The 57671-nt window shown below is 62.0% G+C and carries 49 protein-coding genes and 1 pseudogene (1 of these 50 running past the window's edge); 22 read left to right on the top strand and 28 right to left on the bottom strand.

The genetic code is table 11. From position 1 onward, the window contains the following. The 3 genes in view from HV701_RS14435 to HV701_RS14425 are tightly spaced (each overlapping or abutting the next) and all read right to left on the bottom strand, a layout consistent with a single transcriptional unit that may run on beyond the window. Positions 1-527, bottom strand: the 5' portion of a protein-coding gene (locus tag HV701_RS14435) for an MlaD family protein (RefSeq protein WP_175133702.1). The gene continues 430 nt to the left of window position 1, outside the view; 527 of the gene's 957 nt are visible here — the first part of the coding sequence; it begins with the start codon at positions 525-527; its stop codon lies beyond the left edge, outside the window. Beyond that, the gene (locus HV701_RS14430; RefSeq protein ID WP_175133701.1) at positions 514-1353 is read right to left on the bottom strand and encodes an ABC transporter ATP-binding protein; all 840 of its coding nucleotides are present in this window, start codon (positions 1351-1353) and stop codon (positions 514-516) included. Before HV701_RS14430 ends, HV701_RS14435 begins: the two co-directional genes overlap by 14 nt. Continuing rightward, positions 1353-2486, bottom strand: a complete 1134-nt coding sequence (locus HV701_RS14425) for an MlaE family ABC transporter permease (protein WP_175133700.1) — start codon at positions 2484-2486, stop codon at positions 1353-1355. The genes HV701_RS14430 and HV701_RS14425 overlap by 1 nt, the downstream gene beginning before the upstream one ends. A gap of 92 nt (positions 2487-2578) precedes the next feature. On the opposite strand from HV701_RS14425, the gene HV701_RS14420 reads away from it, so the two are divergent. The 3 genes from HV701_RS14420 to HV701_RS14410 are packed head-to-tail and all read left to right on the top strand — an operon-like array spanning position 2579 to position 4419. Next, positions 2579-3433, top strand: coding sequence for a biotin--[acetyl-CoA-carboxylase] ligase (locus HV701_RS14420; protein ID WP_175133699.1), 855 nt, complete (start codon positions 2579-2581; stop codon positions 3431-3433). Beyond that, on the top strand, positions 3430-4236 hold the full coding sequence (locus tag HV701_RS14415; protein WP_175133698.1) for a type III pantothenate kinase: 807 nt from the start codon (positions 3430-3432) through the stop codon (positions 4234-4236). The genes HV701_RS14420 and HV701_RS14415 overlap by 4 nt, the downstream gene beginning before the upstream one ends. Before the next feature lie 18 nt (positions 4237-4254). Further along, positions 4255-4419, top strand: a complete 165-nt coding sequence (locus HV701_RS14410) for a hypothetical protein (protein ID WP_175133697.1) — start codon at positions 4255-4257, stop codon at positions 4417-4419. A 21-nt stretch (positions 4420-4440) separates the two neighbouring features. Here HV701_RS14410 and HV701_RS14405 read toward each other — a convergent pair whose 3' ends face one another. Together HV701_RS14405 and waaC are read right to left on the bottom strand one after the other, a co-directional pair. Then, positions 4441-5739, bottom strand: a complete 1299-nt coding sequence (locus tag HV701_RS14405; protein WP_175133696.1) for a 3-deoxy-D-manno-octulosonic acid transferase — start codon at positions 5737-5739, stop codon at positions 4441-4443. Continuing rightward, positions 5739-6782: a lipopolysaccharide heptosyltransferase I gene (waaC, locus tag HV701_RS14400; protein WP_175133695.1), complete on the bottom strand. Its 1044-nt coding sequence runs from the start codon at positions 6780-6782 to the stop codon at positions 5739-5741. The genes HV701_RS14405 and waaC overlap by 1 nt, the downstream gene beginning before the upstream one ends. Positions 6783-6905: 123 nt before the next feature. On the opposite strand from waaC, the gene HV701_RS14395 reads away from it, so the two are divergent. The 12 genes and pseudogenes from HV701_RS14395 (at position 6906) to asnB (HV701_RS14340) (ending at position 21227) form a co-directional block, all read left to right on the top strand. Further along, the gene (locus tag HV701_RS14395; RefSeq protein WP_175133694.1) at positions 6906-7958 is read left to right on the top strand and encodes a Gfo/Idh/MocA family protein; all 1053 of its coding nucleotides are present in this window, start codon (positions 6906-6908) and stop codon (positions 7956-7958) included. Between the two features lie 2 nt (positions 7959-7960). Then, positions 7961-8533 (top strand): acyltransferase, encoded by a 573-nt coding sequence (locus HV701_RS14390; RefSeq protein ID WP_419761640.1) that lies wholly within the window; start codon positions 7961-7963, stop codon positions 8531-8533. A gap of 6 nt (positions 8534-8539) precedes the next feature. Then, the gene (locus HV701_RS14385; RefSeq protein ID WP_175133692.1) at positions 8540-9640 is read left to right on the top strand and encodes a DegT/DnrJ/EryC1/StrS family aminotransferase; all 1101 of its coding nucleotides are present in this window, start codon (positions 8540-8542) and stop codon (positions 9638-9640) included. 84 nt (positions 9641-9724) lie between these two features. Continuing rightward, positions 9725-10792, top strand: a pseudogene (locus HV701_RS14380) (glycosyltransferase family 4 protein); the annotation flags it as partial. A gap of 208 nt (positions 10793-11000) precedes the next feature. Next, positions 11001-12176 (top strand): DegT/DnrJ/EryC1/StrS family aminotransferase, encoded by a 1176-nt coding sequence (locus HV701_RS14375; RefSeq protein ID WP_175133691.1) that lies wholly within the window; start codon positions 11001-11003, stop codon positions 12174-12176. Further along, positions 12173-12769 (top strand): sugar transferase, encoded by a 597-nt coding sequence (locus HV701_RS14370; protein WP_175133761.1) that lies wholly within the window; start codon positions 12173-12175, stop codon positions 12767-12769. Before HV701_RS14375 ends, HV701_RS14370 begins: the two co-directional genes overlap by 4 nt. A gap of 224 nt (positions 12770-12993) precedes the next feature. Then, complete coding sequence (locus HV701_RS14365; RefSeq protein WP_244957858.1) at positions 12994-14103, top strand: glycosyltransferase; 1110 nt, start codon at positions 12994-12996, stop codon at positions 14101-14103. Next, positions 14100-14801: a lipid II flippase family protein gene (locus HV701_RS14360; protein WP_175133690.1), complete on the top strand. Its 702-nt coding sequence runs from the start codon at positions 14100-14102 to the stop codon at positions 14799-14801. Before HV701_RS14365 ends, HV701_RS14360 begins: the two co-directional genes overlap by 4 nt. 182 nt (positions 14802-14983) lie before the next feature. Next, positions 14984-16195, top strand: a complete 1212-nt coding sequence (locus tag HV701_RS14355; protein ID WP_175133689.1) for a hypothetical protein — start codon at positions 14984-14986, stop codon at positions 16193-16195. Between the two features lie 92 nt (positions 16196-16287). Next, entirely contained in the window at positions 16288-18192 is a 1905-nt protein-coding gene (locus HV701_RS14350; protein WP_175133688.1) for a polysaccharide biosynthesis protein, read from the top strand. After that, positions 18189-19310 carry a glycosyltransferase gene (locus HV701_RS14345; RefSeq protein ID WP_175133687.1) on the top strand — a complete coding sequence of 374 codons (1122 nt, stop codon included), beginning with the start codon at positions 18189-18191 and terminating at the stop codon, positions 19308-19310. The genes HV701_RS14350 and HV701_RS14345 overlap by 4 nt, the downstream gene beginning before the upstream one ends. A 21-nt stretch (positions 19311-19331) precedes the next feature. After that, positions 19332-21227: an asparagine synthase (glutamine-hydrolyzing) gene (asnB, locus tag HV701_RS14340; protein WP_175133686.1), complete on the top strand. Its 1896-nt coding sequence runs from the start codon at positions 19332-19334 to the stop codon at positions 21225-21227. Here the strand turns inward: asnB (HV701_RS14340) and HV701_RS14335 are convergent. The 5 genes from HV701_RS14335 to HV701_RS14315 form a co-directional block, all read right to left on the bottom strand. Beyond that, the gene (locus tag HV701_RS14335; RefSeq protein ID WP_254595176.1) at positions 21217-22290 is read right to left on the bottom strand and encodes a glycosyltransferase family protein; all 1074 of its coding nucleotides are present in this window, start codon (positions 22288-22290) and stop codon (positions 21217-21219) included. The genes asnB (HV701_RS14340) and HV701_RS14335 overlap by 11 nt on opposite strands. A gap of 85 nt (positions 22291-22375) precedes the next feature. Beyond that, positions 22376-23647, bottom strand: a complete 1272-nt coding sequence (locus HV701_RS14330) for a hypothetical protein (RefSeq protein WP_175133684.1) — start codon at positions 23645-23647, stop codon at positions 22376-22378. A gap of 26 nt (positions 23648-23673) precedes the next feature. Continuing rightward, positions 23674-24582, bottom strand: coding sequence for an NAD-dependent epimerase/dehydratase family protein (locus HV701_RS14325; RefSeq protein ID WP_175133683.1), 909 nt, complete (start codon positions 24580-24582; stop codon positions 23674-23676). Positions 24583-24590: 8 nt separating this feature from the next. Next, positions 24591-26165: a glycosyltransferase family protein gene (locus tag HV701_RS14320; protein ID WP_175133682.1), complete on the bottom strand. Its 1575-nt coding sequence runs from the start codon at positions 26163-26165 to the stop codon at positions 24591-24593. 72 nt (positions 26166-26237) lie between these two features. Further along, positions 26238-27380 carry a DegT/DnrJ/EryC1/StrS family aminotransferase gene (locus HV701_RS14315; RefSeq protein WP_175133681.1) on the bottom strand — a complete coding sequence of 381 codons (1143 nt, stop codon included), beginning with the start codon at positions 27378-27380 and terminating at the stop codon, positions 26238-26240. Between the two features lie 137 nt (positions 27381-27517). On the opposite strand from HV701_RS14315, the gene HV701_RS14310 reads away from it, so the two are divergent. Genes HV701_RS14310 through HV701_RS14300 form a run of 3 tightly spaced genes read left to right on the top strand, consistent with a single transcriptional unit; the run spans position 27518 to position 30764 of the window. Further along, positions 27518-28732 (top strand): GNAT family N-acetyltransferase, encoded by a 1215-nt coding sequence (locus tag HV701_RS14310; RefSeq protein WP_175133680.1) that lies wholly within the window; start codon positions 27518-27520, stop codon positions 28730-28732. Next, a complete protein-coding gene (locus HV701_RS14305; RefSeq protein WP_175133679.1) occupies positions 28716-29744 on the top strand; it encodes a DegT/DnrJ/EryC1/StrS family aminotransferase in 1029 nt (342 codons plus the stop codon). The genes HV701_RS14310 and HV701_RS14305 overlap by 17 nt, the downstream gene beginning before the upstream one ends. Before the next feature lie 12 nt (positions 29745-29756). After that, positions 29757-30764: a sulfotransferase gene (locus HV701_RS14300; RefSeq protein WP_175133678.1), complete on the top strand. Its 1008-nt coding sequence runs from the start codon at positions 29757-29759 to the stop codon at positions 30762-30764. Here the strand turns inward: HV701_RS14300 and cysN are convergent. Together cysN and cysD are read right to left on the bottom strand one after the other, a co-directional pair. Continuing rightward, positions 30761-32689, bottom strand: coding sequence for a sulfate adenylyltransferase subunit CysN (cysN, locus tag HV701_RS14295; RefSeq protein WP_338077767.1), 1929 nt, complete (start codon positions 32687-32689; stop codon positions 30761-30763). The genes HV701_RS14300 and cysN overlap by 4 nt on opposite strands. Continuing rightward, positions 32689-33582, bottom strand: a complete 894-nt coding sequence (gene cysD / locus HV701_RS14290; RefSeq protein WP_244957859.1) for a sulfate adenylyltransferase subunit CysD — start codon at positions 33580-33582, stop codon at positions 32689-32691. The genes cysN and cysD overlap by 1 nt, the downstream gene beginning before the upstream one ends. Before the next feature lie 717 nt (positions 33583-34299). Here cysD and HV701_RS14285 point away from each other — a divergent pair. Then, the gene (locus HV701_RS14285) at positions 34300-35697 is read left to right on the top strand and encodes an FAD/NAD(P)-binding protein (protein ID WP_175133676.1); all 1398 of its coding nucleotides are present in this window, start codon (positions 34300-34302) and stop codon (positions 35695-35697) included. A gap of 44 nt (positions 35698-35741) precedes the next feature. Here HV701_RS14285 and HV701_RS14280 read toward each other — a convergent pair whose 3' ends face one another. The 9 genes from HV701_RS14280 to HV701_RS14240 all read right to left on the bottom strand — a co-directional run bounded on the left by HV701_RS14280 (position 35742) and on the right by HV701_RS14240 (position 46858). Further along, positions 35742-36713, bottom strand: coding sequence for a class I SAM-dependent methyltransferase (locus HV701_RS14280; protein WP_175133675.1), 972 nt, complete (start codon positions 36711-36713; stop codon positions 35742-35744). A 103-nt stretch (positions 36714-36816) separates the two neighbouring features. Next, positions 36817-38217: a glycosyltransferase family 4 protein gene (locus tag HV701_RS14275; protein WP_175133674.1), complete on the bottom strand. Its 1401-nt coding sequence runs from the start codon at positions 38215-38217 to the stop codon at positions 36817-36819. Positions 38218-38329: 112 nt separating this feature from the next. Next, complete coding sequence (locus tag HV701_RS14270; protein WP_175133673.1) at positions 38330-39733, bottom strand: polysaccharide deacetylase family protein; 1404 nt, start codon at positions 39731-39733, stop codon at positions 38330-38332. Further along, the gene (locus HV701_RS14265; RefSeq protein ID WP_175133672.1) at positions 39730-40965 is read right to left on the bottom strand and encodes a lipid II:glycine glycyltransferase FemX; all 1236 of its coding nucleotides are present in this window, start codon (positions 40963-40965) and stop codon (positions 39730-39732) included. Before HV701_RS14265 ends, HV701_RS14270 begins: the two co-directional genes overlap by 4 nt. Beyond that, complete coding sequence (locus tag HV701_RS14260; RefSeq protein WP_175133671.1) at positions 40962-41831, bottom strand: methyltransferase domain-containing protein; 870 nt, start codon at positions 41829-41831, stop codon at positions 40962-40964. Before HV701_RS14260 ends, HV701_RS14265 begins: the two co-directional genes overlap by 4 nt. Beyond that, positions 41828-43162 (bottom strand): ABC transporter ATP-binding protein, encoded by a 1335-nt coding sequence (locus HV701_RS14255; RefSeq protein ID WP_175133670.1) that lies wholly within the window; start codon positions 43160-43162, stop codon positions 41828-41830. The genes HV701_RS14260 and HV701_RS14255 overlap by 4 nt, the downstream gene beginning before the upstream one ends. Beyond that, the gene (locus HV701_RS14250; protein ID WP_175133669.1) at positions 43159-43998 is read right to left on the bottom strand and encodes an ABC transporter permease; all 840 of its coding nucleotides are present in this window, start codon (positions 43996-43998) and stop codon (positions 43159-43161) included. The genes HV701_RS14255 and HV701_RS14250 overlap by 4 nt, the downstream gene beginning before the upstream one ends. Before the next feature lie 2 nt (positions 43999-44000). Further along, positions 44001-45878, bottom strand: a complete 1878-nt coding sequence (gene asnB / locus HV701_RS14245; RefSeq protein ID WP_175133668.1) for an asparagine synthase (glutamine-hydrolyzing) — start codon at positions 45876-45878, stop codon at positions 44001-44003. Between the two features lie 2 nt (positions 45879-45880). Next, positions 45881-46858 (bottom strand): NAD-dependent epimerase/dehydratase family protein, encoded by a 978-nt coding sequence (locus tag HV701_RS14240; protein ID WP_175133758.1) that lies wholly within the window; start codon positions 46856-46858, stop codon positions 45881-45883. 297 nt (positions 46859-47155) lie between these two features. Between HV701_RS14240 and HV701_RS14235 the strand changes: the two genes are divergently transcribed. The 3 genes from HV701_RS14235 (at position 47156) to HV701_RS14225 (ending at position 50086) form a co-directional block, all read left to right on the top strand. Beyond that, the gene (locus HV701_RS14235) at positions 47156-47725 is read left to right on the top strand and encodes an SRPBCC family protein (RefSeq protein ID WP_175133667.1); all 570 of its coding nucleotides are present in this window, start codon (positions 47156-47158) and stop codon (positions 47723-47725) included. Between the two features lie 95 nt (positions 47726-47820). After that, a complete protein-coding gene (locus HV701_RS14230; RefSeq protein ID WP_175133757.1) occupies positions 47821-49179 on the top strand; it encodes an MFS transporter in 1359 nt (452 codons plus the stop codon). Between the two features lie 13 nt (positions 49180-49192). After that, on the top strand, positions 49193-50086 hold the full coding sequence (locus tag HV701_RS14225) for a DMT family transporter (RefSeq protein WP_175133666.1): 894 nt from the start codon (positions 49193-49195) through the stop codon (positions 50084-50086). A gap of 33 nt (positions 50087-50119) precedes the next feature. Here the strand turns inward: HV701_RS14225 and rfbC are convergent, their stop codons facing one another. The 7 genes from rfbC to HV701_RS14190 all read right to left on the bottom strand — a co-directional run bounded on the left by rfbC (position 50120) and on the right by HV701_RS14190 (position 57584). Continuing rightward, the gene (gene rfbC / locus HV701_RS14220) at positions 50120-50674 is read right to left on the bottom strand and encodes a dTDP-4-dehydrorhamnose 3,5-epimerase (RefSeq protein ID WP_175133665.1); all 555 of its coding nucleotides are present in this window, start codon (positions 50672-50674) and stop codon (positions 50120-50122) included. Beyond that, the gene (gene rfbA / locus HV701_RS14215; RefSeq protein WP_175133664.1) at positions 50674-51567 is read right to left on the bottom strand and encodes a glucose-1-phosphate thymidylyltransferase RfbA; all 894 of its coding nucleotides are present in this window, start codon (positions 51565-51567) and stop codon (positions 50674-50676) included. Before rfbA ends, rfbC begins: the two co-directional genes overlap by 1 nt. Next, positions 51564-52616: a dTDP-glucose 4,6-dehydratase gene (rfbB, locus tag HV701_RS14210; RefSeq protein ID WP_175133663.1), complete on the bottom strand. Its 1053-nt coding sequence runs from the start codon at positions 52614-52616 to the stop codon at positions 51564-51566. Before rfbB ends, rfbA begins: the two co-directional genes overlap by 4 nt. A 63-nt stretch (positions 52617-52679) precedes the next feature. Further along, positions 52680-53891, bottom strand: a complete 1212-nt coding sequence (gene clsB, locus HV701_RS14205) for a cardiolipin synthase ClsB (protein WP_175133662.1) — start codon at positions 53889-53891, stop codon at positions 52680-52682. Further along, a complete protein-coding gene (locus HV701_RS14200; RefSeq protein WP_175133661.1) occupies positions 53888-54754 on the bottom strand; it encodes an endonuclease/exonuclease/phosphatase family protein in 867 nt (288 codons plus the stop codon). The genes clsB and HV701_RS14200 overlap by 4 nt, the downstream gene beginning before the upstream one ends. 336 nt (positions 54755-55090) lie before the next feature. Then, on the bottom strand, positions 55091-56878 hold the full coding sequence (gene aspS / locus HV701_RS14195) for an aspartate--tRNA ligase (protein WP_175133660.1): 1788 nt from the start codon (positions 56876-56878) through the stop codon (positions 55091-55093). Positions 56879-56918: 40 nt separating this feature from the next. Continuing rightward, a complete protein-coding gene (locus tag HV701_RS14190; RefSeq protein WP_175133756.1) occupies positions 56919-57584 on the bottom strand; it encodes a DUF502 domain-containing protein in 666 nt (221 codons plus the stop codon). Between the last annotated feature and the right edge of the window lie 87 nt (positions 57585-57671).

Here is a 57671-nt window from a genome sequence, read left to right as displayed (position 1 = left end):
TGCAGACTGGCGGTCAGGGCCTGCACATTCTGCTCGCTCAACAGCCGCCGCAGCTGCTCGGTGGCGTCTTCCACGTTGGAAATGAGCCGTCCGCCGCGCTGCTCGACCCGATCGAGAAAGCCCGGACGCAATGGAATCGCCGCCGGATTGGCGTCGCTCGAAGCCAGGCGCTTGAGCGAACTGCCGTCGTCGCGCAGTTCAACATTGGCCATTCCGGTGACGCCCTGCACGCCCAGTTCAGCCCAGGTCGACTCCGTGATCGGCGTGCCCGGCGCCACGCCGATGCGGATGCGCACCTGGCCCGGCTTGTCGGGGTTCAGCGCCAGCGACTGCACCTTGCCCACCGGCACCCCCTGGTAACGCACGGTCGACTGCGGATTGAGGCCGCTGACGGCGGTGGCCGACACGATTTCATAGGCTTGCAGTTTGGTCCGGTCGCGGCCGATCCAGACGGCCACCAGCGCAGCGGCGGCCAGCAGGACCAGCGTGAAGATGCCGGCCAAGAGCGCGTGACTACGGTTTTCCATGATGCGTTCCCTTCGGCGCCATGTCCCCGAGCGCGCGCAAGCCGCGCTCGCCCAGGAAGAATGTATGAATGAACGGGTGGTCGACCTTCAGCACTTCCGGCACCGTATCGCACACGATCACCCGCTTGTCCGCCAGCACGGCGACACGGGTGGCCAGCGCGAGCAGCGTGTCCAGATCGTGCGTCACCATGACGACAGTGAATCCCAACTGCCGGTGCAGGCTGCGCACCAGGTCCACGAACTCGTCCGACCGCAGCGGATCCAGGCCCGCCGTGGGTTCGTCCAGGAACACCAGCTCCGGGTCCAGCGACAGTGCGCGCGCCAACGCCACGCGCTTGACCATGCCGCCGGAAAGATCCGACGGCCGTTTATCCGCGTCCTGCGCCGACAGGCCGACCATCGCCAGGCGGCACATGACCACATCGCGCACCAGGTCTTCCGGTACCGTGCGCAATTCGCGCAAGGGCAGCGCGACGTTGTCGTACACCGACAGCGCCGAGAACAGTGCGCCGGCCTGGAACAGCATGCCCCAGCGATAGGACAGGCGGCGGCGTTCGCCCGGCGTCAGTTCGGACAGGGTATTGCCCAACACCTGGATAGTGCCGGCCGCCGGCCGTTCCAACCCGATGATCTGCCGCAGCAGCACCGTCTTGCCGGTGCCCGAACCGCCCACCAGCACCAGGATCTCGCCAGGAAAGACGGTCAGGTCCAGGTTGTCGTGCACCACGTGGTCGCCAAAGGCCGTACGCAGGCCGCGCACGGTGATCACGGGCGCGACCGTGACATCGTCCTCGATAAACAGGCGTTGCTGCTCGGCGCCGGTCATCAGATGCCCACCGAACTGAAAATGACCGCGTACAGGGCGTCCAGCAGGATCACGCCGGTGATCGAGGTCACCACCGAGGTCGTGGTGCCGCGGCCCAGGCTTTCCGTGTTGGGCTGGATGCGCAGGCCAAAATGGCAGGCGATCAGCGCGATCAGGATGCCGAAGGTGACGCCCTTCAGGATCCCGATCCAGTAATTGGTGAGGGAAATGGCGTCCGGCAGCGACTGCAGGAACCACTGCGCCGAAATGCCCAGCTGCACCTGGGCCGCCAGCATCCCGCCCAGGATCGCCATGGCATCGGTCCAGAGCACCAGCAGCGGCATGGTCACGGCCAGCGCCACCACCCGCGGCAGGATCAGCCGCTGGCCGTGCGAAATACCCATCACCAGCATCGCGTCCAGCTCCTGGGTGACGCGCATGACGCCGATCTGCGCGGTGATGGCCGATCCGGATCGACCGGCCACCAGGATGGCCGCCAGCACCGGCCCCAGCTCACGCACGATCGACACCCCCAGCAGCCGCACGATGAACCGGTCGGCGCCGATCATCTGCAATTGCTGGGCGGACAGGTATGACAGCACCACACCGATCAGGAAGCCCACCAGGGCGGTGATGCCCAGCGCCTGCGCCCCGGTGCGGTATACCTGGGCCGAGATCTCGCGCCAGGGTCCGCGCGATGGCTGGCGCAACATACCGAACAGGTCCAGCACCAATTGCCCCAGCATGATGAGCAAGGCACGCCCGTTCTCGGCCGCCTGCAGCACCCCGCCCCCGAGGGCACGCAGCCAACCCCAGGACGGTTCGGGACGAGGCGGGGCCGGCTTGCCCCCCTTGTTGGTGGCCAGGGTGGTGAATACGTCCTGCTGGCCGGCGGACCAGCGCACCCGCTCGGGCAGCTTCTCGCCCCAGGCCTGCCAGATCAGCAGCGCGCCGATGGTATCGAGCCGGCTGATGCCCTGCAGATCCCAGCGCGCGCCAGCAGCGGCGGCCTTGGCCATGGCCGCGCGGCGGCGCTCGACCTCGCCCGGCTCGGCCAGTGCCAGCACACTCCAGTCGCCCCCGACATGGCACACGCCGGCTTCCTTGCGGAAGGGCGTGGCGGCATGGGACGCGGGCAAGGCGGAACGCGGCATGTAGCGGAATACCGATGCAAAATGTATCCACAATCATATACGCAGGCGCTGGCACGCCGCGAGCCGCGCGCGCGTGCCCTACAATCGCCGCCATGTCCGCTCACGTCCGCCCCATCGACCTGCCCGCGCCAGACGACCTGGCCCGGATGCTGGGTTCGCGCCTGCCCGCCTTCCAAGACATCGCCTGGACTGCCACCACCGGCTCGACCAATGCCGACCTGCTGACGCGCGCTCGCGCGGGCGGCGGCGCCGGCAAACCCTGGCTGCTGGGCACCCATCTGCAGGAAACCGGCCGCGGTCGCGCCGGCCGGCCCTGGCAGAACCGGGTCGGCGCGGCGCTGATGTTCTCGTGCGCCTTCGACGTCCACCTGCCTGCCGCACAGTTGCCAGCCCTGTCGCCGCTGGCCGGCCTGGCCGCCTGCGAGGCCCTGCGGGCCGTGGCCGGCCCCGGCGCCGACGGCCTCTGCATGAAATGGCCCAATGACGTGCAATGGCACGACGCCAAGCTGGCGGGCGTGCTGGTCGAGACCACCCGCAACCCGGGCGGCCGCGAAACCGGCTACACCGTGGTCATCGGCATGGGCGTGAACCTGGTCGACGCCGACGCGCTGTCGCAGGCGCTGGGGCGCCAGGTCGCGGACTGGACCTGTGTCACCCGCCACGCATCCAACCCCGCCGCCACCGCCGCCGACCTGGTCTGCGCCGCGGCGACCGCCTGGCACGAAGCCGTCCGCACCCTCGAGCGCGAGAGCTTCGACGCCTTCGCGCGGCGCTTCGACCAGGTGGACGCCCTCGCCGGCCGCGCCATCAACGTGCTGGACAAGGGCCAGGTGATCCTCAGCGGCGCCGCCTGCGGTGTCGACGGCCAGGGCCGCCTGCTGGTGCGAACCCCCGAAGGCATCAGCCCGATCTCGGTCGGAGAAATCTCGATTCGGCGGCAAGCATGATCATCCTCATCGACTCCGGCAACAGCCGCCTCAAGGTGGGCTGGCTCGATCCTGCCAGCCCCGACATGCCGCGCGAACCGGCCACGGTCGCTTTCGACGGCCTGGACCTGGACGCCCTGGACCGCTGGCTCACTGCCCTGCCACGGCGGCCATCGCGGGCGCTGGGCGTGAACGTGGCTGGCGCCGACCGGGGCGCGGCCATTGCCGGCGTCCTGCAACGACACGGCTGCGCCGTGGCCTGGGCCTCCTCCCAGCCCACCACCCTCGGGCTGGTCAATTGCTACAAGAACCCATCGCAGCTGGGCGCGGACCGCTGGGCCTCGCTGCTGGGGGTGCTGTCGCGCCTGCCCGGCACGCACCCGCCCTTCCTGCTGGCGAGCTTCGGCACCGCCACCACCATCGACACCGTGGGACCGGACAACGTCTTCGCCGGCGGCCTGATCCTGCCGGGCCCGGCCATGATGCGCAACGCGCTGGCGCACGGCACCGCCAACCTGCCGATCGCCGATGGCCAGGTCGTGCCCTATCCCACCGATACCCATGAGGCCATCGCCTCCGGCATCGCCGCCGCGCAGGCCGGCGCGGTCGTGCGCCAGTGGCTGGCCGGGCGCCAGCGCTACGGCGAGGCGCCGCAGATCTTCGCCGCCGGCGGCGGCTGGCCGGAAGTGCGCCAGGAAATCGAACACCTGCTGGCCGACACCGGCGGCAGCTTCGGCGCCGCGCCAGTGCCGATCTACCTGAACCATCCCGTCCTGGACGGGCTGGCCGCCATGGCGCGCGCCAACCCGGCGCCGCATGCCTGACCCTCGCGAGGCCGCGTCATGCGAGTACTCTTCATCCTGATTCTGCTGGCCAACCTGGGCGTCTACGCGCTCGGCCAGGGCTGGCTGGGCGTGCGCCCGGAAGACGAAGGGCGCGACACGCGCCGCTTCAGCCAGGAACTGAATCCGGGGGCCATCACCCTGGTGCCGCGCAAGCCCGGCTGAAGGATGGACTGACCGCCGGCCTCAACGCAACCAGGGCGCCAGCGCGTCCATGGTCCGCGCGGTAGCGCCGGCGTGGCTGGCGAACCAGGCCCGCGCCGCATCGCTGGCTGCGTGCCGCGCGGCAGGGTTGGCCAACAGCGCCAGCGCGGCCGCCACGGCCTGCGCCGGGTCCGGCTGGCGTTGCGCCGCGCCGGCCTCGATCGCATCGCTGGCCGCCTGCTGGAAATTGAAGGTGTGCGGCCCGACGATGACCGGCACGCCAGCGGCGCAGGCTTCGATCAGATTCTGCCCGCCCAGCGGCGCGAAACTGCCCGCCACCACCGCCACATCGGCGGCGGCGTAATAGAACGCCATTTCACCCAGCGTGTCGCCCAGCAGCACCGCCGTGCGCGGCTCCGGCTCCTGCCTGCCCGAGCGCCTGACATAACTCAACCCGGCCTGCTCCAGCAGCGCGGCGGCGGCGTCGAAACGCTGGGGATGGCGCGGGATCAACAGGAACAGCGGCCCGCCGGGCCTGTCCGCGAGACGCTTGATGGCATCGATGAACGGCCCGTCCTCGCCCTCGCGGGTGCTGGCCACGGCCACCACCGGCCGGCCCAGACGCTCGCGCCAGGCCTGGCCCTCCCGTACCTGGCCCGCAGGCAACGACAGGTCGAATTTGAGATTGCCGGACACCAACGGCCGCGGCGCGCCGGCCTGCGCGAGCCGTTCAGCGTCGGTCGCGGACTGGGCCAGCACCAACTGCAACCCGGCCAGCGCCTCACGCATGACCCGCCCCATGCGCCCGGCCTGCCGCTGCGAAGACGCCGAGAAACGGGCACTCACCAGCGCCATCGGTAACCTCGCGCGGCGCGCCGCGGCCAGCAGGTTCGGCCAGATCTCGCGTTCTATCAGAATGCCGCAACGCGGCTGGGCGGCAGCCAGGAAACGGCGCGTGGCGCCAGGAAAATCATAGGGCAGCCAGGCCTGGCGCAACTGGCCGCTGGCAATGGCCGCGGCAAACAGGCGCGCGCCCTCGGCACGGCCGGTGGCGGTGATATGCGTCAACAGTACCGGCAAGCCGCGATCCAGCAGCGCCTGCAACAGCGGCAGCGCGGCGCGCGTCTCGCCCAGGCTCACGGCGTGCACCCATACCGGCGCCCCGCCCCACTTATCCGCCGTGGCCGCGTCGGACACGGCTCGGCCAGGGACGGCTCGACCGAATCGTTCCGGCGAAAAGATTTCCCACTCGCCCCCGGCGCGCCTGGCGCGCCGGGCCATCCACAACCAGACCAGGGGCGCCAGCGCCCGCAACCCGAAGGTATAGACGGCGCGGTTCATCAGCGCGCGGCCAGCGCCTGCTCCACCGAAGCCATGACGGCCTCGCGCGACGGCGAGGCGCCCCGGTCGCCCAGGCTGGCGGTGTAGTTCGACCCGACCAGCGGCGTGCGCACTGGCGTGGAGGCGCGGTAGATGCCGATGGTGGGCCGCCCCAGCGCGGCCGACAAGTGGGTCAAGCCGCTGTCCAGGCCGACCATCAGGCGCGAGCCGGCCAGCAGCCGGGCAACCGAAGTCAGATCCATGCGCGGCATCACCTCGACGTCCTCCATGCCAGCCACCAGCAACCGGGCGCGCTCGGCCTCCTGGTCGTTGCCGGCCAGCAGCTTGAGCGCACAGCCGGCATCGCGCAGGCGCCGGAACACCGCGCGCCAGTCGTCCTCGGGCCACAGCTTGTCGTCGCGGCTGGCCGACGGCATGATCACGGCATAGCCTCGGTCGGTATCCAGGTGGTGCAGGCGCGGCAATTCGGTCGCATCCAGGCCGTCGGCGGACACCTCATGCACGGGATCGGCACCCAGCCCCTGCCCGCCCTGGCGCGAAAACGCCTGCAGGCCGAAATCGGGCAGCCCGCCGTGCTGGTAACCGAACGTCAACGCCGCCAACTTGCGTTGGCGGATGACCGCCGGCTGCCAGAATTCCACCCGGTGGCGGACGTTATAGAACAGCGATGCCAGCGGCTCGCGCGCCGAACGCCAATCCAGCCCGTGGCGCACCCCGCGCGCCTGGCGCACCAGCCACGCAGACTTCAACAGGGCCTGCATATCCAGCACGATGTCGTATTGCTTGGACCGCAGCCGCTCCCGCAGCGCCTTGCGCTCCGCCCGCACCTGGGCCGACCACCAGGCCTTGCGCCAGCGGCGGTGGGCCACCTTGATGACCTCGTTGACGGCCGGATGCCATGCGGGAATCTCGGCGAAAGCCTCTTCGGCAACCCAGTCGATTTCTGCGTCCGGCACATGGCGGGCGATGTCGGAGATGGCGGGCAGCATGTGCACCAGATCGCCGAGTGACGACGTGCGGACAATGAGAATGCGAGTTGGCATCGATTGGAAATGGCGGATTATGCGCTCGTGCCCCTACCCGGTCTTAAAGTATTATTACGCTCTATTCCGGGAGGGGCTGTCGAATTATCCCGGCAATTTACAACAAAACAACCTAATCTCCCGATGACCGCTAATCCAGTTACCGACCGCAAGGTCCGTTTCGCCCTGGTAGGATGTGGGCGCATTTCCAAGAATCATATCGGCGCCATTGCGCAACACAGCGACCGCGCCGAGCTCGTGGACGTCTGTGACACCAACCCCGCCGCGCTGAAAGCCGCCGCGGAAGCCACCGGTGCCCGACCGTTCTCGTCCCTGACGGAAATGCTGGCGCATACCACCGCCGACGCGGTCATTCTGGCCACCCCGTCCGGCCTGCATCCCTGGCAGGCGATCGAAGTGGCGCAATCGGGCCGCCACGTGGTCAGCGAAAAGCCGATGGCGACCCGCTGGGAAGACGGCAAGCGCATGGTCAAGGCCTGCGACGAAGCCGGCGTGCGCCTGTTCGTCGTCAAGCAGAACCGCCGCAACGCCACGCTGCAACTGCTCAAGAAGGCCATCGAAAATGGCCGTTTCGGCCGTATCTACATGGTGACGGTCAACGTATTCTGGACCCGTCCCCAGGATTATTACGACGCCGCCCGCTGGCGCGGCAAATGGGAATGGGATGGCGGCGCCTTCATGAACCAGGCCAGCCATTATGTCGACCTGCTCGACTGGCTGGTTGGCCCCGTGGAAAGCGTGTATGCCTACACCGCCACGCTGGCCCGCCGCATCGAAGCCGAAGACACCGGCGTGGCCGCGATCCGCTGGCGCCATGGCGCCATGGGTTCGATCAACGTCACCATGCTCACCTATCCGCAGAACCTGGAAGGCTCGATCACCATCCTGGGTGAGAAGGGCACCGTGCGCGTCGGTGGCGTGGCCGTCAACCGCATCGACGAATGGAAGTTCGCCGACGAACACCCCGACGATGCCAAGATCCGCGAAGCCAACTACGAGACCACCTCAGTGTATGGCTTTGGGCACCCGCTCTACTATGACAACGTCATCCGCGTGCTGCGCGGCGAATGCGAACCCGAAACCGATGGTCGCGAAGGCCTGCAGTCGCTGGCCCTGCTGACCGCCATCTACCGTTCCGCCCGCGACGGCCTGCGCGTGCCGCTGCCACTGGATTGACCATCATGAGCATCCATTCCACCGCCATCGTCGACGACGGCGCACAAATCGGTGCCGGTACCCGCGTCTGGCACTGGGTCCACGTTTCGGGCGGCGCCGTCATCGGCGAGGCCTGCTCCCTGGGACAGAACGTCTACGTCGGCAACCGCGTCAAGATCGGCAACCGCGTCAAGATCCAGAACAACGTCTCCGTCTACGACAACGTGACTCTTGAAGACGACGTGTTCTGTGGCCCCAGCATGGTCTTCACCAACGTGTACAACCCGCGCGCGGCCATCGAACGCAAGAACGAATACCGCGACACCGTCGTGCGTCAGGGCGCCACGCTGGGCGCCAACTGCACCATCGTGTGCGGCTCGACGGTCGGCCGCTACGCCTTCGTCGGTGCCGGCGCCGTGGTCAACCGCGACGTGCCCGATTTCGCCCTGGTGGTCGGCGTACCCGCCCGCCAGATCGGCTGGATGAGCCGCCACGGAGAACAATTGGACCTGCCGCTGACCGGCAACGGGCAGACCACCTGCCCGGCGACCGGCGACCAATACGTACTCAAAGACGGCGTGTGCCAACTGGTGTGAGACAACATGCAATTCATTGACCTGAAAAAGCAATACCAAGTCCTGCGCGACCCGATCAACGCCCGCATCCAGGCCGTGCTCGACCATGGCCAATACATCATGGGCCCCGAGGTCAAGGAACTGGAAGCCGCGCTGTGCGCCCACACCGGCGCCAAGCATTGCGTCACGGTCGCGTCGGGCACCGAGGCGCTGCTGATCGCGCTCATGGCACTGGGGGTGAAGGCCGGCGATGAAGTCATCACCACCTCGTTCACTTTCGTAGCGACGGCGGAAGTCATCGTGCTGCTGGGCGCCGTGCCGGTGTTCGTGGACGTCGAGCCCGACACCTGCAACATCAAAGTGTCGGAAATCGAAGCCAAGATCACGCCTCGCACCAAGGCCATCATCCCAGTGTCGCTGTACGGCCAGTGCGGTGACATGGACGAGGTCAACGCCGTCGCCGCCAAGCACGGCATCGCGGTCGTCGAAGACGCCGCGCAAAGCTTTGGCGCTTCCTACAAGGGCAAGAAGAGCTGCAACCTGTCCACCATCGGCTGCACCAGCTTCTTCCCCAGCAAGCCCCTGGGCTGCTATGGCGACGGCGGCGCGCTGTTCACCAATGACGACGCCCTGGCGCAGGCCATGCGCGAAATCCGTGTGCACGGCCAGTCGGCCCGCTACTACCACAGCCGCATCGGCGTGGGTGGCCGCATGGATACGCTGCAATGCGCCGTCGTGCTGGGCAAGCTGGAACGCTTCGACTGGGAAGTGGAGCAACGCATCAAGATCGGTGCGCGCTACCAGGAGTTGCTGGCCGACCTGCCGGGCGGCGCGCGTACGGTCACGGTGCGTCCGGATCGCAACAGCGTCTGGGCCCAGTTCACGGTCATGGTCCCGAATCGCGAAGCCGTGATCGCGCACCTGAAGGAAGCCGGCATCCCGACGGCCATCCACTATCCTCGTCCGATCCACGCGCAGCCGGCCTATGCCGAATTCGCGGCGGCCGAAGGCGCCACGCCGGTGTCCGACACCTTGGCGGCCACGGTCATGAGCCTGCCGATGCACCCGGACCTGGACGAAGCGACCCAAGACCAGATCGTTGCCGCGCTGCGCGCCGCACTGAGCTGATCCCGCCAAGGCGCGGCGCCACAAACGGCGCCGCGCCAAGCCTTTGCGGCAGTACCCCGCGCGCCGACGCGCTACGATGCAGCCATGAATATCCTGCTCATCAACCATTACGCCGGCTCGCCGCAGCATGGCATGGAGTTCCGGCCATACTATCTGGCCCGGGAATGGGTGCGACAAGGCCACCACGTCACCATCGTCGCCAGCAGCGTCTCCCATCTGCGCCAGCACAACCCCGAGCCGTCCTCCGCGGTGGCCCGCGAAGACATCGACGGCATCGACTACGTCTGGCTGCGTACCCGCCCCTACGCCGGGAACGGCGCCAAGCGGTTGCTCAATATGCTGCAGTTCACGGCGAAACTGCGCGGCATGGCGCGTGAACTCGCCGCCACGCGCCCGGATGTCGTCATCGCCTCGTCGACCTATCCCTACGATATCTGGCCTGCCGCCAAGATCGCGCGCGCCGCCGGCGCCCAGCTGGTTTTCGAAGTGCATGACCTCTGGCCGCTGACGCCGCGCTTGCTGGGCGGCTTTTCCCCACGCCACCCCATGATCTTCTCCATGCAACTGGCGGAAGACTATGCCTGCCGGCATGCGGACAGAGTCATTTCACTCCTGCCTGGTACCGCGCCGCATCTGCAGTCCCGCGGTATGGCGCCGGACAAGTTCACCTATATCCCCAACGGCTTCGACCCCGCTGAATCGCCGCGCCCATTGCCGGCCGCTGTCGAGGCCCGGATCACCGCCTTCGCGCAGCCGTTCAAGGCGCTTTGCATCTACGCCGGGGGGCATGCGGTCTCGAACGCGCTGGACCCCTTGATCGATGCGGCCGCCCGCCCGGAAGCCGCGGACATCGGCTTCCTGCTGATCGGCAAGGGCGTGGAAAAACCCCAATTGCAGCAACGCGCGCAGGCAATGGGCCTGAAGAACGTCCTGTTCCTGGATCCGATCGAGAAGCGCGCGGTGCCCACCGCGCTGGCGCTGGCCGATATCGCCTATATCGGCTGGCACGACAGCCCGCTCTACCAATTCGGCACCAGTCCCAACAAACTGTTCGACTACATGCTGGCTGGCCTGCCGGTGGTGCATGCCACCAACTCCCCCTACGACCTGGTCCGCGACGCCGGTTGTGGCACCAGCGTGGCCGCCGATGACGTACCCGCCATCGCCAGCGCAATCGCCGGGCTGGCGCGCCTGCCCGCGGCCGAGCGCCAGGCCCTCGGCCTGCGCGGCAAGGGCTTCGTGCAGCAGCACCACAGCTACCCCACCCTGGCACGCCAGTTCCTGGAGTCGCTTGGCGCCCCCCGCCGGCGTCCACTACAATTCCCGTTTCCCAACGTTGCTAGCCAACTGACGTCGAATCATGTCTTTCATCCCTTTTGCGCTACCGGACATCGGCGATGCCGAGATCGCGGCCGTCACCGAAGCCATGCGATCCGGCTGGCTCACCACGGGCCCGAATGCCCGCGCGTTCGAGCAGGAGTTCGCGACATTCATCGGCGGCGGCGTAGAGGCCGTAGCGGTGAACTCCGCCACCGCGGGCCTGCACCTGGCGCTGGAAGCCATTGGCGTGGGCCCGGGGGACGAGGTCATCACCACCACCCATACCTTCACCGCCAGCGCGGAAGTGGCCCGCTACCTGGGCGCCGAGCCGGTGCTGGTGGATATCGACCCGGACACGTTCTGCGTGAGCCCCGAAGCCGTCGAACGCGCCATCACCCCACGCACCAAGGCCATCATCCCGGTGCACTACGGCGGCTTGGCCTGCAACATGACGGCCGTCCTGGACATCGCCCGCCGCCACGGCCTGCGCGTCATCGAGGATGCGGCACATGCCCTGCCTTGCACCTGGCAAGGTGAACTGATCGGCAGCCTCGACAGCGACATCACCGTCTACAGCTTCTACGCCACCAAAACGCTCGCTACCGGCGAAGGCGGCATGGTCGTGACGCGCGATCCCGCGTTGGCCAAGCGTTGCCGCGTGATGCGTCTACATGGCATCGACCGCGACGCCTTCGATCGCTTCACCTCGAAAAAGCCGGCCTGGTACTACGAAATCGTGGCGCCCGGGTTCAAGTACAACCTTCCCGACACCGCGGCCGCGATGGGACGCGTGCAACTGGCCCGCGTACGCGACATGCGTGACCGCCGCGCCGAGATCGCCGGGCAGTACGACCGCGCGTTCGCCGGCCTGCCTGTCGAGCTCCCGCCGAGCCCCGAGCGCCTGACTGGTCGTGGCTATGATACGAACGACACTCACGCCTGGCACCTGTACGTGCTGCGCCTGGCCCCCGAAGCTCCCATCGGTCGCGACGATTTCATCGTGCGCATGACACAAGCCGGTATCGGCTGCAGCGTGCATTACGTGCCGCTGCACCTGCAACCCTATTGGCGTGACCGCTACAGTCTCCAGCCCACGATGTTCCCCCATTCGCAGGCCGCCTACGAACGCATGGTCAGCCTGCCGATCTATTCACGCATGTCCGATGACGAAAGCGCTCGCGTCATGGGCGCCGTGGAATCCCTGCTGCGCGCCTGATGAAACGGCTGTTCGACATCATCGTTTCACTGTCAGGCCTGATCGTGCTGTCGCCCCTGTTCTTGGTGGTGGCGGTGGCGATCAAGCGCGACACGCCAGGTCCGGTGTTTTACCGCCAAGTGCGAGTCGGCAAGGATGGCAAGCCCTTCCGAATCCATAAGTTTCGTAGCATGGCGGTAAGTAGCGGCAACGATACGAAAGAAATTACGGTCGGCGGTGATACCCGCATCACGCGTACCGGCGCCTGGATCCGTCATTGGAAGCTGGACGAACTCCCCCAACTCATCGATGTCCTGACCGGCGACATGAGTGTTGTCGGCCCCCGCCCGGAAGTCCCGCGTTACGTCGAACTCTATCCCGATGCGGCGCGGCGCGTCGTCTTGTCGGTCAAGCCCGGCATCACCGACCTCGCCTCCATCCGGTTCCGCCATGAAAACGACTTGCTGGCCCAGTCCAGCGATCCCGAGCGCGCTTACCGGGAATCCGTCCTGCCGGAAAAACTGCGGCTCCAACAAGAATATGTGCGCACGCAATCCTTCATTGGTGACCTGCGCATTCTGATCGCTACAGTTTCCGCAATCATTAAGGACTAAGTCAGTCTACGCATCCTTGGCCTATGGCCGTCTGCTCAGCGTCGATACAACTGGATTCAGTCCGAAAAACGCGCCGCTAGCGCCACCTGTCATAGTCCATTGATATTCTGCCATATTAAATATCAACGAAAGCCAGCATTAGCTTGTCTACCGATTCTAAAAAGCCATTAACCGTACCGGCCCCCCCGCATCCCCCCTCCCTCACCCCCGCCTCCGCCGCCTCCCTGAATGTCGCCCTGCTGGGTTCAGCGCGCAGCATCCATACCGTGCGATGGGCCAATGGCCTGAGCGAACGGGGGCATACGGTTCACTTGCTGTCGCTCGACGACCCATCGTCCGACATCGTGCCAGCAGTGCATCAATACAAACTTCCCTACGGCGCCCCTCTGGGCTATTTCCTTGCCGCCGGCCGGTTGCGCCAGCTGCTCACGCGCATAAAACCCGACCTGCTCAATACACACTATGCCTCGGGCTACGGCGTACTGGCGCGCCGATCCCGCTACCTGCCGAATCTGCTCTCCGCCTGGGGCAGTGACATCTACGATTTTCCCGACAAGAGTCGCTGGCATCGCAAGACGCTGTGCAGCAACCTCGATCAGGCGACGGCGCTGGGAGCGACGAGCCAGGCGATGGCGATTAAAATGCGGGCACTTTCCGACACGCCGTTGTTCGTCACGCCTTTCGGCATCGACGAGCACCAGTTTGCACCCTCCGTTGCTCCAAGCCCGTCCGATCGCATCATTATCGGCACCGTAAAGACACTTGAAGCGCTGTATGGGATCGACACCTTGATCCACGCATTCGCCAAACTCAGGGCCAGGCTGGCCCCCACGCACCCCGATCTGGCGGCTCGACTGATGCTGCGGATCTACGGCGGCGGCAGCCAGTTCCGCATGCTGACCGCGATGGCCGGCGACCTGGGGTTGGACGATTGTGTCGAACTCAAGGGGCAGATTCCTCACTGCGACGTACCGGCGGCGCTGGACGAGCTCGACATCTATGTCGCCCTGAGCCGCCGCGACAGCTTCGGCGTGGCGATCCTGGAAGCGTGCTCCTGCGGGCTGCCGGTAGTGGTTTCGGATGCCGATGGCCCCGCCGAGGTGGTCCTGGATGGCGTGACCGGCTTCGTCGTTCCCATCGAGGATGCCGATGCCGCCGCGTCCAGGCTCGAAACCCTGGTGCTCGATTCCCGGTTGCGGGCCGCGATGGGCGCAGCCGGTCGCATGCGAGTGCGCGAGAAATACAGCTGGAACCACAGCCTCGACCTGATGCAGCAAGCGTACGACGAAACCTTGCGCATCCACCGCGGCGCAAGGGCGCACGGCACGTCATGACCTTGCTGATCGTTCTCGTCGTCCTGAGTTTCTCGACCATTCACCTGCTCGAGTACCTCAGCTATTACGCCCGGATCGCCGGCCGGCTGGCCAACCGCCCGGTCACGGGCTATGCCGTGCAAAATGCCACCACCACGATCACGCGATTCTTCTACCTGGCGTTGATGCCACTGCTGGGTTTTCTGATCGACAGGCAGATACCAGTCACCACGTACCAGCAGATGGGCTTGTGTGCGCTGCTGGGGGCCACGCTGCTGTCGCTGCTGGCATTCTTCGTCCGGTTCCACTGGATCACGCTGCTGGCGAACTTCATCCAACGGCGCTCCGGCAAGCCGAAGCTGCGCTCCGCGGAAGTGCGCGCGCAACTGGAAGTCCATTCCGCCTTCCCGAGACCGCGCATCATCGTCCTGGCCGCGGCCGTGTTCCTCTGCTACGCACTGGGCGTGCTTGTTTCCTATTATTTTGCGCTGGTCTTCCATGACTATCGCAGCACGATCTCGCAGCTGTCGGGCATCGTCAATGGCTTCGCGACCGTACTGCTCACGTTCGTGCTCGAACCTCGCATCGCCACGATTGTCGACGATCACCCCACCCATGATGTCTACCATGCGGTGCAAGCCATGCTCACGGGGCGTCTCGTCGCCGTAGGCCTCCTCGCGCCGTTGCTGTTCTGGAACCTGGGCAATGCGCTCGGATGAAGCAGTCGCCCGCTCCCCTGCCGACTGGCTGGCAGTGGCCGGACTGGCGCTCTGCCTGGCCGGGTCGTCCATCTACCTGCCCTACCCCTTGCGGCCATTCCACTGGGGCCTGGCGTTGTTCGCTGCGGCGCTGGTGGTCAGCCCCCCCCTGGCGCGAGGCCGCCTGGAACAGCCGCCTGAGGTTGCCCCTCATCGTTCTCGTCCTGCTGCTCGTTGCCCAGCCTCTGTGGATCGAGGCACCGGACCGCTACGGCCGCTATGCCACCTATCTGCTGATAGGGGCGTTCTCCGCATTGCTGGGCGAGACTCTCGTGCGGCGGCAAAGATCCTTCCTGTTCCTGCTGCCGTGGCTGCTGGCCTATTGGTTCATCACCGCCTATTTCCCCGTATTCGACGCTTGGACGCAGGCGCAGCGCTTCCGTCCACGCTACCTGCTGACCGGCGGGGTCTGGGACAACATCAATGACATGGCCACCGTGCTGGTGTTCGTCAACCTGATCTGGCTGCTGTGCCGCCGGCGGCTGTCCTTACCACTGTTCGGCGCCTGTTGGTTCTATGCCCTGCTGCTCAACCGGCGAGCCGATCTGGCTGCCACGCTGGTGCTGGGCCTGACCTGTCTGATCTGGTTCATGGAAGGCGAGAAGCTGCGCCAGCGCCTGAAGATGCTGGCGGTATGGGCCATTGCAACCCTCGCCGCCATTTCGCTGCAGACCGAGCCACTGCACCTGGTGTCCATTCCCCGCATTCAACCCACCGCCCCCACCCCGGTACCCGCGGCAGGGTCACCGCCAGCCGACCTCCCTACCACCGTCCCGACGCAGGCGGGGGCCATCACGTCCCGGTCGGCCGTCCCCCCTGCCGTCAACCCCGCCTCCGCCGCTCCGTCGGCAGCGGCCGGCAATGCCGGGGCAACAACCGTCACGGCTGCCCCGGATCTTGGGCTGCAAATCTCGCCCCAGCCGCCTCACGCCCCTGCCGCGCAGGTGCGCATCCAGGCTCGCGACGGAGACGAATCGACCGCCTTCCGGGCCCGGCTCACCATGGACATGCTCCAGGAATGGCGCACGATGCCCTGGTGGCAATGGTTCACGGGCCTGGGGGCCGGACAACTGAACCTGATCTGGCCGGGCAACAAGGCACCTTGGGCGTCCCCCCACTTTTTCTGGCTGGAGATGTTCTTCCACGTGGGTTTGCTCTGGTTCGTGCTGCTCGGCTGGCTGATGTTGCGGCTGGACTGGCGGGGCCGGGTCTGCCTGCTGGTCGCCGGCATCGCCGGTATCGCCCCCAGCTCCATGGTCTATTTCCAACCGTTCTGGCTGTTGCTTGGCGTGCTGCTGGCAAGCGTGCCACCACGCAGCGCCCCGGTCAGCCCCCAGACTGCACGGTCCCACTGACACTCGGCCATCAATTTGCCGCGATAATCTACGATGGACTACAACGCCTGTAAAATTTCACATATATATAACAAGGCACATACCGACGCCCCATGATTCTCCCCCTAGCCATCCGGCGTCTTTTTGTAGATTTGCCCCGCCCCGCCAAGCAAGCTCTCGCCATTCTGCTTGACGCGGTCATTCTATTGGTGTCGTTCTACTTGGCGCTGTGGCTGCGCTTCGAGTTGTTTTTCCTGAATAACTCCTATTTCGCCCTTTCGCTCGTGGCTTGTGCCGGCGGGGTGCTCGCAATGGCAGGTTTCCGGGTCTACAACTACATCCTGCGCTACATGAACGAACGGGTGATCCTGGGCATCACCGGTGGCGTGGCCGTTTCGGTCATGGTGGTCACCGCAGCCAACACCTTCCTGCAATTGGTCGGACTGTCGCGGGCCGTGCTGGTCATTTATGGCTCGCTCGCGATTGCCGGGCTGGTGGGCACGCGCTGGGTCGCGCGGCGCGCGCTGTTCACGGACACCAAGGATGTCGGAGACCTGCGTATCCCTGTCATTATCTACGGTGCCGGCGGTGCCGGCTCCCAGTTGGCGACGGCGTTGCGCGCCGGCCCGCATTACCAGCCCGTCGCCATGCTGGACGACGACCGCCGCAAGCATGGCCTGATGATCGCCGGCCTGCGCATCCATCCGCCCGAACACCTGCCCGCCCTGGTCGAACGACACGGCGTACGCCAACTGCTGCTGGCGATGCCGACCGCGGGGCGCACACGCCTGCGCGAAATCGTCGATTCCGCCGAACAATACCGGCTGCGCATCCGGTTGGTGCCCAGCTTGCGCGAACTGGTCGATTCCAATGGACTGCGCCTGCGGGACGTGCGTGTGGAAGACCTGCTCGGACGCGACCCGGTCGCGCCCGTCCCGGAGCTGCTCGGCCGCTGCGTCACCGGACGCAACGTGATGGTAACGGGCGCTGGCGGTTCGATCGGCTCCGAACTCTGTCGCCAGATCATTGCCCTGAATCCGACGCGGCTTGTCCTGTACGAGATCTCCGAGCCCTCCCTCTACGCCATCGAACAGGAACTCCGGCAACTGATCGGCACACGCCCGATCGACCTGGTGGCGATACTCGGCTCCGTCCGCGATTACCCCCACAGCCTGTACCGGATGGAACTGCATCAGATCCAGACGATCTATCACGCAGCGGCCTACAAGCATGTCCCCTTGGTCGAGCTGAATGTCGCCGAAGGCATCGCGACCAATTCCTTGGGCACCCTGTCGCTGGCCCGCGCGGCAATTGCGGCCCACGTCAGCGACTTCGTACTGATCTCCACCGACAAGGCAGTTCGCCCCACCAATGTCATGGGCGCCTCCAAGCGCCTGGCGGAATTGATCCTGCAATCGCTGTCACAACGCCAGAACGCCACCCGTTTTTCCATGGTGCGGTTCGGCAACGTCCTGGGTAGCTCTGGCAGCGTCGTGCCGCTGTTCCACCGACAGATCCTGGCGGGTGGTCCCGTCACCCTGACCCACTCGGATATCACACGGTACTTCATGACCATCCCCGAGGCGGCGCAATTGGTGCTCCAGGCGGGCGCCATGGGGAAATCGGGCTCGGTGTTCGTGCTGGACATGGGCGAGCCGGTGCGCATCCGCGACCTGGCCGAACGCATGGTCCGGCTGTGCGGCCTGACCGTGCGCGACGAGTCGGACCCGGACGGTGACATCGAAGTGCGGGTCGTGGGACTGCGTCCCGGCGAAAAGCTGTATGAAGAACTATTGATCGGCGGGGACGTCAAATCGACCCTGCACCCCCGCATCATGCAGGCGCGTGAAAACGACCTGCCCTATGAGCAACTGCGGGCCGGACTGGACCAGATGGAACAATCGCTGGCCCACTGGGACCGAGAACAAATCGTGGCCACCTTGCAAACCCTGGTCGCCGAATTCAATCCCCAGGTCGAGGCTTCCCCCTCGCGCCGAGTCGTCAACATCCCCCAATGACGGTACGGGTCGCTCACCTCACCACCGCGCATCCGCGCTTCGACGTCCGGATCTTCCACAAGGAATGCCGCAGCCTGGCCAATAACGGCTATCAGGTCGACCTGTATGTGGCCGATGGCGGTGGTGATGCGCAATGCGATGGCGTGTCGATCATTGACGTGGGTCCTCCCTCCGGCCGCTTGAACCGCATGTGTGGGAAGACCTGGAAAGTCTGGAATCGAGTGCGCAAGACCGACGCCCGGATCATCCATATCCACGATCCGGAGTTACTCCCCGTCGCTCTGGCGCTCAAGTGCATGGGGCGAACCATCATTTATGACGCACACGAAGACGTACCCAGGCAAATCCTGAGCAAACCGTGGATCAAGCCGTGGATACGTTACGCCATTGCCTATCCCTTCGAACGACTGGAGAATTTCATCGCGCGCCGCTGTGGCCTGGTCATCTGTGCAACGCCGCATATCGCGGCACGTTACACGGCCCAGGGTGCGAACAGCATTGCCGTCAACAACTACCCCATCCCCGGTGAGCTCAGTGATTCAGTACCACCAATCGGCTCACCCACCCAGACCGGCCGCACAATCTGCTATATCGGTGGCATTGCTGGAATCCGTGGCGCGGTCGAAATGATCCGCGCGCTCGAATATGCGGATGCCCGACTGATATTGGCAGGCCCCATGGAGAGCGAAGCCCTGCATGCGTCGCTACGCACCATGCCAGGATGGAGCAAGGTCGACTATCGAGGCGTGCTGGATCGCCCCGGCATACGCCAGGTACTCTCAGAATCGCGTCTCGGGCTGGTGCTGCTGCACCCGATTCCCAACTATCTCGATGCGTTGCCCGTCAAGATGTTCGAATACATGGCCGCGGGGGTTCCTGTCCTGGCGTCGGACTTTCCGCTCTGGCGGCAAATCCTCGACTCGTCCGGCACCGGACAATGTGTAAATCCCCTTAATGCGCGCGTGATCGGGGATGCCATAAACGCCATGCTGGCCACACCCGCCAACGAATTGGAGCAGATTCGCGCGGCGTGCCGGGAAGCGGCGCGCACCACCTACAATTGGCGCAACGAGGAAGCCAAGCTCCTCGCCGCCTACGCGACAATCGCGGCCCCATAACCAGTCGGGACACAACTATCCATGTGCGGAATCCTGGGCGGATGGTGGGCATCGCCACCGCAAGACCTGGCCAGCAGGCTTTCCTCGGGCCTGGCACAATTGCGCCAACGTGGCCCGAACGACCAAGGCCGCGAAATCATCAGCGCCCCGACAGGCGTGGTCGCCATGGGCCAAACGCGGCTATCCATCATCGACCTGTCCACAGGAGGACATCAGCCGATGTCCTCCCCCGACGGCGCCCTCACCGTCGTGTTCAACGGCGAGATCTACAACTATCGTGAACTACGCGCCGAACTGAAACTGCTCGGCCATCATTTCTCGTCCGACAGCGACACCGAAGTCTTGCTGGCCGCTTGGCACCAATGGGGCAGTGCCGCACTACGGCGCTTCGTCGGCATGTTCGCGTTCACAATGCATGATCGGCGCACGCATACGCTCACGCTGGCACGGGACGCCTTCGGAATCAAACCACTCTATTACCACCACACGCCTGACACCATAGCTTTCGCCTCGGAACCGCGCGCACTCATGACGCTGGACGCGCACCCACCCACACTCGATATCCAGGCGGCTTACGACTATCTGGTCCATGGACACTATGACCATACTGAACGTACGTTCGTCCGAGGCATCTCCAGCTTGCCGCCAGCGCATTTCCTGAGGCTGTCAATTCACACTGGAAAACTCGATACCCCCGTGCGCTGGTGGTCACCGACAATCGACGAACGGCATCCCCGACTGTCATATGCCGACGCGGCGGCCGAGCTGCGCGAACGGTTTCTAAACAATGTCCGTCTGCATCTTCGCAGTGATGTGACTTTGGGAGCCGCCCTATCCGGTGGCGTAGACTCCTCAGCCATCGTATGCGCAATGCGACACGTCGAACCCGAGTTGCAGCTTCGGACCTTCAGCTTCATCTCCCAGTCGCAAGACCGTTCGGAGGAAAAATGGGTCGATATCGTCAATTCCAACACCGGAGCCATCGCAAACAAAGTGCGCATCACGGCCGATGAGCTCGCCAAAGATATCGACGATCTGATAACTGCTCAGGGTGAGCCCTTCGGTAGTACCAGCATTTACGCTCAATATCGTGTATTCAAGGCTGCCCGTGCCGCCGGCGTCACGGTCATGCTCGAAGGCCAGGGCGCGGATGAACTTATCGCTGGGTATAACGGTTATCCTGCCCAACGGCTAGTCAGTCTGCTGGAAAGTGGCCGCCTGCCTACCGCCATCAGGCATCTGTTGAACCAACGCAATTGGCCCGGTCGCAGCATCAAAGCGTCGCTGCAGGAAGCAGTCGGCGTCATGGCGGGCGATGGACTTTATCAACGCTTGCGCAAGCTGTCTGGACGCGATCCGAGGCCAACTTGGCTCGATCTCGATACGCTGAATGACGCCGGAGTTCAGATGCAATATCCCCGCGCCGTCTGGTCCGAGAGCGCCCGGGGCCGACGCGCCATGGCAGAGATGGCAGTCTCATTGACCCAGCGCGGACTAGGCTGGCTCCTGCGTCACGGAGACCGCAATTCCATGCGTTTCTCAATCGAGAGTCGAGTGCCTTTCCTGACGCCTGATCTCGCCGATTTTCTCATGGGCCTGCCCGAGGATTACCTGGTATCGGTACAGGGCGAGACCAAACGGCTCTTGCGCACCGCGATGCAGGGCATCGTGCCCGAGACCATTCTGGCGCGCAAAGACAAAATCGGCTTTGAAACGCCGGAGCTCGCCTGGTTGCGTAACCTCGCGCCTCAAATCAGACAATGGCTGGCACCAAGCGAGGGATCAGCACTGCTGGACAACGCACAGATGCTTGAGCACTTCGATGAAATGATTGAAGGGCGGCGTCCATTCAATTGGCAGATCTGGCGCTGGATTAATTTCCAACGCTGGGTACAACTTAACGGCATCAAGGACTAGCGCGCCGCCGCGCCAGAGCCTCTTCATAGTCTGCCTTAATTTTGCGGGCGATGGCATGCGGGTCATGCCATCGCTCGACATATGCCCGGCTGCGCCGCGCCCAAGCCACCAGTTCCGCCCGCGGCATCCTCATTACACGTTCCAGCGCCTGCTCCACCGTCGTTGCGGTTATCTGCAGCACAGGCAGATCACGCACCATATCAGGAGGCAGTAGCGACAAGTCTTCCTGCCTGATGTAAGACAATACAGGCTTGCCCAACGCCATCAATTCCACCGCCAAACCTCCGTACCAGCCGGCAAACAACTGGTCAACCAGCACATCCGCGCGTTCGTATTGCTGGCGCGCCTGTGCGTGGCTCATACCTTCGACAAGAATCAATTCAAACTCGAAACCCCGCTTGCGCAGACTCTCCAACGCTGCGAGGATGTGATCGGTACCTTTGACCTGGCGGTTACTAGGCGCGTGGGCGATACGCAAGGATCGCGGCTCCCCTTGGGTATAGTGCGGGGACCATTCCTCCAGGAAAATGTGGGAGTAGGGTACAAACTCGGCGCGAGCCGGCAATACTCTCAAAAGATCCGGATTAACGGAATAGATCCTGTCGCAGTACTTGTCCAGGCGGCGGATTTGCCGGCGCTTGAACGCATCGCTAGCTGCGTTGTAGTAGTCAGGGCCAACTTGCCTGGCTATGCAGATTGGAAAATGGGCTAGGGAATAGTCTCCTTGCCGAGCATCGTCGCCCTGGTAGGTCACAAACATGGGCACGCCGCGACGTTTTGCGCGAGTCAGCTCAATGCCTTGCAACAGCCACAGATAGACCGCATGCAATGGATACATCAGGCGTTTGAGCCAGCCCGAGCCCGGACTGGCCGACCACGCGTGGGGGCGTGCCAATGTCGTGCCGAAATTGAAGTGCAGGACATCGTAGCCCGGCACATCGCGCCATAGAGTCTGCCAACGCCGCCATTCTCTGCCTAACGGTCCGACGCCCTCAGGATTGACCACGATATCGACTGGATACTGCAGATAGTTCTGCTCCGTGGTCAGCGTGTCGCTTGCCACGCCCTCCTGACGCAGCGCGGCGCTCAATCCCTGGGGATTACCGCCAACCGATGTAGGTAGGTGCAAGACACGATAGGGAGACATTTCAGGACAGCATATGTGCATCGTCCCTAGTTCGCTCGAGCAGGGGATGATAGAAATTAATCAGGTCCACAGTCTTGCCAGACCAGACCCGATCCAGGATCGCCGAGAACATGTCGGCACTCGCCTCGAAAGAATGGCGTTTTTCGACAAACGCACGTGATCGCGCCGAGATTTCCGGCCATTCGGCGCGCCGTACGATCAGGTCGCGCAATACGGTTTCGATTGTGCGTTGCCCGGCGGAAACAATCGGGCATTCGTCCAAGTAGGAATAGGTGCGGAACAGGTCGGTCGCCGGCAATCCATCCACAGGGCTGATCACCACACGGCCCAAAGCCAGGCCTTCCAACGCGGCCAGAGCATACCCCATGACCAACTGATCGACGTAGATGTCGGCCCGTCCGATACGTTCGAGAGCCTCGTGATTGGGCACACGTTCAATCAGGTCCAGTTGAATATCTAGGCCTTCGGCACGCAGCGTCTGCACCGCGCGCTCCAGAAATTCCGTCCCTTTCACGCCACGATGGTTGGCAGCATGCGCAATACGTATCGGGCCGCTGGTAGCGGGAGGCGAAAATGGCTGGATACGCTGTGTATCGACCGGATAGCATGTCAGGGGCAGGATGTCCCAACGCGGCAGGCTGGTAAAGTGCACTAGGCAGCCCACCACCACATCGGCATCATGTGTCATGCGGCGAATACGCCGCTGCACACGCGCGGCATGATTGCCCATGTCGGGATAGCTCATCATCAATCCGTGACGCCACAACGGATCGCTCATCTGATCATAGACAAACGCATCGCTTCCGTAAGGCATGACCACGATTTTCTTACCCGCGAGCCGCAACAGTTTCAATTCCAACGGGGCGAGCAAGGTGTTCCGCAGCACTCCCCCATCGAAATACATGAAAAACACGTCGTAGCGCGACAACGAGTACGCGAAAAAACGATATGCCATCCACCGGGAACACAGATAGTCCACCAACCTCCCTCGCGACACTGCCGGAAACAGCAGATGATCAAAATCCTCCCGGCGGTTTATCACATACAGCTCGGTCACGGCCGTTTCACTCAGATAGCCACGTTCGGCCATGGCACGCGCCATATAGGCCAATGACTTGATTGGCGTGGACTGCCAAACCAGACGCGGGCTTTCCGTGGCGCGATGCGCAGATATCTTATGGCGCAAGAAGCCGGCCACTAGGAACGGCAGCCCGGCGATCAGGATGAGCAGGTCAAGCAACGCCCTGAGCAGAGACTTTAGCAAAGTGGACATCCCGCGTATTCCTGTCGTCGCACGGCCTATGCCTGGCCAAAGAATCGCGCGCCATCCTCGAACGGCTTGAATCGAAAATCCGGCATAAGCGCCGAAAGGACTGCGATGGGCGGAACAATCGTCATTTGTCCGGCCTTGCCCGTGCGCTCGAATGACGGCTCGCGGCCAATGATACGGCCGATGGCCTGCGCCACATCCTTGATACTCAGCGCTTCAGGCGTTGCCACATTGACAGCTCCTTGCCAGCCCGAAATCGCCGCTGTGCGCAGTATGGTAACAACGTCATCGATATGGGTGGGCGTGAAAACCATGCCGCCCGCGTCCCCATCCAGCAAGACTTTCTCTCCGGCCTGGACCCGTTGGAACAGATTGGGTACGAGACGGCCGGTCTGTTGTGGACCATAAGGAAAGAAAAGCCGCAACGCGCACACGTTGAACAGTTTCGAATAAGACTGTGCTAGCAGTTCGGCCGCCAACTTGGTACGCGCGTAATGGCTTTCTGGCGCCTGCGCCAATGCCTCGTCCATTGGCTTGGTATATGGTTCGTAGACGCTTCCCGTGGATGCCAGCACAAACCCTTTCACGCCGGTTTTGGCTGCGTAGTCGAGTAATGCCGCCGTACTGGCGACGTTGACTTGAAACATGTCTAGCGCCGAGCCGGGAAAATCCCGGTAACCGTCGGATTGAGCAAGATGAATGATTCTGTCTATGCCGCCCGAGGGCAGGACTGAAATCAGATCGGCATTCACACCCAGATCGGCCAGCACGCACCTCGCACCGAGCTGGGTGAAGGCCGGGACTTCACGACGGCTCAGAATCAACACCTCATGCTCGCAGGCGAGCTGCTGAACAAGATTACGGCCCACAAAACCTGTTGCGCCGGTCACGAGGATCCGCTGGCGGCCGGAAGTGAGGTTGGAGTCAGGAGATTTCATGGCAATAGTCACCGCGTCTGGGCTTGGCCTCGATACACTTCGAGAAGCTTCTGCGTTATTAGTTCGTTTGAATGGAACGCCTGATACCAACGCTGCGAATCCTGCGAAATGGCTCGCATATATGCGGGATCCTGATATAGGCGGCGCAGCGATTCGAGCACGTCTTCAGGAGTACGTACGTTAAGGACTGGCGGCAACTCCGGGAAGCACCAGCGGTGCTGGTCTTCATTCAGGTAGAACATGGCGGGTTTGCCGCAACCCCAGGCTTTCGGTGCCGTGCTGCCAAATGACCCCAGCCAGAACTGGTCTGCCAGCAGATCCGTGGCCGCGATATACCGGCACATCAATGCGTTCGGAACGGGTGGAATCCAGCGCACCCGGTCGGCTACTCCCAACTCTTCGAGCAAGGCACGCGAAGCGGGTACCGACACTCCCCAATCGACCATCACCGCGGAAGCGCGCGGGTTGACCTCTTGAACGAAGCGCGCGAACCCTCGAATGAATATATCGTTACCTTTCTCCCAGTTGGGGCTGCGTACCTCCGGCTCCCAGTGCTGGCGCGATGGATGGAACACGATAAAGTCCGTGTCAAGTTCGCGGCAAAGCAATTCACGTAACACCTGTGATTCCGGCGTTTCGTGCAAGCTGTCTTCGTTGACCGGATGCGGTATGAAACTGTAGCTGGGCAACTCCAACCGCTGTGCCGAACCGAGCACATCCGCATTCGTGATAAAGACATGTCCGGCCCGGGTATAAGTCAGATAGGTGAGTTGCCCCATGTATGAAGACTCGAACGGCAGGCTGCGCAACGTGCCGTGCTCGAACGCCAGGAACGGCGTGCCGGCAATGAGCGGCAGCCGGCCTCCGGCGCCATAAACCTGCACGATGTCGTATCGGCTCATCAGCGTCCGGATGGAATCACGATACGCGGGCGCGGCAGCCTCGATATCTTGCAGCGCATTGGGCATGCCTGGATCGATCGGGACGGATAGCATGGGCTCCATCGCGTTCGGCACCGCGTCCGCGGGAGCGGTAGGTTTGCTCTCGGAACGCAAGCGTCCCTCAGTGACTAGTCGAGACCCTACCCGGACGCACAACTTGCCCAGTCGATAGAGTTTTCGTACCGCAGCCAGACTCTTGCGGGCCAGCTTGTATCCACCCACCAAGCCGTTGCGCAGCTTCTTGCCCACACCGCCATCGCTGCAATCGATCTCTCGATCGAGGTTACCCACCTTCCACCAAAAACGAGCCGCCCAGCGGCGCCCCTCGGTCTTGGCCAGCAGATAGCGCAAACCAAATGGTTCGCGCATCTGGATCACCCAATCGGGCCGGGTGTAATTCAGGTCAACCGTGCGCGTCCAGTCTGGTTGATTATGCGTTCCCGAAAAATTGGTGAACCCGCCCTCTTCCCATTCCGGGCAGGCCATGATGTGGTAATAGCCGCCAACATACACGTCAACCTCGACACCATGGCGGCGCAGGGCCTTGGCATTGAGATATGCGTTATTGGCAATATTGTCGATGAACAAGACGCGCAATCGCCGCGCGCTCTCGCCGTTTACCTTGCGCTGTGCGTTTTGCACCGGAGATTCCCCATAACGTGAATATGGCTCGTGCTAGAGCACTTCTTGCCCATACGAGCCTTCATGCGCCCGTCAGGCGCTACGCAACGCGTCGGTCAGGGTTTGTACCACCAAGGCTTGATCCGCATCGGTCATATTGGGAAAAATCGGCAGCGTGATAGTGGTGTCTTCACACAGAATCGCATTGGGAAATACCGATGCATCCAGTTTGTATTTGTTCGCGTAATAGCCCAGGCGAACTACGGCATGCGTGCCGGGCCGGGTCTGTATGCCCTTGCCGTCCATGGCCCGCATTACGGTGTTACGACGATCACGGCCGCCTTCACGCACGCGCACTACATAGCTCTGATACGAATGGCCATCGACGCCGGCAGCTGCAGTCGGCAATACCAGATCGGACACCGGGGCCAGCAATTCGGAATAACGCAGAGCCCGCGAGCGACGCTCGGCCAGCAGATGGTCAAGCTTCGCAAACTGGGCAATGCCAACCGCCGCCTGGATATCTGACAACCGCAGGTTGTATCCCAGATTGTCAAAGGTCGACATCGTCCAGGGGCCATGCGGTTCAATTTCCGCCGACGGCAGGCCCGTCGAACCATGGTTGCGGAAGCTATTGACTAACTTGGCCAGAGCCTCGGTCCGCATGGTGACTGCGCCCCCCTCTCCCGTCGTGATCACTTTGCGGGGATGAAACGAGAAACATCCGAGATCGCCAATGGTACCGATTGGCACCCCCTTGTAGGAGGTGCCAATCGCGCACGCAGCATCTTCGATGACCGCCAGATTATGCTTGCGGGCGATCGCCATGATGGGATCCATGTCGGCGGCCAGGCCGAACAGATGGACAGCAACCACGGCCTTGGTGCGTGGCGTGATGGCGGCTTCGAATGCTGCCGGATCCAGGTTGAACGTGTTGGGATTGACGTCCGCGAACACAGCCTTGGCACCTACATATTCCGCAGCGTTGGCCGAGGTGATCCAGGTGAATGCCGGCACAATGACCTCATCGCCTGGCCCCAGCCCCAAGGCCAGCGCGGCCAAGTGCAACGCGGCAGTACACGACGTCGTCGCCAGAGCGTACGGAGCAGCGTGGCGCTTGGCCAGCAACTCTTCGAACTGACGAGTCATCGGGCCCTGCGTCACCCAACCGCTAGCGAGACAGCGGCGCACACTTTCGATTTCGCTTTCGTCGAACGAGGGGGAAGCGAGTTGCATTATCTTATCTACTCCGAATGGCAAATGAAGGGTGCGTCGGCTCGCAGCGATAGCGTCGAACGGAACACGTACAAGCATGAAAATGCGATACTTACAATTTTACCCTGCACTGGCGGTGCCATAGTGGAAAACACGGCATGCAACCAGCCGCGCGAGGCCGGCTCCGCCCCCTGTTTGTCCGGGAATGCCACAACCACGAACGCCGGCCGGGCGCCCGCACGACCCTTAAAGTTCATAAGCCCATGCTCCCCGCGGCCCCATTTCCCGCCATTTCCGATCACTTCGACGTGTCTGTCACCGAATCCTCAGCAGCCGAGACTGCGGAGCTCGAAGCTTGGCTCGCCCACGCGTCAGACGCCCTGCTTTATGCTGGGCAGGAGTTTCTCCACTTCCTGGCGGCGTCCTGTGGCGGAGTGCCGACGACCCTTATCGCACGACGCGGTGGGCGCATTGCCGGCGCGTTCAGGTATCTCCGAAAAACCGTACCCGGTGTTGGCACCATTATCAACAGCCTTCCTTGGTATGGCAGCCATGGCGCGTGCCTGCTGGGCACTGAGCCCGACCCGCGCGTACGCCGAGCACTGTTGGAAGCCTTCCGGCTTCGTATCGAAGCGGCTGACGTCATCAGTGCGACGGTAATCCTGACACCAGCTGAAGAGCCCTATCGCCAGGAGTACGTCGACGTACTACTGCCGCGCCTGCTGGATCCTCGCAACGGGCAAATCACCGCGCTGCCACCTGACGGTCCCAGCCTACAGCACGACCTGGAATTCTGCTTTGCCCAGAAGACGCGCAACCTTGCTCGCAAAGCATGCAAGCAAGGCTTTGAAGAACTTGTGAGTGATGATGACTGGGCATGGCAATTCCTTCATGAAGTACACGTGGAGAACATGGCTGCTGTCGGCGGCAAGGCAAAACCCCGCGAACACTTCGAGGCGTTCCGCACCCATATCTCGCCGAACCGGCGCCGCCTGTCGGTAGCAATGCTGGATGGTCAACCTACGGCCGCCATGTTGCTTGCTGGTTTCAATGACACGATCGAGTACATCACCCCAGTAATCAAAGTGGAACACCGATCACGCCAGCCTCTGTCATTCCTGATCATGCAGGGCATGCTCGACGCCGTCAGATCCGGCTATCGCCATTGGAACTGGGGTGGAACTTGGCACTCCCAGCATTCCCTGCATCATTTCAAGGCCGGTTGGGGTGCCGCGGACAGGCCCTATACCTACATTGTCTGCGCCCCCGCCGCGGGATTGGCCACCTTGAGGTCGGACGCTGCCGCCGTGGCAGCGGCGTTTCCGTTCTACTATATTTACCCGTTCGACCGACTTTATGATGATCCCGCATAGCCGCCCCTGGATTACCGACGAGGACTGCGAGGCCATCACTACAGCCCTCAGATCGGGCATGCTCAACGAGGGCACTGCGACCCGCCGGCTCGAGCAGTGGTTCGAGCGAGCAGGCGGTGGCACGGCAGTGGCCACCGGCTCCGGCAGCCAGGCGTTGCTGCTGGCCTTGCGCGCCGTCGGTGTCGGAGCTGGTACAGACGTGGTGGTTCCCACTTATGTCTGTGCAGAAGTTCTGGGCGTTGTGGAGTCACTCGGAGCTGTCGCCAGGCTGGTCGACATTGCAGGCGACTACTTGATCAGTCCCGATGCCGCTGCGGCGGCGATCACGCCGTGCACCAGGGCAATCATCGTGCCGTATGTCATGGGTATCCGGGCCACTATCGACCCTTTGCGAGTCCATGGCGTGCCCATCATTGAAGATCTGGCCCAATGGCTGGGACCTGTACACGCCTTTGAGGGCGACATCCAGGTATTCTCATTCGAGGCCACCAAAGTGGTTGCCGCCGGAGAGGGCGGGCTTGCCCATACACGCTCGCCCGGGCTGGCGCAGCGGCTGGTGGATGCAAAACGCGTCGCTTCGTCACCGTACAAGCTGAACCTCTATCCCTTGTCCGATTTGCAGGCCACACTGGCCTTGTCTCAACTGGAACGGCTGCAGGCGGTCTGGCATAGGCGACAGCTGCTGGCACAAAGGTATCTAGCGGGATTGGCGGATACCCCCCTCATTCTCCCCCCGCCGCGCGTCGACCAAGGCATGTACTTCCGCTTTGCCGTACAGCTACCGGACGGATTCGAGGTGGAGCACATCATCGCCGCATTTGCGCGTCATGGCGTGGCAGTCCGGCGCCCCGTCGACGGCTTGCTGCACCATTTCCGCCCCACCGAAACGGCGTTTCCCATGGTACAGTCCCTGTACGACCGAACCCTATCCCTGCCGTTGTATCCCGCGCTGTCGGACGACGACCAAGATATGGTGCTGGCAGCGGCGCGCGCCATTTTTTCTCACAGTTAGGTTCCACAAGACATGGATGAAGTGCAACGCACAGAAAAGTACGCCAAGCGCCCCCTTGATGAGCAGCGCGTCGCCCAAATGAATCAGTTGCTGCTTCCGGCCCAGGCCGCCCTCGAGCGGGATGCACCCGAACCAGCACAGCCCATCGTCCTTGTCATCGGTGCGCCCCGCGCAGGCACCACACTGGCAGGCCAGATGCTGGCGGCCACTGGCGGATTCGCCTATGCCAGCAACTTCCTGGCGCGATTCTGGCAGACGCCTGCGGTCGGTGCGATCATCGAACAGGCACTGAAAATCCGCGATAACGATGGCATCGATTTTTCCTCCACGCACGGTGTAACCAAAGGGTGGAGCAATTCCCATGAATTCGGCTATTACTGGTCAGCCTGGTTTGACCGTGGGCAGGCGACTCATCGGCTCACTCCCGCCCAACTTGCGCAGATAGACGCTGTGGCCGTGCGGCGCTCTTTGGGAGCCCTGGAAGCCGTACGGCAGTTGCCTTTCGTATTCAAGAACAATACTTGGTGCACATTGCAGGCAAGCTATCTCGCTCAAACGCTGCCCACTTCGCTATTCGTCGTCTGCCGCCGCAACCCGCTGTTCATCGCCCAGTCCATACTGATGGCGCGGCGGGAACGATACGGTGACGAGAAGCAATGGTGGTCAGTGCGTCCGTCGACCTACGAAACCATCACTCAGTACTCGCCACACCAACAGGTCGTCTTCCAGGCACTCGAAATCCAGCGGGAGATGGACGACGAACTGCGTCAGGTCGCACCGCATCGACTAATCCATGCCCCCTACGAGCGCCTGTGCGCCGAACCTCGGCACATCATCGCTGAAGTCGTGGAACGATGCGAAAGCAGCGGCGTCAAGCTGACGCTGGAACGTACCTGTCCAGAGACCTTCGACAGCACCGACGTACGTCGGCTACCAGCCAACGAATGGAATCTGCTGGAACGAGCACTCGAGGACTACCCCGCCTTCCGCGCCCGCATCGAAAGCCAGACCTGGAGCTAGCGCCCATCCGAATCGCTGGAGTCTTTATCCAGCCACGCCAGGACATCCGTGGTCAATGCCTGGATCTGCTGCGCGTCAATACTATTGACCGAAAGGTCGGGATTGGCTGGAGGTTCGTAGGCACTGCCGATGCCTGACATATTCGGCAGTTGTCCCGCGCGCGCCTTCTTGTATAAGCCCTTGGGGTCGCGCTGCTCACACACTTCCAGCGGCGTGCTGACATAAATCTCGATGAAATTGTCCGCGCCGATCAGTTCACGGGCCATATCCCGCTCCTGGCGGAATGGCGAGATGAATGCGGTCAATACGATCAGACCCGCATCCATCATCAACCTGGCCAATTCCGCAATACGCCGGATATTCTCGACCCGGTCGGCCTCAGTGAACCCAAGATCCCGATTCAGTCCTTGACGGACGTTGTCGCCATCCAGCACATAGGTCCGGCGCCCCCGTTCAAATAATGCGATTTCCAGAGCATTGGCAAGCGTGGACTTTCCCGACCCGGACAGCCCGGTAAACCAAACGACTTTCCCGCGATGCCCATTCAGTCGCTCGCGATCCTGACGGGTGATGGACAGAGCTTGCCGGTGCACATTCTGGGCCCGGCGCAACGTATGCCGAATGATTCCTGCGCCGACGGTCGCGTGCGTGTAGCGATCGACGAGGATGAAACTGCCCAGCGTCTTGGAGTCCGAGTATCGGTCAAAGACCAACGGCTTGCTCGTGGCGATATTCACCTCGCAGATGTCATTCAAGGCCAACGCCTTGGTGGCCTCGTGGGTCAGCGTGTTGACATCTACTCGGTACTTGATCGCTGTGATGGAAGCGGTGCTCCAGGTTGTCGCCAACTTGATGTCATAGCTACGTCCCACCAGGCCTGCGTCGTTACCCATCCAGACGAGCGTAGCCTCGAATTGGTCTGTCATCTCCAGCGGCTGATCTGCGGCCGCGATTACGTCGCCCCGAGAAGCGTCAATCTCACGATCTAAGCGCAAAGTGATGGCCTGTCCGGCACGGGCCGCCGGCAGCGAATCATCCATCGTGACGATCTCGGCAACCTTCGCTGTCTGGCCCGACGAGGTCACCCGGATCTCATCTCCAACCTTTACTGTTCCTTCGGCCACGGTGCCGCAGAATCCACGGAACGACGAGTTGGGCCGGTTCACCCATTGCACGGGAAACACCAAGCGCGAGGACACTGCATGGCGCACCTTTACCGTCTCCAGGTAACTGACGAGCGTGGGCCCACCGTACCATGGCATATGCGTGGAACGTTGCGCCACATTGTCACCCTTCAAAGCCGACAATGGCACCGCTACGATCTGCTCGAAGCCTAGCGGTTTCGCAAACGTCTCGAAACGCTCGACGATCCGCTTGAACACTGAAGGGTCAAAGTCAACCAGATCCATTTTATTTACGGCCAGCACCACGTGCCGGATACCCATGAGGGACACCAGATAACTGTGCCGCTGTGTTTGTGTGAGCACCCCTTGGCGCGCATCAACCAACAAAATGGCAACATCGGCCGTCGAAGCTCCCGTCACCATGTTTCGGGTGTACTGCTCATGCCCGGGAGTGTCGGCAACAATAAACTTGCGTTGCCGGGTAGCGAAATAGCGGTAGGCGACATCGATGGTGATGCCCTGCTCCCGCTCAGCGGCCAGACCGTCCACCAACAATGCAAAGTCGATGCCGTCGCCCTGCGTGCCATACTTGAGCGACTCGCTCTTTAGCGTTGCCAGCTGGTCGTCGAACAACTGCTGGGAATCCCACAACAGTCTTCCGATCAGCGTACTTTTGCCGTCATCGACACTGCCACAAGTGATAAACCTGAGGGTATCCTGACTTTGCTGCGACGCAAGGAATTCCTCCATGGTCACGGCAGGCGCGGGCGATGCTTGAGTAGACGGTATCTTGCGTGGCATCAGAAATATCCTTCCTGCTTTTTCTTTTCCATGCTGGCCGACGCATCCGCATCAATCGCCCGCCCTTGCCGTTCCGAACTACGCGCACCGATCAATTCGAGGATGATCTCGGACAATGACGTGGCGTCGGATTCGATCGCACCCGTCAGCGGATAGCAACCAAGAGTACGGAACCGCACTTTACGCTTCTCCACAACCTCGCCTGGCAACAGCCTCATACGGGCGTCGTCCACCATCAGCAACATGCCGTTGCGCATGACCACGGGGCGTTCTCTAGCAAAATACAGCGGCACCACCGGAATATTCTCGCGATAGATGTACTGCCAGATATCCAATTCGGTCCAGTTCGACAGGGGAAAGACCCGGATGCTCTCGCCCTTGCGTTTACGCGCATTGTATAGATTCCATAATTCGGGCCGCTGGTTCTTTGGATCCCATTGATGCGTCTGAGTACGAAACGAGAAAATCCGCTCTTTCGCACGCGACTTCTCTTCATCTCTGCGAGCCCCCCCGAACACCATGTCGAATTGGTACTTATCCAGTGCCTGCTTCAGGCCTTCGGTCTTGGTGATATCCGTATGCAGCGCCGATCCGTGATCGAAAGGATTGATGTTCTTGGCGATGGCTTCAGGATTGGTATATACAAGCAACTCGATGCCACTCTCGCTCGCCATGTGGTCGCGAAACTGGTACATCTCCCGGAACTTCCAGCGTGTATCGACATGCAGTAGAGGAAAGGGAGGGGGCGCGGGATAGAACGCCTTGCGAGCGAGGTGCAGCATGACCGTGCTGTCCTTGCCCACCGAATACAACATCGCCGGGTGCTCAGATTCGGCAAAGGCCTCGCGAATGATATGGATGCTTTCGGCTTCGAGCTGGTCAAGATGCGGCATCGATTGGCGATGCGCCGACGGTAGGTCGTCCTCCCCCCGCTGCCCGCTCAAGATCAGCGGCACGGGATAGCTCAGCACACTGACCTCCAGATGATCAGCGGGCTTGAGCTTGAACGCCCTGCAATATGGCACCAACGCCCCATGCGGAAACACAGCGACGGGCTTGCCAACATGCTGGCCCAGGCGATGCAAGCAGTCTTCCACTTCGGCCTGCTCCGGGTTAGCAGAACCGCTCAGCGGCACCCAATAGTGGGCCCCTCGCGCGTCATTGGCATACAAACAGATATGCTGAGTCGGCAAGCTAGCCAATTGAGCGAACAGGACCAGCTTACGTTTGGCCCGCGCGCGTTCCAATTCCTGTGCCAGCACCTGCGGCAATGGCGGCTCGCCACTTTCACACCGTAGTGCATCTGCGGTAAGGATTGGCGGCAGGATCCCCAACTCATGCAGCCTGCGTTCGGCCGTGCGCTTGGTCGCCGCCAGTCCCCGCGCATTCAAGTGATGAAACGCCTGGTCGGTGTCCCAAACCTGGAGAGTATCCAGGCCAAGCAAATTGTCTGTCGCCATGCCAACCTCTGTCGCAATATTCAATTTTTTTGAAATTTTACCAAAACAACATCATGACACCCAAAAATATCGTAAAATATTTACAAAGACGCATATTGCGACAAACTCAGCCCGGCAGTTCACGCTGCGCACTCCATGGCCCTCTCTACCATGAAGCAAATCACAATTGTCGGTGCCGGCTTCAGCGGCTCGTTGACCGCAGTTCATCTGCTGCGCAGCGCTACGATGCCGCTACACATTCGTCTCGTCGAAAAGACAGCCAATCAAGTCGGCAAAGGCTTGGCGTACAGCGCCACACAGATCTGTCATCTGCTCAATGTACCTGCCGGCTCGATGAGCGCACTTCCCGACCAGCCCGACCATTTTCTCAACTGGGCTACAGCGAACTGCCGAGTCGAGGCCCCATGGGTTCCCGAGATTGCCGCCACTGCGTTCCTTCCCAGAGCCTGGTACGGGCGCTACCTGACTCAAGTTTTACAGGAAGCCATCGCCACCGCCCCGCATCGCCATGCGGTTGAAATAGTGACGGACGAAGTCACTTGCTTGGTGCCAGCCCACCAAGGCCACAACATCACGACGCACCTTGGCGCCCACTGGCACGCCGACCTCTGTGTGCTCGCGTTGGGCAATTTTGCCCAGACGCGCCCGATGGAACCCGCGGCTGCGCCTAACGTGTGCCATCGCAATCCGTGGGCACCTCACGTTCTTGAAGCCCTGCTTCAAACCCGCCGATGCCTGTTGGTCGGTTCCGGCCTGACCACGTTGGATCTGGTCGTTGCACTACGCGCAAACCATTACACCGGAAGGATCCACATCGCTTCCCGCCGCGGCCTGACACCGCGGCGCCACCGCCCATATGGGCAACTCGCCATACTGGAAAGTGGGGCTCTCCAGGGCAGCAATCTGCGGGCACTCGTGCGCGAAGTCCGCCAACGCATCGCCACGCACATGGCACAAGGTGGCGATTGGCGCAGCGTCATTGACGCGATGCGGCCTCACAACGCCCGCCTCTGGCAATCGCTTTCCCTCTCCGACCGCAAGATGTTCATGCGCCATGTCCGGCCCTACTGGGATAATCATCGGCATCGGACTGCGGCACAGATCGATGACATCTTTCGCGCTGCCCTGAGCGATGGATCCATCGTCGTGCACCGGGCGCGCGTGACAAGACACGAAACCGATTCGACAGGAGGCGTGATCGCCACACTCCAACGCCACGGCCAACCAGCGCTGCCATTGGAAGTGGATCAGATTGTGTATTGCACCGGTCCAGAACCCAACCTGAAGCAACTCGATGCCCCCCTGCTCCGGCAGTTGTTCGCGCAGGGCTGTGTGCAGTCCAATCCGATCGGATTCGGTCTCGCCACGAACGCCAAGGGCGCCTTGATCAACGCTACCGGGCAGGCCTCTCCCACCCTGTTCACGATCGGTCCTCCCATGAAAGGGCATCTATGGGAAACCACAGCGGTGCCTGAACTTCGCGTGCAGGCGGCGGCCTTGGCTTCCACCCTGCTGGAGCAGCTCGAGCGAACTTCTGCCTTGCACTAGCACGGCAGGCCCGGGGCCGCGCAGAGATAACACCCCCGACCGCGTCACCCGCCGTTACGGTGCGCCATGATGTGCAGATTGCGACTATCCAGCGTCCGGCTGACGCGAGAGAAACCAGACAGGTTCAACCAGTCCAGAATCTCGTCGTACCGATAAAGATCATTTATGGCAGGGCTGATCGCGTCGAAGTACCCATGCACCAACTCCGCAGGATAGATACTTTTCAGGTATTGCACCTTTTCGGCAAAGGTCATTGCGGCCGTGGCGCGGCGATGTTGCACATAGGTATTGATCTCGGCGTACTCCCCCGTTCGGCAAGGCTCGCCGTACAGCATCAGGAACATCGAACCATCTGCTTTGACGGCGGGCAAAATATTGTCGAACGCCCGCTTGGTGTCGCCCGTGTGGTGCAATACGCCGTACGACCACACTAGGTCGAACTGGTCATTAAACGGAAGAGGTTCCAGCAGATTCACTGCTCGGTGACGAAAACCAGGAAATTCCTCGCACAAGCGCCGTACGTTCCGCAGCCCGTGCTCCGACTGATCCACGGCCATGACATTAGCGCCCAGCCGGGACAACGCATAAGCCCAGCGGCCATTACCGCAACCCGCGTCCAGGATCGATTTACCCTTGAACCACGAAGCTGGCAACTGCGTGTAAGTCTCTATCAGCTTGCCGGAATTTGCCACAAAGGCTTCGTCCGTGACCAAGTGGGCGCCTTCAGGAAGCATATCCCACTGCGTATTGAAGCTGGCCCTAGTCTGATTCATCCATTGGTGATACCGATCGGACTCCCCCAACAGGAATCGGAGGTATTGCCTTGCCTCGCTTATCTCGTTCTGGAGATAGGTAAGCTGCTCCACGAGCCGCTCTTCCAGAGCATGGACTTTATCCTGCACCACTGCGGCAACCCGTGGATCGGGTCCCATGATGCGGTCCCTGATGCGATACAACCGGCGGCGTATCGCGCGCACCGCCCTGGTTTCAAATCCCTGCGTCCGGCTACCTGCCATTTCCTCATTCTCCTACGGAATCCGGCCTAGAGCGTGCCGAAAACTGGTTGGTATCAACTTGCGGAAATAAATCATGGCGAAGCGCTTGCTACGACGGCAGATGCTACCACTGATAGTTCGGAAAAGGCGGAGCGGCAGCCAATCCGGTGCGATGATATTCGATCTCATCACTGCCGAGCGGAGCGCTCAAAGGCGACCGTCGCCAATTCACGCGTTGATTGGCAGCGGTAGCATTGAACAGAGCCTGATACTGCGGATACCAGCGGCTAGATCCATGATTGTTTAGGAACCATTTTCGAGAATTCTCGCCAATTTTCTGTCGCATAGCAGAGTTGGCTTGCAACCCCACAAGCGCTTGCGCCACCTCCACTGCACTTGCGGCCTGCAGAATAGGCGGCGCGCCCGTCTCGCACAGGGCCTCATATTGGGCCATCTCGGTACGGCCAATTACGGGGAGACCCGTTGCCATGGCTTCCAATCCGGCCGCTCCGAAATATCCCAGGACGAATTGATCGATGAACACATCGGCACTGCGCAAGTAATCTCGGACTTTTTCCTTGCCTGAAAGTGGTAACCAAATCATGCGATCTGCGATGCCCAACTTGGCGAGGGCACCCTCCGCAAGACTATGATCTTTGCCCCAACCAGGGGCCACGAGCCGCGCACCTGGGCAGCGTTTCGCAAACTCGGCGAATCCTGCTATCGCCAGGGATGAGCCTTTGTTTCTTTCATCCAACCGCGAGGTGGTGAGAACGAAAAAATTGCCATCCGTGCTTGCTTCCCACTCCTTGCGCGAAGCCCCATGGCCTGGACAGTACTGCGTCTGGTCCAGCGTCATGGGCAGATAGATCAAATTCCTGAAACCGTAGCGGCGAGCGTGCGCATAGCTCCACGGATTCGAAACCACGAATACCCGCGCATTCGCGTAAGCCAAACGCTGCAGATGACCCAACATGTCATCGCGCGATGCCTCCAGCCAGATATCACCACCCGTCTGCGAAACGACGTAAGGCCGATTGGCCAAGTAAGACAGATAAGTTGACTGAGCGCCCCATAGAACGTCTTTCTGGTGCAACGCCCGTAGCGTAGCCCGGTAAGGCCCTTCCACGTACGGAAGAAAGTGACTCTTGTCGTAATCGCGCAGAAATGGAAGTGGCAGCGACGTATCCGCTTCGTCCGGCAACCGTGCGTAGACCCCAGGCACCTCCTGCAAATGCACGCCGATAGCCTCCAGCTCCTGCATGGTCGCAGGACCATTGAGGACACCATCAAATTCTTCCCATGCAGGCTGTCCCATCACAAATTTGTCATCTGGATGGAGGAAAATATCTATATCGAGTCCCTCGCGGCGAAGCGGGCGCGCCCGAAAATACAGATTGTTCGCCAAATTCCCACAGAAGCCGATCTTCAGCTTACGCACGTCCATGTTGGCGGTTTTTTGGATTTCGCGCTCGAAAAAGTCACGGCTGTAATCGCGCATCTGCCGCAGGTTCTTCGACGTCAACCAGGGATGCTTCCAGGGATGCTGATCCCAGCTGTGCCAAGCCTCCCGGAATTCGGGGGCCGGCCGTCGCCGCCCCAACATTGCAAGCAATTTCTTTATAGACATTCAGAACCTATTTGCCCCGGGATTTCCAAAACTTCAATCCGCCGAGCATGCGCGCGAAACCCGTTCGACGTACCCGCTGACGTGGAGCCTGCCCGTCGGCTGCCAAGGCCCAATTCAGGCAATCCCGCATGTTCCAAGCCAGGAATCCTTCAGCAATCAAGTCATGCACAGCCTGATGCAGACCCGGCATCTCGCTGATATTCTGTGGGTGCAAATTGAAGACTAGGATTCCCGGCAAACCGCTGTCGCGTACAGCCTGCCCATATCTCAGTATGCGCTGCCTCGCCTCTTCCTGGGACCAGCCATAAATCGAGCACATCCCATCACCGAATGCAGTCAAGAGTGACCAATGCTGGGTCAGCCGCTCCGACGTTGCCATACGAGCCGGCAATAGCGACCCATTGAGAACGGTCCCCCCTACGCCCGGCAGGTTGGAGCTGAAAACTATGCCCTCTCGCTCCCAGGAAGGCAAATGCCCCCAATAACCATCGTTCAGGAAACCATGATTGCGCACCGACTCCGGCGCCTCGCCAACCAGGTTCCGATACCACTCCACCTGCTCATGCAACCTCTCGCTATATTCATCCGGAGTCTCCAGCGCATCAGGATGGATGCCCAGATCGACACGCGGATTGGCACGCTGCATTTGCCGTAGTGTCTTGCGGTTGTGCTTGGTCAAGGGGTGCAGCAGGTAGGTGATTGGCGTGCCGCTCAGCACTCTCTGCTGCTCAGCATATTTGTCAAGAAACGCTTGATCGTCATCACCAGTAACCACGACCGCACCTGGCGCATTGCCAGGAAACATCGGCTCACGCGTGAGCGCGGCATGACGCTCCAGCGCCGTCGCCAACAAGAGCGCCCAATAATCGGCGTGCCGGCAATGGTCATCCTCGCCTTCGCGTTGCGAGGCATAGAGATAGACTGGGCGCTCGCCTGCAATGCCCCACAGTTCACCACCGCGGTCACCCATTACTTGTGCGGGATCACCTTGCCGGTACCGCACCAGATCACCAGAAAGGTTAGTACCAACCACGACCACTGGCGACTCCCCCCATCGCAGTGCCAGCCAGACGGGACCATGCTGCGCGTCTCTCAGCAAGACGTCGCCAGCACCTTCATAGGTGAAAAAATCATGCAGCGAACGAAGCCGCGCTGCGGCGGGCAGCCCCCGATGCCCATCAAAGACCCTGGGCGCAAGGCAGGATACGAGCTTGTGGCGCAGGCCCAATATGGCGCACGCACTTTCCTGCGGCTGCACGATGACCAGTACCCTACCGCTTTCGACCTGAGCCAGTTCTTCGGCATCAGGCGCCGTCAAGACCTGGGCCGTCTGCGCCCCACGAATACCAAACAAACGCAAATGGTGCGCAACGACATCGCGCTCCAGGCATGTGCCGTTGATGCTATTCATCTTCTACTCAATAATCGAATCGCAAAGCGGCTGGCTCGGCGCAGCAGACCCGCTCGCCGCGTCACAGACACTTCCGCCTCCACCAATCCCGCGTCCTCGAGTGCCGTTGTGCCTTCTGGTGACGTCATCAACAGGCGAACCAATTCCATCGCGCGTTCCCGATAATGGTCAGGTTTGAGAAAATAGCTTCCAGTCGTCAACGGCACAAAACGCGCACCGAATTTCGTCTTGAAACGCGACACGCGAACAATCGGCCAATCATCGGGCAGCCCCGGAAACGCCGGTCCCAGCCGGTAGCAACGATAGCCTTCCTGCTTCAGCATACGTATCAATCCCCAATGCACCATATCGTTTGCCCGAAGCTCCAGGCCCTTGATCGTGGACACGCCTCCCAGATAACTCGCGCCGCCTTTGTCGACCAGCACCAACAGCATCGCAACGGCCTCGCCGTCATGAACAGCAGCCAGCAGCCAGCATCGGTTCGCCAAATACAACGCATTCCAGAGGTCCTGATAATACGAGAGAGGTGCGAGGGATTCGCCCGTGCGTTGCGCCGAGACCTGGGCCATCTCGTAATAGCGACTGATTGAATCAAGCCCCTGCATCCGATGGATCTCGACGCCTGCTTTGAGCGCCTTGCGCACATTGCGGCGACAAGCCTCGGCCAAGCGGGAGAACAGCACATCCTCACCGCCGTCATCCAGCATGACGACTTGATCACATGCGACTGTATTCATCGCTGGTGCTGGATACATCCCCCCCGGACCAAAAGCCAGTCCGTGGAAAAAACCCCAATCACTCACCCAGAACGGAACCTCCAAAGCGTGCAAGCCATCCAGGCTTTCCGGTGCCAGGCTCTGTGAAGCAAGCTGGATCCGGTGGCAATGCTTGGCCGCTGCCTGCTCGAACAGGTAGTTGCGCATGACCGCTCTGAGAGCCGCCAAGCTGTCGGCATCCAGCCCAGGGACGCAGGCGAGGCCCGCATGCCGATGTATGCCTGAATGCAGCAGATTTTCCTGGGCGGCGCCTTTGCTGGAATCTGAAAAATAGAGCGGCAGTACCGCCACCAATCGGCCTTTGCTTTCAAAACCGACAGAGAGATTCTCTCTTGAGAAATAGTGCTCTTCGATGGCTATCCAAGCAGCGCGATGAAAAAGCCAAGCCTGACCGGAAACATCACATACAGCATCCCAGTCATGATTCGGAATATCGCGAAATGCGACCAGCTTCATGCTGGTTTCGTCAATACGACGTTGTAGCGATAGCCGTAGAACGGATGGCGCAGATGCACTTCCTCAATCACACAATTCACGCCCAATTCGCTGGCAAAGGACTCAAAATCCTGCTTGGCAAAGTAGAAGCAGGTTATTCCGCCTTCGTCGCTCGGAGCAGAAGCCGCTGCCGGAACGGGTTCGGGGGAAACCGCAGCTTTGGTTCCACGACCGACCAGCGCGCAAATCTTCGCCCACAATCCCGATACGGCGGGCGCGGTAGACGGCACGACCGCAGGCGCAGGTACCGTAGCGGGCTCGGCCACAGGAATCTGCTCAGCCAATTCCGCCTGGAACCGCGCAACCGCCTTCAGAAAATCCTCGACATTACTGGCATCGGGAATGGAGCCTAGTAGCACCTTGCCGCCCGGACGCACCACTCTCACCATGTCTTGAACCAGACCTTTCACACTGTCGAACGTCGGAAAGTTGGTCAGCACGTCATAGCAGTACACGCCGTCGAACATACTATCGTCGAAGGGCAAGGCTCCACCATCGCCAACATGAAAGGTCGCATTGGGCAAGTCCAGGCTACGAGCGCATTCGATTGCGCCTTCCGCCACATCGACGCCTACGTATTGGCCAACCTTTGGCGCGACGCCGCAAGCGATAAAGCCGGCGGCACAGCCTACTTCCAGCACACGCGATGACGCGTCCGCACCAATGGTACGCACAATGCTGTCCATCATATCGTCATAGCGCGATTGGTCAGCCCACACACGGGAATCACGCCCGCTCACATAGCAAAGATCCTGTAACGTGGGCCGCTCGCCCACGACCTTGGCACGATGAGAAAAAAACTGCCGAGCCTCGTTCTTCCAATTCATTTGGTATCCCTGTCGCCTGTTCCGGCGTGCACATTGATAGCAGACCTGCCACCGTCATCCGCATCCTCAACGTACGTGAACGTCGCATGAACCGGCGGCTCATACACGAAACTCTGATTCCACAATACCTTGCGCTTGACCGAGAATACCGCCGCCTTCTCGACATAATGCAATACATCAGTCTTGTTCTTGGGGATCATATAAAACCGCAAGCCAACGCTGAGATAATAGCGCCCCAGCCCCAGATCCAGGCTATCAATACGGTAATGCACAGTTCCACGCCCCCGCAAGGGCAGACCTTCGTTGATGAATACCTTGAAATCAGCCGCGTCATAACCTGACACTGCCTGGGTTGTCTCACCATCGATGCGGAAATTGCAATAGACCTGCGGGTGATCCGTCTGGCCCTCCCAATCGATCGCCAGGGTGAGTGGATTACCGGCTGTGAATACCGTTGCCTCTTCGCCTTCGGCATTCAGCAGGCGCACGCCCGTTATGCGGACCTCCTGGCCGGCAAGCTCGTACTTGCCGTTGGCTTCCACGGTATCTTTTGCTCGATCAAAGGCCACAGATGATTCACGTCGGTTGCGATCATCCACAACTTCCCAGACACTCTGGGCATAGGCTTTGCAAACGGGCTCGGCGGGACCATCGATACGCACTCGCCCACTATCAATCCAGATTGCACGGTCGCATAATTCCATGACCGTTGCTTCGGAATGGCTCACGAACAGTACAGTCGACCCACTGGCGCATATTTCGCGCATGCGCCGCATGCATTTGTGCACGAAACTAGCGTCACCCGCGGCAAGCGCCTCGTCCACGATAAGCAGGTCCGGGTCGACGCAGATCGCCGTTGAAAAGGTCAACCGCGCTTGCATGCCGCTCGAATAGGTATGAAACGGCTGGTCGATAACATCGCCCAACTCGCTGAAGTCAATGACCCAGTCCATCTTGGCCTGGATCTCCTGCAGCGTCATCCCCATGCACATCGCACCCATGATGACGTTCTCACGGCCCGAGTACTGAGGATTGAAACCTGTGCCCAACTCCAGGATAGCGGATACCTTGCCATTGATGCGTACCTCGCCGCCGGTATGCTCAAGCGTACCGGTCAGAATCTTCAGCAAAGTACTCTTGCCCGCACCATTCGATCCAATAATGCCGAGGACCTCGCCACGCGCTACGTCAAACGAGACGTCGCGCAATGCCCATTTCTCGGCATGGCGCGGTTTGCCTGTGAGCATCTCACGCACCATGTTTGCTGGGCTACTATATATCCTATAGCATTTGGACAGGTTCCGGACGCTGATGGCAATATCGGTGCTCATAGCGCATCTCCGAAAAAGCCCTTGAAGCGAGCAAACAAACGACTGCCCATGGCCAGCGACACGACGGCAAACACGAACGTGACCACCCAGGCCAGCGGATGTGCAATCCGGCCAAAGTACAGTACATCCTGATAACACCAGATCAGATAGCTGAATGGGTTGGCATAGATGACCGGCTTAAATAACGAAGGCACCCAGTCGGGGAGAAACACGACGGGTACCAAAAAAATACCCACGAGCGAAAAAACCTGAACGAACTCCTTCATGTCTCGCACGACCACGGAAATCGCGGACAGCATGAATGCAATACCAAGCATCAACGCTAGGTGCATGAACAGCAACGGGGGCAACAGCAAGTATGTCCAGAAGAGACTGCCATGTGTGGCCAACACATAGATAATCAGCACACCAAGGGAAATCGCTTGCGGCACCATGGCGGCGATCACCGCACGTGCCGGTAAAATCTCGACGGGGAAGATGGTCTGTTTGACCAGATTCGCATTCGAAATAATGGCCGACGCCGATTTCGCCATGGCAAGCTGAATGGCAAGCCAGGGCACCATGCCACTGAGAATGTATGCGGAATAATCCAGCGGCATTTCATGCGACTGGTTGACGCGCGCCTTCATGACAACGCCAAACAGGAACATGTAGACACCCATCATGAACAGCGGGTGCAGGAATGCCCAGACGCCGCCCAGCACATGGCCGGCATGAGGGTCCAGGATATCGCGCTTCACCATCTCAACCAGCAGGTGGCGTTGCTTTACGTACAGCGCCACGATTCGCCGCACAGCCTTGTAGTTGGCGACCGGATTCAATGCGTTAAGCAGCATTGCTATTTGTCCAGATAAGCTTGACAGAAACTCTCGACGTTCAACAACGACCAGATCAACAACCGCCGGTTTTGCTCACCATTCAAATGCTGCTCCACCAATTTCTGGACGGTACGACGATCAAGATAATCATAGATTCGAGCATTACTGGAACACAGCTGCCTGCGTACATAATCTATGCTCTCGCCCTTAAACCAACTGGCATCCGGTGCGGAGAAACCCTGCTTCTCGCGTTCAACGATATCCTGCGGTACATGGCGGGCCATCATTTTGCGCAATAACAGCTTACCGTCGCGCGTCTTCTGAAAGTAGCGCGCCGTCTTACTGCCGGGCTCGTTCTCATTGAGCTGCACCACATCTTCAAGATGCCCCAACTTCAATCGGGTCGGCAGCTTCATGGCAAAATCGACGAGGTCGTTATCGAGGAACGGCACACGCGATTCCAGACCATGGGCCATAGAGAGCTTATCTTCGACCACAAGCAGACCATGCAAGAAAGTCTTGGCCTCCATATACAGCGAGTGATTGACGTAGTCTTCCGGGCGGGTCAGGGTATTGGCGTGCGAGGCGAATACGTCGCGAAAAATATCGCGCGTCCAAACCTGCTTGACGTCTCCCCATACCGGTGAAAATACTTCGCGAATCTGCGAGTTAGGAATCAAACGCTGCCAATAGGCGTAATATTTATCGATATAGTGTTCAAAATCATCGTTCACCACAGCGCGGTAATAACGCCACGGATAACCGCCGAAAATCTCGTCACCACCGGTGCCAGCCAATACGACTTTATTGAACTTGCTGGCCAGCTTCGCCGCATAGTAATTGGGATAACTTTGGCCAACACGGGGCTCTTCCAAATGCCATGCCATGGCCGGCATGATGCGCTCCATGTCACCGGCCTTGAGCACCATTTCGTAGTGTTCGGTCTTGAACAGATAGGACATGCGCTCGGCAGCCTGCCGTTCGTCGAAATTCAGCTCGACGCCTGATGCCGACGTCATGTCGAAGCCGCACGTGAAAGTCCGCATGTATGGGACCTGCCGCGCCGCCAATGCCGTGATCGACCCGGAATCCATGCCTCCTGACAGATAGGCACCCACATCGACATCCGAAACCAATTGGCGCTTGACCGCCCGTTGAAAGAGGAAATCGAGCTCTTCCATGTACTCGGCATCGGATTTGGGATTCTCCGGTTCCTGGAAGCAGTAATCCCAGTAACGCTCAATCGCCGCCACGCCCTTGACGGCGTCGACCTCCAGCGAACAACCTGCCGGCAGAATCGACACTCCTTCAAACAGAGTCTGATCGGTGAAGAAATTCTGGAAAGTGAAATATTCCAGCAGGCCCGGGAGATTCATTTTCGCGCGCGCCGCAGGGTGCGCAAGAATGGCCTTGGTCTCGGAGCCAAATAAGAAAGACTGCCCGACCTTGGAGTAATACAGCGGCTTAATACCGTAACGGTCCCGGGACAGGAGCATGCGACGCTCGCGCCCATCCCAGAAGGCGAACGCGAACATGCCGTTGAAGCGAGTCAGCGCCGCTTTGCCCCACGCCACCAGGGCGTAGAGGACAACCTCGGTGTCGCTGGTGGAACCGAAACGAAACCCCTTGGCCTCAAGCTCCTCACGCAGTTCACGGTAGTTGTACAACTCGCCGTTATAGGTGAGCGAATAGCGGCCATCCACCGAGCGCATGGGCTGATGCCCGCTCGGAGACAAGTCAATGATCGCCAATCGCCGGTGTCCCAATCCGACGGGGCCTTCGGTCCAACAACCCTCGCCATCCGGGCCTCTATGCGCGATGGCATCGGTCATCCGCTTGACGAGATCCGGTGCGGCAGGGGCACCGTCAAGATTCAAAAAACCGGCGATTCCACACACGATTAAGCTTCGCCCCCGTGCTTTTGACGCCAGTCGATCAACGACTGCAAGCCTTCGCGCAATTCGAACTTGTACGTAAAGCCCAGATCCCGTTCGGCCTTCTTCGGGCAACCGATACGGTTCTGCACCATGCGACGGGCATCATCGGCGCTATAAGGGCGGTACTCCACCTTCAGGTCGGATTGCTTCATGTCGAGGATGGTGTCGCACAGTTCCTTGATGCTAGTCTGTACGCCGGTGCCGACGTTGTAGAACTCGTCAGTAGCCTCGGACTCCAGGGCCAGCACATTGCAGCGAGCCACATCTTCCACGGAGATGAAGTCGTACGCCTGAGTGCCATCGCCGTTGATCACGGGAGCTTCGTTGGCGTCGATCTTGTTGAGCATGATAGGAATCACGCCAGTGTAGGCAGCGGTCTGGTCCTGATGAGGGCCATACACGTTCATGTAGCGCAGACCCACGTAGCTCAGGCCATAGCGGTCATGGAACGCGTGGCACATTGCTTCGCCGGCGATCTTGCTGGCGCCGTAGAAGTTGCGGTTGTTGAACGGGTGGGTCTCGGTCATGGGCACTTCGACGGCATCGCCGTACACCGAGGCCGACGACGAGTAGACCAAGCGCTTGATATTGTTGCGTACGCAGGCCTCGAGCACGTTGAAGGTTCCCTCGATGTTCACGTGGAACGCGGTGCGCGGGAAGTCCTTGCAGTGCAGCAACCACATGGCAGCCAGATGGACCACGCCATCCATGCCGTACATGGCATCGTTCAACAAATCGACATCGCGAATATCCCCGCCGTTAGGGTACAGGCGGCAACGAGGATCTTTGAGATACTCAGCAATATTGCTGTGTTTTCCGCGAGCGAAGTTGTCGTAAATGACGACTTCGGCCACATTGTGCTTAAGGAGTTCAGCGACAACAAAACTGCCAATGAAACCGGCACCGCCGATGACTAGAATCTTAGAACCAGCAAGCTTCATGAGAATGCCCTTTTTCTTTCTGAGCGAAAGTGGCATTGTATCCAGATTGGCGCCCGTTCCCTACGCTGGCCAACGGCCTGAACGGCCCCATTTCTCGCGCTGGCGCTCCCCATTGGTCGGCGCGGACGCCCCACCGAATACGGTTTGCCATGACGAGATGCTACCTGCAAAATGGTAGTTAATTATCAATATCATTTAATGACATTTCTTGTTGTTCAATGGCTTGCCATTCCGCAGTAGCCAACCCGGGGGTTTGGAACCACAATAGGGCAAGGATTCCGACAACAGGAGACAACCATGCGCATTGCAGATGCCCAGTGGATTCCTTCAACCCAGCACCAGACGTGGGATGCGTTGACCGATCCCGCCGTACTGCAGCGGTGTATTCCCGGTTGCGTCGAAGTCGTCCAGCGCAGCCCCACCGAGTATGCCGTCACCCTGCGGGCCAAGATCGCCGGTCTGGACACCGACTACGAAGGCGAGATCCTGCTCTCGGATGTCGATCCCCCCAACAGCTGCACCCTGGTGTTCGAGGGTAAGGGGCGCGCCGCCTGCCTGGCCATCGGCACCGCCCAGGTCAATTTGTCGACAAAAGACGAAGGCACCCGGCTTGCCTACACGGTCGCCGGCATGACCGGAGGCAAGCTGGCCGAGTGCGGCGAAGGGTTGGTGCTCAAGGCCGGGGAGAAGATCATCGACAAGTTCTTCACTGCCTTCATCGACTACATGGCCGCCCAGCCGCGGCTGGCGCCCCCCCCGCCGCCGCCGGAACCCGAACCCCGGGGGTTGGCGAACTCCCGCTGGTCGTGGGCGCTGGTGGTACTGGTGATCGCCGTGTTCTGGAGCTACCACGCCTTCTATAAGTAAAAACCCGTGGGGCCGGTGATATCCTTGACGGCATGACCGCCCCGTCTCTGCCATCGCCCCCACCAGAACCCGCCCATTCCCGCCACGACCTGCTGATGGGCATGGCCGGGGTGGCTGCCACCGTGGTGCTGGCGGCCTTTGATTCCACCATCATCAGTACCACGCTGCCACGGGTGGCGGAGGCCCTGAACGGCATGGCGCTGTATGCCTGGGTGGGAACGGGCTACCTGCTGGCCACCGCCGCGTCGATCATGATCTTCGGACGACTGGGCGACATGTTCGGCCGCAAGCCCCTGATGCTGGTGTCGGTCTTGATCATCGCGCTGGGCTCCATCGCCTGTGGCTTGTCGCAAACCATGGGCCAGCTGATCCTCTTTCGCACCCTGCAGGGCATCGGCGGCGGCATGATGATCGCCACCGCCTTCGCGGCGCCGGCAGATTTGTTCCCGGATGCCAAGCAACGGGTGAAATGGATGGCGCTGGTGTCGGCAGCTTTCGCCATGGCCAGCGGTATCGGCCCCGTGCTGGGCGGCGCGGCCACCCAGGCCCTGGGCTGGCGCGCCGCCTTTTTCATCTCCCCGATCGCCGCGGCGGTGGCCTTGTTCCTGCTGGCCAGATACTTCCCACGCATCCGGCCAGTCCACACCAGCGAACGGCGTATCGACTGGGTTGGCGCCGTCCTGCTGGTGGTGGCCGTAGGCGCGCCCTTGGCGGCGCTGGAATTGGGCTTTGCCGAAGGCGAGCATGCCCACCCCACCATGGGCCTGGTGCTAGCGGTGGCCGGCATTGCCGCCATCGCCCTGCTGATTCCTATCGAACGCCGGGTCGCCTCACCGATCTTTCCGCTGCGCGTCCTGGCCAGCCGCGAACCACAGTTGCTGAACCTGGCTGCAATGACCGTCGGCGCCGTGATGTTTGTGCTGATCTTCTACAGCCCCCTGCTGCTGCAGCAGGTGCTGGGCTACACCCCGAGCGAGGCCGGCCTGCTGCTGACCCCGCTGGTGGCCGCGATCTCGGTGGGCAGCATCATCAATGGCCGCCTGTTTCCCCGGCAGACGGAACCGCAGCGCCTGATGGTGTTCGGCGCCGGCATGCTGGCCGTGGGCACGCTGATGGTGTTGCTGATTTCACCGGGCACCTCGGCCTGGTGGATCCTGGCCGCGTTCTTCGTCAACGGCTGTGCCCTGGGCTTCCTGCTGCCCAACCTGACGCTGTTCATGCAGATGCTGAGCGAACGCCGCGATGTGGGCGTGGCCTCTGCCCTGGTGCAGACCACCCGCGCCATCGGCAGCGCACTGGGCACCGCAGTGGTGGGCATCCTGATTTCGCACAGCACGATACTAAACGGAGTGCGCACCGGCCTGGTCGTGTGTATCGTGCTGTGCCTGATCTGCGCAGTGCTTGCGCATCGGGTCAAGATGAAAAACCTGGCCACCACGCGGGCTCAGTCCTGATTCACTACCGATCATGCGCCGCCGCGACCTGCTGGACCTTCTGCTCCTGGCCTCCGTCTGGGGCGGCTCTTTCCTGTTCATGCGCTTGGCCGTGGGCGAGTTCGGGCCAGTCGCGCTGATCGAACTGCGCGTTGGCCTGGCTGCTCTGTTTCTGCTGCCGGCCGCCCTGTGGCGCGGAAAGCTGCCCATCATCGCCAGACATTGGAGGGCCATACTGGTGGTGGGCGTTTTCAACGCCGCGCTGCCATTCCTCTTGTACGCCTACGCCGCCCAATCGCTCGGCGCGGGGTTTCTTTCCGTGGCCAACGCGGTCACGCCAGTGTGGGGCGCGGTGGTCGGCTGGCTGTGGCTGAAGGATCGGCTGCCCTGGTCGCGCTCACTGGGCCTGGCGATCGGCCTGCTGGGCATCGTCGTGCTGGTCTGGGACAAGCTCGATTTCCACGCTGGCGGCACCGGCCCCGCCGTGCTGGCGGCGGTGTCGGCCCCGATTTTCTACGGCATTGCAGCCAACTGGACCAAGCGTTTCCTGACGGGCGTGGACGCTCTGTCCAACGCCACCGGCAGCATGCTTGCCGCTTCCCTGGTGCTGCTGCCGCTGGCGTTGGCGACCTGGCCCGAAGCGCCGATATCGGCCGGGGCCTGGGGCGCCACCGTCCTGCTGGCCGTTGTCTGCACCGGGGCGGCGTACATCATCTTCTTCCGGCTGATCGCCAATGTCGGGCCGACCGGCGCGGTCAGCGTTACCTTCCTGGTGCCGGTGTTCGGCGTGGTCTGGGGTGCCTGGTTCCTGGACGAGGCCATCACCGCGTCCATCCTGGTTGGCGCCGGCATCATCCTGGTGGGCACGGCGCTGGCGCTCGGCCTGGTTGGCGGCAAGGCCCGCGCCATGGCCGGCCAGGGCCGATGACCGCCAGCGCGCCGGATCTTTCCGGACCGTAACCTAGGCGATCCGGACGCCGGCTGTTCGCGCCAGGGGCAAACCCCGCTGGTCGTTGGCCGACAACAGCGGAGCGGCGGCAGCCAGGGGCCAGGCCACTCCCAGGTCGGGGTCGTTCCACAGAAGGCATTGCTGGTGCGCCGGCTGGTAGTACGCCGTCGCCTTGTACGACACCACGGCACGCTCGGACAGCGCCAGAAAGCCATGCGCGAAGCCTTCCGGAATCCAGAGTTGCAGCCGGTTGTCGCCGGACAGGCGCTGGGCGACCCATTGTCCGAACGTCGGCGAGCCCTGGCGCACATCTACCGCGACGTCGTAGATCTCTCCCTCGGTCACGCGCAACAACTTGCCCTGGGGATCCACAGTTTGATAGTGCAAGCCACGCAACACGTGGCGGTGCGACTCCGATTGGTTGTCCTGCACGAAACGCAATTGCCGTCCCACCGCGGCATCCAGCTCCGCTTGCCGATAGGTCTCGAAGAAGCAGCCGCGCGCGTCCCGGTGCACCTCGGGTTGGATCAGCAGGACGTCAGGCAGGGCCAGGGGAGTGATGATCATCAGAACGGCAGCCGCTTGAGCAAGCTCATCAAATAATCGCCATAGCCGCTTTTCTGCAGCGGGCGGGCCAGCGCTTCCAGTTGCGCGGCATCGATCCATTGCTTGCGGAAGGCGATCTCTTCGGGACAGGCCACCTTCAGGCCCTGTCGGCGTTCCAGCGTGGCGATGAACTGACTGGCCTCGAGCAGGCTGTCATGGGTGCCGGTATCGAGCCAGGCGTGACCCCGTCCCATGATCTCGACATGCAGCCGGCCCTGATCGAGATACGCCTGGTTCAGGTCGGTGATTTCCAGCTCGTTGCGAGCCGATGGCCGAATGCCGCGCGCCAGCTCCACCACCTGGTTGTCGTAGAAGTAGAGGCCGGTCACGGCATAGCTGGACTGTGGCACCGCCGGCTTCTCTTCGATGCGCAATGCCTGGCCGCGGCCGTCGAACTGCACCACGCCATAGCGCTGCGGGTCCTGCACATGATAGGCGAACACGGTGGCGCCTTGCCGGCGCGCGTCGGCCTGCGCCAGCAATTGCGGCAGATCATGGCCATAGAAGAGGTTATCACCCAGCACCAGGGCGCAAGGCGCGCCGCCGATGAAATCGGCGCCGATCAGGAAGGCCTGCGCCAAGCCGTCCGGCGACGGCTGCACCGCATAGCGCAGGTTCAGGCCCCAACGGCTGCCGTCTCCCAGCAAATGGGCAAAGCGCGGCGCATCGTCCGGCGTGGCGATCACCAGGATGTCGCGTATGCCCGCCAGCATCAAGGTGCTGAGCGGGTAGTAAATCATCGGCTTGTCGTACACCGGCATCAGCTGCTTGCTGATGGCCAGCGTCGCCGGATGCAGCCGCGTTCCGGAGCCGCCGGCGAGGATGATGCCTTTGCGCGGCGCTGATGCCTTCATGGCAGCAAACCTCCGCACCGATGGGCCCGTGCCTCGATCTCGGCCACCCATTGGGGATTGTCCAGATACCAATGCAGGGTTTTCTCGAGCCCTGATTGGAACGTTTCGACGGGCCGCCAGCCCAGTTCGCGCTGGACGCGCGAGGTATCGACAGCGTAGCGGCGGTCGTGCCCGGCGCGGTCCGCCACTCTCGTGATCTGCACCTTGTACGACGCGCCATCGGCACGCGGACGCACCTGGTCCAGCAACGCACAGACCGCCAGCACCACCTCGAGGTTGGTGCGCTCGTTGCCCCCCCCCAGGTTGTAGGTCTCGCCCGGGCGTCCCTGCGCCAGCACCTGGCATAGTCCACGACAATGATCCGCCACATAGAGCCAGTCGCGCACATGCAGGCCATCGCCATATACCGGCAGAGGTTTGCCAGCCAACGCATTGCGCAGCACCAGGGGGATCAATTTTTCCGGAAACTGCCGCGGCCCGAAATTGTTGGAACAATGCGTCGTCAGCACCGGCAGGCCGTGGGTCTTGCCGCAGGCCCGCACCAGATGATCGCTGGCCGCCTTGCTGGCGGAATAAGGGTTGTTAGGCTGAAAGGGACTGGATTCGGTGAAGGCAGGGGCATCGGGCGACAACGAGCCGTAGACCTCGTCGGTAGAAACATGCAGGAAGCGAAAGTCGTCGCGCGCCGGACCGGCCAGGCCCGCCCAATACGCGCGCGCCGCCTCCAGCAGACCATGGGTGCCGCAGATGTTGCTCTGGATGAAGTCCCCGGATCCGGCAATGGAACGATCCACATGTGACTCCGCCGCGAAATGCAGGATCGCGCGGGGCTGGTGCGTTCGCAGCAGGCGTGTCACCAACGCGATGTCGCCGACATCGCCCACCACGAATGCATGGCGCGCGTCGTCTTTCAACCCATCCAGACTGTGCCGGTTGCCGGCATAGGTCAGCTTGTCCAGGTTGACCACGGGCTCATCGCTTTGTGCCAGCCAATCCAGCACAAAGTTGGAACCGATGAATCCGGCGCCGCCGGTGACGAGAATGCTCATTGCCTAGTGCCCGAATGAAGGCGCTGCCTTCCAGCCCAGCAGTTTACCGCCGTGGCCGCCGCTTCAATACTTATCCGACGTCCCCGTCAACGCCACCCCGATCCGCAGCAACGTATACGACACCGCATCCACCCACCGCCGCACCCACCCGCGCCGCTGATACTCCAGCGGCCGGATGAAACGCCCGCCTTGCTGGATGGCCGCCTCCAGCCGCTCCTGCAGGTCCCAGGCGAACGGCTGGTCATCGATCACCACGTTGGCCTCGCGCGCCAGCAGCAGGCTGAAGGGATCCAGGTTGGACGAACCGACCGTGGCCACATTGTCGATCACCGCCACTTTGGCATGCAGGTAGCTCGGCATGTATTCGTAGATCTCGATGCCGTCACGCAGCAGCTGGTCGTAGAGCGAGCGCGTGGCGTGGTACTGCATGCGGTATTCGACCTTGCCCTGCAGCAGCAGCCGCACCCGCACGCCGCGCGCGGCGGCCTTGGCCAGGGCGCGTCGGAACTGGCGTCCGGGGAAGAAATAGGCGTTGGCGATGAGGATGTCGCGCCGCGCCTGGCTGATGCCGTAGAGATAGGCGCGCTCGAAGGTCTGGCGAAAACGCAGGTTGTCGCGCAGCACCAGCGCGGCGCGCAAGTTGCCACAGGGCGCCACGGGCGCGTGGCTCGGCTTGGTCAGCCGCATGCGGCTCCAGTCGCGCGGATGGCGCCGCAGGCGCGCCCAGTTCAGGCGCACCCAGAGCAGGTCCTGGGCGTAGGCCGCCTCGGTCACCAGCGGGCCGCGCACCTGCACCGCGAAATCGAAGCGCGGCGCCGAAATGCCATCGGTGGGATCGAGGTCATCGTAGTCGTCGATGATGTTGATGCCGCCGATGAAGGCGACGTTGCCATCGACGATGGTGACCTTGCGGTGCAGGCGCCGCAGGCGGCTGCGCGACGGAATGAACCGGGCGAACCAGCGCGGCTCCGGACGGAACACACGGCACTGCGCCCCCGCGGCGATCAGCCGTTCGCGCAAGCTATCCGCGCTCTCGGCCGCGCCGAAGCCGTCTAGCACCACGCGGACTTTGACGCCACGGACGGCCGCCGCCATCAGGCAATCCAGCACCTTCAAGCCGGTGCGATCCAACATGAAGATGTAGGTTTCCAGATGCACGCTGGCCTGCGCCGCGTCGATCGCCTGGCACAGCGCCGGGAAAAAGTCGGTGCCGTTCTGCAGCAGCCGGATATCGTTGCCGTCGGTCCACTCCAGCCTGACCTGCTCAGCCTTCACGGAAGTTCCAGCTCGGCCAGCAAGGGGGAATGATCGGACAGCCGCGCCCACTCGCGGCCGCGCAGCACGCGCGCGCTGCGCACGGCGAAGCCGCGCTGGTAAATGCGGTCCAGGCGGAACCAGGGGAAGACGGCGGGGAAGGTGCGCGGCGGCGGCAGCAACAGGCGCGAGCTGCCGTCCATGCCCAGCTGGTTGGTGCGTTCGAGCACCGACACGCCGCTGCTGGGCAGGCCGCGCAAGGCGTTGCTCAGGCGCTTGACCGAATCGCGCAGGCGCGGCAATTCGCCGCCATGGCTGCGCGGCGCGTGCGAGAACACTTCGTACAGGCCGAGCTGCTGCACGAACAGCGGCGCAAGCCGGTCGCCCCAATCGTTGAAATCGCCGGCGATCAGGATCGGCTCGCCGTCCGGCACCATGCGCCGGATGCGCTCGGTCAGCGCCAGGATCTGGCGGCTGCGGCTGCCGGCGAACAGGCCCAGGTGCACCACGAAGCAATGCACGGCGCGGCCATCGAGCTCGATGCGCGCGTGCAGCAGCCCGCGCTGTTCGAGGCGGTGGTCGGAGATGTCCTGGTTCTCGTGTTCGAGGATGGGAAAGCGCGACAGCAGGGCGTTGCCGTGGTCGGTCTCGTGGCGGATGGCGTTGCGGCCATAGGCCACGTCCAGCTTGAGCGCGGCGGCCAGCGATTCGTGCTGGGCATCGAGCAGCGATTTCTGCTCGTTGCGGCCCTGTACTTCCTGCAGGAAGACCAGGTCGGGGCGCAGCCCGTACAGGCCCAGGCGCAGTTCGTTCAGGGAGTCGCGGCGGCCTAGTGCCGAGCGGCCCTTGTGGATGTTGTAGCTGACGACACGAATGAGCGACATGGAGGAGATGGCGCCTTCTCAAGACAGTGAGACCGCCGGCCGTGGTTCGCAAAAGCGGAATTGCGGCAAGCACCGCCAACGCAGGCGGCGTTTTTCAGATTACTCCAATTCCGTGCAACCTACCCACCTCGGAGACACCCTGAAACGGTATCGGCCAGGCCAGCTCATGCCAGCGCGACACATCCGGAAATGGCCTCACAAAGCCAGCGGCGAAGCAGAAATCCAGGCCACGAGCCCGAGACACCGCTCCAAGCCGGGCCACCGGGATCCGGCTTTGCCGGTCCCGCGCGGCGCCCCCCCTTGAGGGGGGAGCGCCGCAGGCGCCCGGAGACGGGTTTACTTCACTTCGGTGTTGCGCAGGCGGATGTGCAGTTCGCGCAGTTGCTTCTCGTCGACCTCGGACGGCGCTTGCGTCAGCAGACACTGAGCGCGCTGGGTCTTCGGGAAGGCGATCACGTCGCGGATCGATTCAGCGCCGGTCATCATCGTGACGATGCGGTCCAGGCCGAAGGCGATGCCGCCATGCGGCGGCGCGCCGTATTGCAGCGCATCGAGCAGGAAACCGAACTTCTCGCGGGCTTCCTCGGCGCCGATCTTGAGCGCGCGGAACACCTTGCTCTGCACTTCCTCGCGGTGGATACGAACCGAGCCGCCGCCGATTTCCCAACCGTTGAGCACCATGTCATAGGCCTTGGCGAACGCCTTGCTGGGATCGGATTCCAGGAAGTCCTCGTGGCCATCCTTCGGGCTGGTGAAGGGGTGGTGGGCAGCGGTGTAGCGGCCATCTTCCTCGTCGTATTCGAACATCGGGAAGTCCACCACCCACAGCGGCATCCAGCCCGAAGAGGACAGGCCGGCCTTCTTGCCGAACTCGCTGTGGCCGATCTTTACACGCAGCGCGCCGATGGCGTCGTTGACGATCTTCTCGCGGTCGGCGCCGAAGAAGATGATGTCGCCGTCCTGCGCGCCGGTGCGCTTGACCAGTTCGGCCAGGGCGGCGTCATGCAGGTTCTTGACGATGGGCGATTGCAGGCCGTCGCGGCCCTTGGCCACTTCGTTGACCTTGATGTAGGCCAGACCCTTGGCGCCGTAGATGCCGACGAACTGGGTGTAGGCGTCGATCTCGCTGCGCGACAGCTCGGCGCCGCCGGGCACGCGCAGCGCGACCACGCGGCTGCCAGGCGCCGTGGCGGCGGCGGCGAACACCTTGAAGTCCACATCGCGCATGACGTCGGTCATGTCGGTGAATTCCAGGTTCACGCGCAGGTCCGGCTTGTCCGACCCATAGCGGCGCATGGCTTCCGTCCAGGTCATGATCGGGAACGGCGTCGGCAGGTCGACGTCCTGCACCACCTTGAACACGTGGCGGATCATGTTCTCGAAGATTTCACGGATCTCGAACTCGTCCAGGAACGAGGTTTCGCAGTCGATCTGGGTGAATTCGGGTTGGCGATCGGCGCGCAGGTCTTCGTCGCGGAAGCACTTGGTGATCTGGTAGTAGCGGTCGAAACCGGACACCATCAGCATCTGCTTGAACAGCTGCGGCGATTGCGGCAGCGCGAAGAAGTGGCCGGCGTTCACACGCGAGGGCACCAGATAGTCGCGCGCCCCTTCCGGCGTGCTCTTGGTCAGCATCGGGGTTTCGATGTCGATGAAGCCCAATTGGTCCAGGAACTTGCGCACTTCGATGGACACACGGTAGCGCAGCATCAGGTTGCGCTGCATCTGCGGACGGCGCAGGTCCAGCACGCGGTGCGTCAGGCGGGTGGTTTCCGACAGATTGTCGTCGTCCAGCTGGAACGGCGGCGTGACCGATGCGTTCAGGATCTCGACTTCCTTGCACAGCACTTCGACTTCGCCCGAGGCCAGCTCGGTGTTGGCCGTGCCCGCCGGACGCTCGCGCACCAGGCCGGTGACGCGGATGCAGAATTCGTTGCGCAGGCGCTCGGCGGTGGCGAAGGCGGCGTTATCCGGATCGAACACGATCTGCGCCAGGCCCGCGCGGTCGCGCAAGTCGATGAAGATGACCCCGCCGTGGTCGCGGCGGCGGTTCACCCAGCCATACAGGGTGACGGTCTGGCCGAGATGGTCGCGGCAAACCTGGCCGGTGTAGCAGGTACGCATCGGGATAACTCCGTTGTGTGCTTGGTAGTAGCGTAAAAGGTTACAGGTCGACGCCGGGCGCGCGCGGCGCGTCCGAGGCCGGAGGGAGCGGCGCCGACCGACCCCCTGGCGCAGAGGCCGGGGCCGGGGCGACGACGCCCATGGAAACGATGTACTTCAGGGCCGCGTCCACGCTCATCTGCAGGTCCACCGTGTCGGCACGGGGCACCATCAGGAAAAAGCCGGACGTGGGATTCGGCGTGGTTGGCACATACACGCTGATGTGGTCGCCGGGCAGCCGGTCGGCCACTTCACCGCTGGGCGTGCCGGTGACGAACGCGATGGTCCAGCTGCCAGCGCGCGGATACTGCAGCAGCACCGCGCGGCGAAACGCCTGGCCGTTGGGTGCCAGCACCGTGTCGCTGACCTGCTTGACCGAGTTGTAGATCGAACGCACCAACGGGATGCGGCCCAGCAGGTTTTCCCACTGGTCCACCATGGTACGGCCGATCAGGTTGGCCGCGAATATGCCCGTCAACAGCACCACCACGATGACCAGGACGACGCGGAAGCCGGGAATGTCGACGCCGAACAGCGACTCGGACGACAGAAAGCCAGGCACGAACCCTTCTAGGGTCGCGACCAGCAGCCCCAGCACCCACACCGTGATGACCAGGGGAACCCAGATCAACAGGCCGGTGATGAAGTACTTCTTGATGACGCGCATACGCATCGGGCGTGTACTCAGGAAGCGGTCGATCCCGCGGCGGGCGATCCCGCGGCGGGCGCGGCCGCCGCGCTGGCGGCCGGCGCG

Source organism: Achromobacter pulmonis (assembly GCF_902859765.1).
In the GTDB taxonomy this organism is placed as follows: domain Bacteria; phylum Pseudomonadota; class Gammaproteobacteria; order Burkholderiales; family Burkholderiaceae_B; genus Achromobacter; species Achromobacter pulmonis.
Note: the sequence above shows the minus strand (reverse complement) of the source record. Positions and strands in the feature narration are given on the sequence as shown.

Excerpts from the sequence above, each read along its gene's own strand:
- aspS (WP_175133660.1), bottom strand. The coding sequence starts at position 56,878 with ATGCGTACCTGCTACACCGGCCAGGTTTGCCGCGACCATCTCGGCCAG.
- waaC (WP_175133695.1), bottom strand. The coding sequence starts at position 6,782 with ATGCCAACTCGCATTCTCATTGTCCGCACGTCGTCACTCGGCGATCTG.
- asnB (WP_175133686.1), top strand. The coding sequence starts at position 19,332 with ATGTGCGGAATCCTGGGCGGATGGTGGGCATCGCCACCGCAAGACCTG.
- HV701_RS14420 (WP_175133699.1), top strand. The coding sequence starts at position 2,579 with ATGTCCGCTCACGTCCGCCCCATCGACCTGCCCGCGCCAGACGACCTG.
- HV701_RS14410 (WP_175133697.1), top strand. The coding sequence starts at position 4,255 with ATGCGAGTACTCTTCATCCTGATTCTGCTGGCCAACCTGGGCGTCTAC.
- HV701_RS14260 (WP_175133671.1), bottom strand. The coding sequence starts at position 41,831 with ATGAATTGGAAGAACGAGGCTCGGCAGTTTTTTTCTCATCGTGCCAAG.
- cysD (WP_244957859.1), bottom strand. The coding sequence starts at position 33,582 with ATGCCGCATCTTGACCAGCTCGAAGCCGAAAGCATCCATATCATTCGC.
- rfbC (WP_175133665.1), bottom strand. The coding sequence starts at position 50,674 with ATGATCATCACTCCCCTGGCCCTGCCTGACGTCCTGCTGATCCAACCC.
- HV701_RS14395 (WP_175133694.1), top strand. The coding sequence starts at position 6,906 with ATGACCGCTAATCCAGTTACCGACCGCAAGGTCCGTTTCGCCCTGGTA.
- HV701_RS14425 (WP_175133700.1), bottom strand. The coding sequence starts at position 2,486 with ATGCCGCGTTCCGCCTTGCCCGCGTCCCATGCCGCCACGCCCTTCCGC.
- rfbA (WP_175133664.1), bottom strand. The coding sequence starts at position 51,567 with ATGAAGGCATCAGCGCCGCGCAAAGGCATCATCCTCGCCGGCGGCTCC.
- HV701_RS14240 (WP_175133758.1), bottom strand. The coding sequence starts at position 46,858 with ATGAAGCTTGCTGGTTCTAAGATTCTAGTCATCGGCGGTGCCGGTTTC.
- HV701_RS14250 (WP_175133669.1), bottom strand. The coding sequence starts at position 43,998 with ATGCTGCTTAACGCATTGAATCCGGTCGCCAACTACAAGGCTGTGCGG.
- HV701_RS14330 (WP_175133684.1), bottom strand. The coding sequence starts at position 23,647 with ATGTCCACTTTGCTAAAGTCTCTGCTCAGGGCGTTGCTTGACCTGCTC.
- rfbB (WP_175133663.1), bottom strand. The coding sequence starts at position 52,616 with ATGAGCATTCTCGTCACCGGCGGCGCCGGATTCATCGGTTCCAACTTT.
- HV701_RS14345 (WP_175133687.1), top strand. The coding sequence starts at position 18,189 with ATGACGGTACGGGTCGCTCACCTCACCACCGCGCATCCGCGCTTCGAC.
- HV701_RS14235 (WP_175133667.1), top strand. The coding sequence starts at position 47,156 with ATGCGCATTGCAGATGCCCAGTGGATTCCTTCAACCCAGCACCAGACG.
- HV701_RS14190 (WP_175133756.1), bottom strand. The coding sequence starts at position 57,584 with ATGCGCGTCATCAAGAAGTACTTCATCACCGGCCTGTTGATCTGGGTT.
- HV701_RS14325 (WP_175133683.1), bottom strand. The coding sequence starts at position 24,582 with ATGAAATCTCCTGACTCCAACCTCACTTCCGGCCGCCAGCGGATCCTC.
- HV701_RS14270 (WP_175133673.1), bottom strand. The coding sequence starts at position 39,733 with ATGAATAGCATCAACGGCACATGCCTGGAGCGCGATGTCGTTGCGCAC.
- HV701_RS14415 (WP_175133698.1), top strand. The coding sequence starts at position 3,430 with ATGATCATCCTCATCGACTCCGGCAACAGCCGCCTCAAGGTGGGCTGG.
- HV701_RS14200 (WP_175133661.1), bottom strand. The coding sequence starts at position 54,754 with ATGTCGCTCATTCGTGTCGTCAGCTACAACATCCACAAGGGCCGCTCG.
- HV701_RS14225 (WP_175133666.1), top strand. The coding sequence starts at position 49,193 with ATGCGCCGCCGCGACCTGCTGGACCTTCTGCTCCTGGCCTCCGTCTGG.
- HV701_RS14255 (WP_175133670.1), bottom strand. The coding sequence starts at position 43,162 with ATGAGCACCGATATTGCCATCAGCGTCCGGAACCTGTCCAAATGCTAT.
- HV701_RS14315 (WP_175133681.1), bottom strand. The coding sequence starts at position 27,380 with ATGCAACTCGCTTCCCCCTCGTTCGACGAAAGCGAAATCGAAAGTGTG.
- HV701_RS14280 (WP_175133675.1), bottom strand. The coding sequence starts at position 36,713 with ATGGCAGGTAGCCGGACGCAGGGATTTGAAACCAGGGCGGTGCGCGCG.
- HV701_RS14285 (WP_175133676.1), top strand. The coding sequence starts at position 34,300 with ATGAAGCAAATCACAATTGTCGGTGCCGGCTTCAGCGGCTCGTTGACC.
- HV701_RS14230 (WP_175133757.1), top strand. The coding sequence starts at position 47,821 with ATGGGCATGGCCGGGGTGGCTGCCACCGTGGTGCTGGCGGCCTTTGAT.
- HV701_RS14385 (WP_175133692.1), top strand. The coding sequence starts at position 8,540 with ATGCAATTCATTGACCTGAAAAAGCAATACCAAGTCCTGCGCGACCCG.
- cysN (WP_338077767.1), bottom strand. The coding sequence starts at position 32,689 with ATGCCACGCAAGATACCGTCTACTCAAGCATCGCCCGCGCCTGCCGTG.
- HV701_RS14405 (WP_175133696.1), bottom strand. The coding sequence starts at position 5,739 with ATGAACCGCGCCGTCTATACCTTCGGGTTGCGGGCGCTGGCGCCCCTG.
- HV701_RS14265 (WP_175133672.1), bottom strand. The coding sequence starts at position 40,965 with ATGAAGCTGGTCGCATTTCGCGATATTCCGAATCATGACTGGGATGCT.
- HV701_RS14360 (WP_175133690.1), top strand. The coding sequence starts at position 14,100 with ATGACCTTGCTGATCGTTCTCGTCGTCCTGAGTTTCTCGACCATTCAC.
- HV701_RS14300 (WP_175133678.1), top strand. The coding sequence starts at position 29,757 with ATGGATGAAGTGCAACGCACAGAAAAGTACGCCAAGCGCCCCCTTGAT.
- HV701_RS14350 (WP_175133688.1), top strand. The coding sequence starts at position 16,288 with ATGATTCTCCCCCTAGCCATCCGGCGTCTTTTTGTAGATTTGCCCCGC.
- HV701_RS14310 (WP_175133680.1), top strand. The coding sequence starts at position 27,518 with ATGCAACCAGCCGCGCGAGGCCGGCTCCGCCCCCTGTTTGTCCGGGAA.
- HV701_RS14305 (WP_175133679.1), top strand. The coding sequence starts at position 28,716 with ATGATGATCCCGCATAGCCGCCCCTGGATTACCGACGAGGACTGCGAG.
- HV701_RS14375 (WP_175133691.1), top strand. The coding sequence starts at position 11,001 with ATGTCTTTCATCCCTTTTGCGCTACCGGACATCGGCGATGCCGAGATC.
- HV701_RS14430 (WP_175133701.1), bottom strand. The coding sequence starts at position 1,353 with ATGACCGGCGCCGAGCAGCAACGCCTGTTTATCGAGGACGATGTCACG.